Raw genomic sequence first — 52,187 nt, 5'->3', positions numbered from 1 at the left:
GTACTAAATAACTAGTAATAAACCGATTTTACCTTCTTATGATCTTCCGGTTTACGGCATTTTGCAGGATATGTCGATAGATTGCCAAGTATTAGTTGTCTAAAAATTATAAAAATTTATTGATTTTTTCGACTTATATCCATATACTATAAAAAAGGCATTGGGGGGATTCTTTATGAAAGAGAAAAAATCGTACACTGAGCTCATGAAGTCCCGCAACACGCAAAAAACAAAAGAATTTGATGTCACAATGACGGATGTCTACATTCAAATGGTGCTCGATGAATCCTTGTATAAGCGTCGGCTTGCCATGCTGACGGACCAAATCAACAAAGCCTTGGACGAAAAAGATAAAGATGCGTTTCTTACGCTCTCTAAAGAATATGCAGCGCTCAAGCAGAGCGAATAAGCCAATCCTCAAGGATTGGCTTTTTATTACCCATTTACAATTGTTCCGCCATTGACGTGAATCGTCTGTCCTGTGACATATGTGGAATCGTCACTGGCAAGGTATAAATAGCTTGGCGCCACTTCCACCGGCTGTCCTGGGCGTTCCATCGGCACATCTGACCCAAACACTTCCACATCCTTTGCGGCAAAGCTGGCCGGGATAAGCGGTGTCCAAATGGGGCCCGGCGCTACTGCATTGACCCGTATGCCCTGCTGAACAAGCGACTGGGAAAGTGATCTTGTAAACGTAACGATCGCTCCTTTTGTCGCTGAGTAATCGATCAGCGTTTTATTCCCTTTATAGGCGGTAATTGAAGCGGTATTAATGATAGAGCTTCCCTTTTTTAAATGAGGCAGCACCGCCTTTGTTAAGTAAAACATGGAGAAAATGTTCGTTTGAAAAGTTCTGATCAGCTGGTGGCTTGTGATTTTTTCAATGCCGGGCTGGACATGCTGCTCAGCTGCATTGTTAACCAATATATCAATCGACGGAAATGCTTGGCTTGCCTGCATGACCACATTATTGCAAAACGCTTCATCTCCGACATCTCCTGCAATCAGCAGGCATTTTACCCCTTCCTTTTCTACATACTGCTTTGTTTCCTCGGCGTCCTGATGCTCATTCAAATATACAATGACCACATTAGCCCCTTCTTTTGCGAATAACACCGATACAGCACGTCCGATCCCGCTGTCTCCTCCAGTAATAATAGCGGTTTTGCCCTCTAATTTTTTCGCTTTCTTCGGCTTATCAAAAACCGGACGGGGATCCATGAGATATTCAAAGCCCGGCTGCTGGTTCTGATGCTGAGGCGGCAATGTTTTCTTTTTTTGATTCGCCAATGAAATCACTCCTTTTCAACCCTACTATGTTATGAACAATGCCTGCTTCCTATGTATGAAAAGATAGAATATGGAAAAATTAAGAATAAATCTGATTGGAGGTATAATGGCTTGGCTAATCCATATTTTGCAAAGGAAGCACCCGAAACATACTGGAAAACATCGACTGACCTGCCTTCTTTTCCGGCGCTTCAAGAGGATACTGAATGTGATGTCACCATTATCGGGGGCGGGATTACGGGAATCACAACGGCATATGAACTCACGAAAAGAGGCTTCCGTGTCGTCTTGATTGAAGCAAATCAGGTCCTCAACGGCACCACTGCCCATACAACCGCTAAAATTACGGCACAGCACGACATGATTTACGATGAATTTATCCGCAATTTCGGATTGAACCACGCGAGGCTTTATTATGAAGCAAATCAAAACGCAGTTGATTACATAAAAGAAATTGTGGATGAACATCAAATTGATTGTGAATGGATCGAGCAAGATGCATATCTGTATACAGCAAATGAAAACGCTGTGCAAAAAATCCGCACTGAGCATGAGGCATATACAAAGCTTGGAATTGAAAGAGACCTTATCAAGGAGCTTCCGATTCCCTTAGGTTCTAAGCTGGCGCTTGTCATGAAGAATCAAGCCCAATTTCACCCGCTTCAATACTTAAAAGCGCTTCTGGAGCAGATTGTTCAAAAAGGCGGACGGATTTATGAAGAGACCGTTGCGCTTGATATCAAAAAAGGAGAAATGCCTGAAGTGGTAACAAAAAGCCGGCACGCCATTAAGAGCCGCTTTATCATATGCTGTTCCCACTTCCCTTTTTATGACGGAGGCGGATTATATGCTGCGAGAATGTACTCTGACAGATCGTATGTCCTCGCCATCAAGCCGAAGAGCAAATATCCCGAGGGCATGTATTTGAGTATCGATCAGCCGTCAGTGGCGCTCCGCTATACCATTGTAAACGGTGAAAAGCTGATTCTCTTCAGTGGAGTAAGCCATAAAACCGGCCAGGGAAAAGACATGTCGACACATTACGAAACACTGAGACAAATGGCTGAAAGCACCATCGGCATCGAAAGCATCCCATATTATTGGTCCACCCAGGATCTTGTCACAATCGACAAAATTCCGTTTATCGGGCCTATGTCGGAAAATGAGGACAATATTCTTGTAGCGACCGGGTTCAAAAAATGGGGCATGACGTCATCGGCTGTCGCTGCCACTCTATTGTCAGACCTTGTGGAGAAAAAAGACAATCCATACGAAAGCATTTTCACGCCGTCCCGTTTCCATCTGAACCCCGGACTGCAGAAAGTGATTTCTTACAATGCCGATGTCGCCAAGCATTTCATTAAAGGCAAGCTTGAAAAGCCTGACGTCCAATTTGAAGAGATCGCGCCGGGTGAAGGAAAAGCCGTCACCATTAACGGCAGACGTGCGGGAGCATTCAGAGATGAAACAGGCTGCCTCCATCTCGTCGATACGACGTGCACCCATTTAGGCTGCGAGGTCGAGTGGAACGACGGCGAGCATACGTGGGATTGCCCGTGCCACGGGTCACGCTTTAAGCCAACCGGAGAAGTTGTGGAGGGCCCAGCCATCAAACCATTAAAACAAATAGACCTCAATTAAACCGTTCATTTTAATGAACGGTTTTTATAAATATTTTTCATCTGCATCTTCATTCATGTTCCCCTTGACCGATAAAAAAGAAAAAGGCTTAAAAAGCCAAAAAGTAAAAATTATATTTTTCCCAAGGGGGATCACTGTATTGTTATTTAAAAAAGATAGAAAACAAGAAACAGCTTATTTTTCTGATTCAAACGGACAGCAAAAAAACCGCATTCAGCTCACAAACAAACATGCAGATGTCAAAAAACAGCTCAAAATGGTCAGATTAGGAGATGGCGAGCTTTACGTTTTAGAGCAGCTTCAGCCATTAATTCAAGAAAACATCGTATACATCGTCGATGCGTTTTATAAAAACCTTGACCACGAAAGCTCATTGATGGATATCATTAATGACCACAGCTCAGTTGACCGCTTAAAACAAACGTTAAAACGGCATATTCAGGAAATGTTTGCAGGCGTTATCGATGATGAATTCATTGAAAAGCGAAACAAAATCGCCTCCATTCATTTAAGAATCGGCCTCCTGCCAAAATGGTACATGGGCGCGTTTCAAGAATTGCTTCTGTCCATGATTGACATTTACGAGACATCTATTACAAATCACCAAGAACTGCTGAAAGCTATTAAAGCGACAACTAAAATCTTGAACTTAGAACAGCAGCTTGTCCTTGAAGCGTTTCAAAGCGAGTACAACCAAACCCGCGATGAACAAGAGGAAAAGAAAAACCTTCTTCATCAGAAAATTCAAGAAACCTCCGGGTCGATTGCCAATCTGTTTTCAGAAACGAGCAGATCTGTTCAAGAGCTTGTGGACAAATCTGAAGGCATTTCCGAAGCATCCAAAGCCGGCACAGTGACATCCAGCACTGTTGAAGAAAAGTCTATCGGCGGGAAAAAAGAGCTTGAAATCCAGCAAAAACAGATGAACAAAATTGACACAAGCCTTGTCCAAATCGAAAAGGAAATGGTCAAGCTGGATGAAATCGCACAGCAAATTGAAAAAATCTTCGGCATCGTAACAGGCATTGCTGAACAAACAAACCTCCTCTCGCTCAATGCTTCTATTGAATCTGCCCGCGCCGGTGAACACGGCAAAGGCTTCGCCGTAGTGGCAAACGAAGTGCGGAAGCTTTCTGAGGACACGAAAAAAACCGTCTCTACCGTGTCTGAGCTTGTGAACAATACGAATACACAAATCAACATCGTCTCAAAGCATATCAAAGACGTGAATGGGCTAGTCAGCGAGAGCAAAGAAAAAATGACACAAATTAACCGCTTATTCGATGAAATCGTCCACAGCATGAAAATCAGCAAAGAGCAATCAGGCAAAATCGACGTCGATTTGCAGGCCTTTCTTGGAGGGCTTCAGGAAGTCAGCCGCGCCGTTTCTCACGTGGCAGCATCTGTTGATTCGCTTGTCATTTTGACAGAAGAATAAACATCAAAAACCGGCCTGCCATGCAGCCGGTTTTTTCACGTTTAGTATGTTAACTAAAATTAAAATTAAGTTGACATACTAATTGTCTGCATTTATTGTATAACCATATTTTATTACTGTTTGGAGGATTTCACATGCTGAGATTAATAGACATGATGCATATTGCCATTTTTACCGCACTAATGGCAGTGCTTGGCTTTATGCCCCCTCTCTTCTTATCTTTTACACCCGTTCCGATTACATTACAAACGCTTGGTGTGATGCTGGCAGGCAGCATCCTCAAGCCTAAGTCTGCTTTCTTAAGCCAGCTTGTCTTTTTGCTGCTCGTTGCCTTCGGAGCGCCGCTTTTGCCCGGCGGACGAGGCGGGTTTGGCGTTTTTTTCGGGCCGAGCGCGGGCTTTTTGATCGCTTATCCCTTCGCTTCGTGGCTGATCAGTTTAGCCGTTTCCAGACTGCGAAAAGTGACTGTATTGCGTCTCTTTTTCACTCATATTGTATTCGGCATCATCTTTATTTATCTGCTCGGTATACCAGTACAAGCTTTTATCATGCATATTGATTTGTCACAGGCCGCCTTCATGAGCCTTGCATATGTACCTGGTGATTTGATAAAAGCAGCTGTATCTGCGTTTCTGGCCATTAAAATCACCCAAGCCTTGTCTCTTTCTGATACGATATTTACGAAAGGAGGCTGATTTTATGACAATTACTCATACCTATTCATCTATTGCCGAAAAATCGCCCGGGCGTGTGGCGATCCATACTGAATCGGAGCAAATCACGTACCAGGATTGGGCTCGTCTTGTCTCTCAAACCGCAAATTGGCTGCGGTCGCTGCCGAGCATGCCGAAGCGTGTGGCGATCCTTCTCCCGAACAGCCTGGCGTTTTTACAGCTGTTTGCCGGAGCCGCAACGGCGGGATGCACGGCTGTTCCCATCGACACACGCTGGAGCGCGGCTGAATGCAAGGAGCGGCTGTCCATAAGCAATGCGGATCTTGTGGTTACTTCATCCTTTTTCAAAAACAAACTGACAGATAGCCAGACACCTGTTATTTTGCTTGATAACTGTATGGCAGATATTTCTGAGGCATCCGCTGATCCCGTGCCTACCATTGATCCGGAGCACCCTTTTTATATGGGATTTACGTCGGGCTCGACAGGAAAACCGAAGGCCTTCACGCGATCTCACCGCTCATGGATGGAGAGCTTTACGTGTACGGAAACAGATTTTTCGATTTCATCAGATGATAAGGTTCTGATTCCCGGGACGTTAATGTCCTCTCACTTCCTATATGGGGCTGTCAGCACCTTGTTTCTAGGAGGAACCGTTTGTTTACTGAAAAAGTTCTCCCCTGCTCAAACGAAGGAATGGCTGAGCCATGAATCAGTCAACGTTCTCTATACCGTACCGACGATGACAGACGCCATTGCCCGGATTGAGGGTTTTCCCGACAGTCCTGTCAAAATCATTTCATCGGGTGCAGACTGGCCGGCAGAATCTAAGAAGAAGCTGGCCGCAAAATGGCCTCATCTCAAGCTATACGATTTTTACGGCACATCAGAGCTTAGCTTTGTGACATATTCCTCACCGGAAGACAGCAAACGGAAGCCGCATTCAGCCGGCCGCCCTTTTCACAACGTCCAGATTGAAATCCGCAGCGCTGCGGGAGAACGCTGTCAGCCAGGGGAAATCGGGAAAATATTTGTCAAAAGCCCGATGCGGTTTTCCGGCTATGTCAACGGCAGCGCACCAGATGAATCCGGCTGGATGACAGTGGATGATATGGGCTGTGTCGATGAGGATGGCTTTCTATACATATCAGGAAGAGAAAACGGGATGATCGTGTACGGAGGATTAAATATTTTCCCAGAAGAGGTTGAACGTGTGCTTCTCTCCTGTCCAGAGGTTGAAAACGCGGCAGTCGTTGGAATCCCTGACGAGTATTGGGGAGAAATCGCTGTAGCTGTCATTCACGGAAACACTGATGCCAGAAAGCTGAAAGCTTTGTGCAAACAGAAACTGGCATCCTACAAAATCCCGAAAAAATGGGTGTTTACAAACTGCTTGCCGGAAACGAGCAGCGGAAAAATCGCCCGTTCCAGCGTGAGGAAATGGCTAGAAGAGGGTGCAGTGTAACTTGAATGCGGTTATTGTTGATGCAAAACGAACGATCTTTGGAAAACAAAACGGGCTGCTGAACCACTTTCTCCCGGAGGATTTGGCGGCTCCTATCATCAGCTGTCTCAGCCGAAAGCTAGAGAATCAAATCAACGAGGTGATTCTCGGAAACGCGACCGGCAGAGGCGGCAATCTCGCCAGGCTGTCAGCTCTGCAAGCCGGACTGCCTTTATCGGTTCCCGGGATGACGATTGACAGACAGTGCGGCTCCGGCCTTGAAGCTGTACGCTATGCCTGCAGTCTCATTCAAGCGGGAGCCGGCACGATGTATATCGCGGGCGGCTCAGAAAGCAGCAGCCAATCGCCCTTTTCAGAGCGGGCCCGGTTTTCTCCAGATGCGATCGGTGATCCTGACATGGGCATAGCGGCAGAATATACGGCAGCACGCTATTCCATCAGCAGAAAAAAGCAGGATGAATATGCGCTTCTCAGCCATCAACGCAGCAGAAGCGCGCATGATGGCGGATATTACCGTGAAGAAATTGTTCCTCTCGGGGAATTGGAAACGGACGAAGCATTTCTGAAAAAGCGGCCGATAGAAGCAATTATTCCTCGTGCAAAGCCGGTTTTCGACACCAGCTCCGGAACGGTTACAGCAGCCAACAGCAGCGGCATATCAGACGGAGCGGCCGCTCTCCTTGTAATGGAAGAAGAAAAAGCGGCAGCCCTAGGGCTTAAGCCAGTGCTCCGGTTTATCGGCAGCGCCGTCAGCGGGATTCACCCAAACTATCCGCCCGCTGCACCGGTTGATGCAATCCGTAATCTCTTAATCACACACAATTTAACACCTGATGATATCGATTTATATGAAATCAATGAAGCCTTTGCCGTCAAAATTTGTGTCTGCTCGCAAGAACTCGGCATCCCCTTTTCAAAAATCAATGTGCGCGGCGGCGCGTTAGCTCTCGGCCATCCGTACGGCGCATCAGGGGCAGCTCTGGTAACCAGATTGTTTTATGAAGCGCAAAGACGGACAGACTGTCAATATGCCGTTGCTGCTATCGGAAGCGGCGGCGGAATCGGGCTGGCTTTATTATTTGAAATTATGGCATAGGCTTTTTCATAGGATACGCGCTTTTGATTTAGTATAATAGCGATATGACCAAAGTCAGGAAGGGGATTTTATGACAGCCGTTTGCTTAGTAAGACATGGAGAAACCGATTGGAACCTGCAGCAAAAATGCCAAGGCAAAACCGATATCCCGCTGAACGCGACAGGTGAACGCCAAGCGAGAGAAACCGGAGAATACGTAAAGGATTTTTCTTGGGATGTCATTGTAACGAGCCCGCTGAAAAGAGCGAAAAGAACCGCGGAAATCATTAATGAATATCTGCATCTTCCAATTGTCGAAATGGATGACTTTAAGGAACGCGATTACGGCGATGCGGAGGGCATGCAACTGGAAGAACGGACAAAGCGATATCCGGATAAAAACTATCCTAATATGGAAACGCTGGAAGAGCTCACTGACAGGCTGATGGGCGGTTTGGTAAAAGTGAATCAGGCGTATCCAAACCAAAAGGTGCTGATCGTCGCGCACGGCGCAGCGATTCACGCACTGCTGACGGAAATTTCCGGCGGTGACCCAGAGCTACAAAGCACTCGCCTTGTCAACGCCTGCCTCAGCAACATTGAATTTGCAGAAGAGAAATGGCGAATTAAAGACTATAATATCAACAGCCACTTATCCGGCTTTATCAAATAAGAAAAAGACAGGCATTCGCCTGTCTTTTCTTTTATTTCTTCTCAGCTGGCATCTCTTGCTGAAGCTCATCCAAAATAGCATTCGCCCCGTCCACACTGCGTCGCAGAGACCATACTGCGCGGTCCACGTGGTACACATGTCCGTTTTTTACTGCCTTCAGCTTCTTCCACAGCACATTCTTTTCGATCGGGCGTTTGCCGTCCGCATCGATGTCATCCGTTTTGCCTGTCATCAGGATGATCACATCCGGATCTGTTTTCAGCAGCTGCTCAAGTGTCATTTTCATGTTCACTGAGTCGCCGCCATTGCCTGATTCGCTGTTATCTGACGTGCTGATTGCATATTGATAGCCAACCTGTGTTAAAAGTCTTGATGTAAAGAAATTTTCATCTCTGGCCATAATCGTATCGTTTGTATTTCCAATTAAAAGCACGGACGCGCTGTTAGCACTGATTTTTCGCTTTGTCTCATTAAGCTTTTCTTCATGCGCCGTCAGCTTTTTCTCCATTTCCAGCTCCTTGCCGACTGCTTTTGCAATCGTAAGTGAAGCGTCAATTGTATCCTGATAATCCGCGTTTAAATTATCAAGCGCAATCGTCGGTGCGATTTTTTTGAGCTGATCGTATACCTTTTTATGCCGGGTCGTGTCGGCAATAATTAAATCGGGTTTTAATGAAGCGATTTTTTCCATGCTTGGCTGTGAGCGGGTGCCGACAGATGTGTAGCCGTCAATTTTCTTCAGCACATCCTTGTTGATCAGCTGCTTCGCTTTATTATCATCGGCAACCCCGACAGGTGTAATGCCAAGATCAAGCAGCGTGTCGATAAAACCAAGCTCAAGAACAACAACCCGCTTCGGTTGCTTAGGCACATTTGTCTTCCCTAAATCATGTGTTACCGCCACTTTATTATCTTTGCTGTTTTGATTGCCGCTTGAAGACGAGCAGGCAGCCGTTAAGACAGAAAGAAGTAAAACTGTAAGAATAATCAGTGTTTTCTTCATGCGTTTTAGTCTCTCCTGTATGTAGTTTCTAAGAGTAAGATGTCCAAGAGATAGTATAACACGGAATGAGAATCATTATCACTAATTATTTTTAAAATGAGAAGAGAAAGTCCGGCTTACAGGAAAAGCTTGTTTCCTACTGTAACAAAGTGGGACTATAATAGGAAGATAGGGTGAAAGGGTATGGATGAAAATCAAATTAGGGGAGGAACGATTAAAACAGCTATCTTGCCATTTGAAGGTGAATTTACTTACACACGCGTATGACAAAACAAAAATGGCAAATGGCGGATTGTTTCGGGACACAGCAGTTCAGCAGCTTAATACCCTGTACATATTCTTTTTTAAAAAACAAAAGCTTGCAGAAAAACATAGTTTTCTCTGCAAGCTGGGCCTGTTAAAGCTTCACAATGATTCTTCCTTGAATGCGATTTTGCAAAATATCTTTTAACGCAGCCGGCGCTTCTGCCAATGGTACTTCCCTATCCACGATTGTCAGCAGCTGATCAGGCTTGAGATCGGAAGACATGCGCTCCCAAACAGCGGCTCTGACATCCATCGGACAGTACACTGAGTCGATTCCGAGCAGGCTGACCCCGCGAAGAATAAACGGATACACCGTAGCAGGAACCTCTCCCCCGCCCGTTAAGCCGCTCACCGCGGCAGATCCGCCATATTGGATTTTGCTTAAAAGCGAGGCAAGCTGTTTTCCGCCGACTGGATCAACCGCTCCCTGCCATTGCTGCTTGGACAGCGCCTTAAGCGTTCCGTCATAGACATCTTCCCTGCTGATCACTTCGCTTGCACCGAGCTGCTTCAAATAATCAGCCGCCTCCTGGTTTCCGGTGCTTGCCACCACTTCATAGCCCCGCTTGTTCAGCATCGATACAGCAATTCCGCCGACACCGCCGGTTGCTCCTGTGACAAGCACGCTCCCTTTTTCCGGAGACAGGCCGTTCTGTTCAAGCCGGTGCACCGATAACGCCGCTGTAAATCCCGCCGTTCCGTACACCATCGCTTCTTTTAAAGTAAGATTTGTTGGCAAAGGCACCAGCCAGTCACCAGGCACTGAAGCATATTCACTTAATCCGCCATCGCGGGAGACACCGAGCTCATAACTTGTTGCAATCACTTCATCTCCCTCGGCAAAACGCGGATCATTGGAAGAGACAACCGTACCCGCAGCATCAATGCCTAAAATAAGCGGATACTCTCTGACGATATTTCCGCCTGCTTTTCCTGCCAGGCCATCTTTATAATTGATGCCGGAATAAGCAATTTTAATCAGGACGCCATCTTTCGGCAAATCCTCTGTTGACATGGTTTTTACATTGACTGAAACATCATCGGCATTTTTTTCTGCCAGCAATGCTTGAAATAACGTTGACATTCGGCACACTCCTTTTCGTTTCTATCGTAACCGAAGAACGTTCAAAAAACCAAACCATCAAGCTTCCATTTTCACTTCGCTGGCACACTGAGACGATAATGGACAAATGCAGTATCCTCTTCATAGCCGTTTTGCTCATATAAGCTTCTTGCCGTCAGGTTGTGGTGTTCAGTCTGAAGAGATAAACGAGTTGCCCCGTTTTCCGCAGCATAATCCTTTGCGGCAGACAGCAGCTGCCCGCCAGCTCCCTTTGTTCGCGAATGAGGAGCGACAAATAAGTCATTTAATATGTAGATTCTTTTCATTGACACAGAAGAAAACGTTGGATAGAGCTGGGTAAAACCTATGAATTCTCCATTTTCTTCAGCTATCAAAATAATAGACTCGTGATTTTCCAGACGCGCTTTCAAAAAAGCCTCTGCCCCTTTCAGATCGGACGCCTGCTTATAAAATTCCCGATACTGGTTAAATAACGGCGCGATGGCTGCTGCATCTGATGTCTTTGCTTGGCGAATGTTCATCTCATTTCTTCCTCCCTCTCTATAATCGTTTCATTTTAACTTTAATAGAATTTTCTGTAAAGTTTATTTATCAGAATACTTTTATCAGCATACATAGAAAAAATATCACGATAATATCCATTGATCTCACGGAAACATATGCAGGTCATTAGAAGGATTTTTTTCGACAGGAATTTGCGGGGACTCAGGAGCATTTAACCTGAAAAAGCATGACATTTCAGCATAATGAACATTTACTCATGTCTATTTTCGTTCTTTTCTGTATAAAATTAGTTATTTCGAGTCTCTACAGAAATAGCGAGAGATGATATACCTAAATAGAGATAAAATCATCGCAAAAAAATGGGTCTACTAAAATATTATTCCATCTATTACAATAAATTTACAGAATAGTCCCTTAAGTGAGGCTACTCTGAATCTTTTTTAAAAGGAGAGGGTAAAGAGTGAGAAGCAAAAAATTGTGGATCAGCTTGTTGTTTGCGTTAACGTTAATCTTTACGATGGCGTTCAGCAACATGTCTGCGCAGGCTGCCGGAAAAAGCAGTACAGAAAAGAAATACATTGTCGGATTCAAACAGACAATGAGTGCCATGAGTTCCGCCAAGAAAAAGGATGTTATTTCTGAGAAAGGCGGAAAAGTTCAAAAGCAGTTTAAGTATGTTAACGCAGCCACAGCAACATTGGATGAAAAAGCTGTAAAAGAATTGAAACAAGATCCGAGCGTTGCATATGTGGAAGAAGATCATATTGCACATGAATATGCGCAATCTGTTCCTTACGGCATCTCTCAAATTAAAGCGCCGGCTCTTCACTCTCAAGGCTACACAGGCTCTAATGTAAAAGTAGCTGTTATCGACAGCGGAATTGACTCTTCTCATCCTGACTTAAACGTCAAAGGCGGAGCAAGCTTCGTACCTTCTGAAACAAACCCATATCAGGACGGCAGTTCTCACGGCACACATGTAGCCGGTACGATTGCCGCTCTTAATAACACAATCGGTGTTCTGGGCGTAGCGCCAAACGCATCGTTATATGCAGTAAAAGTTCTTGACTCAACAGGAAGCGGCCAATACAGCTGGATTATTAACGGCATTGAGTGGGCTATTTCCAACAATATGGATGTTATCAACATGAGCCTTGGCGGACCTTCTGGTTCAACAGCGCTGAAAACAGTAGTTGATAAAGCCGTTTCCAGCGGCATCGTTGTTGCTGCCGCTGCCGGAAACGAAGGTTCATCGGGCAGCACAAGCACAGTCGGCTACCCTGCAAAATATCCTTCTACCATTGCGGTAGGTGCGGTAAACAGCAGCAACCAAAGAGCTTCATTCTCAAGCGCAGGTTCTGAGCTTGATGTGATGGCTCCTGGCGTGTCCATCCAAAGCACACTTCCTGGAGGCACTTACGGTGCTTACAACGGAACGTCAATGGCGACTCCTCACGTTGCCGGAGCAGCAGCGTTAATTCTTTCTAAGCACCCGACTTGGACGAACGCGCAAGTCCGTGACCGTTTAGAAAGCACTGCAACATACCTTGGAAGCTCTTTCTACTATGGAAAAGGGTTAATCAATGTACAAGCAGCTGCACAATAATAGAAAAAAAGAAGCAGGTTCCTCCATACCTGCTTCTTTTTATTTGTCAGCATCCTGTTCTGAGGCAGGATGTTCTGGCGCATTCTCTTCTTTTTCCGCTCGTTGAATCCGTTCCATAATCGAAGGATGGCTGCCTCTGAATATTTTAACAAGCTCCGGAGGATTGACCTGGCTCAGTCCCGTCACGGCCAAATCCTGAAACGTTTTGACAGCGGCTTCTCTGTTTTCCGTCAGCTCGATCCCATACTGGTCAGCCTTATTCTCTTGATAACGCGAGACGGCATTAGAAAAAGGCGTGACCGCAAAGCTCAAAACGGACACCAAAAGCAATAACAGCGGCAGTGCTGCAAGGTCATGCCTTCCCTCTAAATGAAACATGCTGCGGGTAAAGCGGACCGTCCGCTTGTAAAGCTTATCAATGACATAAAATCCAGCGAGCGACACGAGCAAATAGCCGGCCAGTCCGATATAGACGTGCTTCATGACATAATGGCCCATTTCGTGGCCCATAATAAAGAGAATTTCTGAATCATCAAGTTTGTTCAGCGTTGTATCCCACAATACAATCCGTTTGTTGGCCCCAATTCCTGTGACATAGGCATTAAGCGCATTTGTTTTTTCAGACATGTTCACTTCATATACATGATTAGCCGGAATATCGGCTTCTTCTGCCAGCTCTAAAATCTTGCTTTCAAGCTCTTTGTTTTTCAGCGGATAAAAATCATTGTATAAAGGATCGATAATGACCGGCTGAATAAAAAACAGAAACAGCGAAAACGGCACAGTTAACAGCCAAGCGTATAACCACCATTTTTTTTCATGCCTTTTGATCAGCCAATAAAACACGAGAACGCAAAGCGTAAAGATCGGAAAGCTGATCCAAAAGTCTATGACCAGATCCTTAGACCAGCTGGCCGCTGTCTGTGTAGAAATGTTATAGTCAAGCGATACTTGATAGCCTATCCAATCTAAAGGCAGTGTCACCAAAGTTGTGATCAGCGAAAGCACAAACACAAAACCAATGATCTGCAAAAACCGAAAAGGCAAGGCCGCTTCCATCCATCCCTTGATTTTCTTTGAAGCGCCGCTGACCAGCAATACAAAGAACAAAAACCAATCAAGAGGAATCCCAATAAAAAATAGAAAATTCTTTACATTCGAATACTGCTCGGCCACTGCCAATTCAGACGGCTTCATGAAAGAAGCCGGATCAGCCTTCGTCCCTTTCACGGCCTCCGGTACTGCGGAATCACCGGACAGGAAAAAATACCAATAAAAAAACAGCCCGTACAGCACGTATGCAAGCCCTGCTGCCGCAATCCACTTCCGCATAACGCCTCACTCCTCACATCAACCCGTTACTTCTATTGTAATCATAAATTCAAATTCTTAGAACCAAGCTATGCGCTCGTACTTTTCCGTCCTTTTAAGCATGGAAAGCCCGATCGCTGGGAAAACTAACAATGTTTGGAGTGATGCAAATGAAAAAAATAGTGGCAGCCATCGTGGTTATCGGTCTTGTGTTTCTTGCATTTTTCTATCTTTACAGCCGGTCAGGCGATGTGTATCAATCGGTAGACGCGGATTTGATTACGCTGTCTTCAAGCGGCCGGGAAGATATCGAGATTGAAAAAAGGCAGCACGTCAAAGACATGCTGGACATTATGAATCAGGGAAAACAGCTGAAGACAGAAAAAACATCAACCCCTGATTACGAAGGGACAATCAAGTTTCATAAAGACCGGTACGACTCATTCAGACTATGGGTTGGCGGCAGCCAGCAAGCCGTTTATTTGAAGGACGGCACATACTACAAATTAAGCAAACGCGATACAAAGGCGCTGCTAAACATTATTAAAAAAGAAGCAAAGGATTAAAAATGAAAAAGCGAAGCTCCGCCGCTTCGCTTTTTCATTTTTTTCATATTATTGAGGCAAAATATCTCTCAGTGCCCGTCTGAGCAATTTCCCTGTCGCATTTTTCGGAATGTCGTCAAGAAACGTAATGGCAGCAGGCCGTTTGTATTTTGCCAGATGTTTTTCACAATGCTGCATGATGTCCGTTTCTGTTACACCAGAGCGTTTCGGTACAACATATCCCTTTACCGCTTCCCCACTTTGAGGGTCCGGCACACCGATGACAACCGCCTCCTTGACATCCGGGTGGCTGTACAGCACTTCCTCCACCTCACGCGGATACACGTTGTATCCTCCTACAATGATCATGTCTTTTTTCCGGTCAACAATGTAAAAATAGCCGTCCTCATCCCGTCTTGCCAAGTCCCCTGTATAAAGCCATCCGTCTTTTAACGCATGCTTTGTTTCCATCGGCATTTTATAATAGCCTTTCATTACATTAGGACCTTTCACGATCAATTCACCGACCTGGTGATCGGGCAGCTCGCGTCCGAGCGGATCTACGACCTTGTTTTCGACATGTAAGATACTTGTCCCGATGGAGCCCGGTTTTCTGCCCCTGTCAAACGGGTTAAAGCACGTGACGGGTGATGCTTCCGAGAGCCCGTAGCCTTCCAAAATGGTAACGCCGAATTTTTCTTCAAACGCCGTCAGCAGTGCGACTGGCATGGCCGCGCCTCCTGAAATGCACAGCCGAATGGAAGAAAAATCATCTTTCTTTCCGTTTTCATGCTGAAACAAGTAATTATACATCGTAGGCACACCGGCAAAAATGGTCGCCTGCCTCTCTTTAACAAGCTTAAAAACAGATGCCGGACTGAATTGAGGTTCAATCAAGACAGTTGCGCCGCTCATCAGCGGAGCATTCATACAGACGGTTAAACAAAACACGTGAAACATAGGAAGAGCGCAGACCACATTGTCCTTCTCATCCATTCCCAAATAGCCGGCGACATCGTTGGCATTGCTGTACAAATTCTGATGGGTCAGCATTGCGCCTTTCGGTTTTCCGGTTGTTCCTGACGTATATAAAATAACCGCGGTATCATCAGGGACAAGCTCTGGCCTTTGTTTAGCGACAGATGTCGGACGCAATATTTTTGCAAACGTTGTCAATTTCATTCTGACCTCTGGGTCTGAAGCTTCCGGCTCAGCCTCTCCTGTCTGGCATAAAATGACGAGCTCAACCTTCGGCAGCGATTCATGCATGCTTTCATAAAGCGGCAAAAGCTGATCAACGCCCACAATCGCTTTTACATCGCCATTTGTCAGCATATAACCGATTTCTGTCGGCGTGTACATCGGATTGATGGGTACAGCCACAATTCCGGCCTTTAACGCACCAAAAAACGCGATGATAAAATCCGGCGAATTACCAAGCAGTAAAGCAAGATGGTCCCCTTTCTCCATACCGGCTTCCTGAAGGCCGTCCGCAAATCGCTGAATGCTTTCATTCAGCTCTTGATACGTCATCATGTGATCCTTAAACCTGCATGCGATGCTGTCGGGCTTCTCAGATGCTGTCTCTTCCAATTTCGAAACGAGATTCATTCTCCCACCCCTTAAAGTGAATGAACAGTCATTCATTATTGAAGATAAGCTTTCCCCTTCATTATAGAGAAACAGAAAAAAACACTCAAGAGCAAAAAGCCCCGAGTGTCCGTACTGTTATAGTTTCTTCAATGCTTCGGTAATCGGCGTATCTCCTTCTGTCAAATCAAAGGCCTGATTTTCCGTATTGGTTTCATCCAAAGAAGCAATGACCGTTTTCGCAACGTCATCACGGGAAATAGATCGTCTTTCCAGATCCTTCGCTGCTGATACAGTTCCCGTTCCAGGCTCATTGCGAAGCCCCCCCGGACGGATAATCGTATAGGTTAAGCCGCTGGATTCGAGAATTTTATCAGCGTAATGCTTGGCCACATAATAAGGTTTAAGTGATTCATTCCAATTTTCACGGTTGTGGGCTTGCAGGGCGCTGACCATGATAAACCGTTTGATTCCGGCGATGTCCGCAGCTTCCATTGCTTTTGCCGCTCCGTCAAGATCCACCAGCAGCGTTTTATCATAACCTGTGCTGCCGCCTGAACCGGCTGTGAAAATGATCGCGTCACAGCCTCTTGCCGCCGCGGCGATTTCTTCCGGGCTGCCCTCCAGATTCGCAAGCACAGCTTCTGCACCGGAAGCTTCGAGAGACGCTTTCTGTTCTTCTTTTCTGACCATCGCTCTGACGGAATGATCAGGATTGTCTTGGAATAAAGAAACGAGTCTTTGACCGATTTGTCCGTTCGCTCCGATTAAAAACACTTTCATGTGAATCCCTCCTGCCTCCATTATTTCAAAAACACAATCGCTCTTTCAAACAATGTGTTTTGCCTTAATAAATCAGATCAAGGAAATCCTCTTTCATAATGTTCCCAAAGTAATGCTTGAGATTCACATCATCCAGCACATCAGCGATAACGCTGCGTTCATATTGTTTTCCGACCAGCAGGTTTTCAATTTCAGATACATCACCGACACCGAAGAAATCTCCGAAGATTTTGCAGTCCTCAATTTTGCCTTTCTTGACTTCCAGGCGCAGATCAATCGACCCGATCGGATAGCGTTTCGAATGATTAAGGTTAAATTTCGGTGAGCGTCCGTAGTTCCAATCCCAATTCTGATAGCGCTCTTTTGAAATTTGATGGATGACCTCCCAATCTTTTTCCGTCAGCTTATACTCCGGCACATTTTGAATGTCATTTGTGTTAAAAATATGGCGAAGCAAATGGCTGCGGAATTCTTCCGTGGTCATTTTATCGTCAAGAAACTCACTGATGTTTGCCACACGGCTTCTGATTGACTTGATCCCTTTTGATTCAATTTTATCCTTTTTCACCTTTAATGCTGACACAACATGATCAATGGCTGAATCAAACATGAGAGTGCCGTGGCTGAAAATGCGTCCTTTTGTCGCAAACTGGGCGTTTCCGGATATTTTCCGGCCATCTACGACAATGTCGTTCCGGCCGCTCAATTCCGCTTCAACCCCGAGCTGGTGCAAAGCCTGGATCACCGGCTCAGTGAACTTTTTAAAGTTATGAAAGCTGTCCCCGTCATCCTTTGTGATAAAGCTGAAGTTCAAATTCCCCAGATCATGATACACAGCGCCTCCGCCTGATAAGCGGCGGACGACGATAATTCCGTTTTCCTCTACATATTTTGTATTGATTTCTTCTATCGTATTTTGGTTTTTCCCAATGATAATAGACGGCTGATTCACATAAAAAAGCAAATACGGCTGTTCTGGGTTTAAATGCTTTACACAGTACTCCTCGATAGCAAGATTGATCCGCGGATCATTGATGTTTTGATTGTCAATAAATAACATGGTGCTCCTCCTTTATCCTTCCCACACAAAACCTGATTTCGCAATATTCACTTCGCCGTTAAAAACGGTTTTCGCTTCTTTGCGAAGATTGTCATGCATGCCGAAATGCGGCAAATGCGTCAGCAGCAGCTCTCCCGCTCCCGCTTCTTTTGCAATTCGCCCGGCTTCCAGGCTGTTCATATGGCCTGCGCTTGTCCCGTCTTGATCGGCATAAAAATTGCATTCTGAGATCAACAAATCGGCATTTTCCGAAAACGGAATAAATGAATCCTGATAGCTGGAATCAGCGGTATATACGACAGTATGGCTGCCATCCGTAATCCGCATGGCATAGCACGTCACCGGGTGAATTGTTTTTAAAAAGGTGATCGTAAACGGACCGACAGTCAGCGGCTGATCCGGCTGATAAGCAATCCCTTTTGTATGTGTTTTATATGTAAGCTTTTGAAACTGTTCTATATCAGCATCATGTCCGTAAATCGGAAGCGTGTGCTCTCCTTTGCCGAGAAACGAACCGACTTGCTTGGCAAATTGCAGCGGTCCGATGTCAGCGATATGGTCATGGTGATAATGAGACAGAACCACCGCATCCAGCTTTTCCGCCGGCACATATCCGAACAGCTTAGATAATACGGCACTGCCGCAATCGACAAGCAAAGAGTAATCACCTGACTGAAACAAATAGCCCGACGTCGCTTCATTTGCGGCCGGAAAACCGCCATAGCATCCGATAACTGTAACTTTCATAATGTCCTCCTATCTTTTCAAGAAAATTGATCCTCCTTCAATATACCCATTTTTCTTAAAAAAAGCATGTTTTAAACATTGTATCAAAACAGTTGTTGATTTTTATCATCTGTTATATTACAATAAAAGCATTACAAAGGGGAAAGAGGGATTGGTTATGCTAGAAAAAATGACTGATTTTTTTAGAAACCTGCCTCCGAAAAAGTGTGCAGAATGCGGAAAAAAGATAGATGAACAGCATGAATGTTATATAAATATTTGCAGCGACTGTATAAAAATAAACGATATGTAAAGGGGCGAAAATCTCACACATACAGTGTGAGATTTTTTTATTCGTTTAACTTATATATATTTAAATAATAGTCAGGTTAGGTCAAAGCTCACCCGTTTTTAGATAATTCTGGTGATTTATATTGTGTTTTGCAATATTCTTTATTTTCAAAATATAATTTACTATAGACGAATTCGATTCTTATCTATTATAATTTGATCTAATAGTGAGATTAAATATATGTCTATTCATGATATATGTTGATACTTTGTTTTTTGGGAGGTAATCTATGAAAAGAATTAAGTTTGGATTAGCCACACAAATATTCGTTGGACTTATTCTAGGTGTCATTGTTGGCGTTATTTGGTATGGCAACCCAGCATTGCCTACTTACCTGCAGCCAATCGGGGATCTCTTTTTACGCTTAATCAAAATGATAGTGATTCCTATTGTTGTCTCCAGCTTAATCATCGGTGTAGCCGGTGCAGGAAATGGAAAGCAAGTCGGTAAATTAGGCTTCAGAACGATTCTGTACTTCGAGATTATTACGACTTTTGCCATTATTCTCGGACTAGCCCTTGCAAACATCTTCCATCCGGGTACAGGAGTTAATATACACGAAGCTCAAAAAACGGACATCAGTCAATATGTTGAAACTGAAAAAGAACAAAGCAATAAATCAGTGGCGGAAACGTTCCTGCATATTGTGCCAACAAACTTCTTCCAATCCTTGGTTGAAGGGGATCTTCTTGCCATCATCTGTTTTACAGTGCTATTTGCATTGGGAATTTCAGCGATCGGCGAACGGGGCAAGCCTGTATTAGCCTTTTTCGAAGGTGTATCCCATGCCATGTTCCACGTTGTAAACCTTGTGATGAAAGTAGCGCCATTCGGCGTTTTCGCGCTTATCGGAGTGACTGTGTCTAAATTTGGACTCGGTTCTCTACTCTCTCTCGGAAAGCTCGTCGGATTGGTGTATGTCGCCCTTGCTTTCTTCTTAATTGTCATTTTCGGGATTGTCGCAAAAATTGCCGGAATCAGCATCTTCAAATTCCTTGCTTACATGAAGGACGAAATCTTACTGGCGTTCAGTACGTCCAGCTCTGAAACGGTTCTTCCTCGCATCATGGAAAAAATGGAGAAAATCGGCTGCCCGAAAGGCATTGTTTCATTTGTTATTCCGATCGGATATACGTTTAACTTAGACGGTTCCGTTCTCTATCAATCTATTGCCGCGCTGTTTTTGGCACAGGTATACGGCATTGATTTGACAATTTGGCACCAAATTACGCTTGTGCTCGTATTAATGGTGACATCTAAAGGGATGGCTGCCGTGCCTGGTACTTCTTTTGTTGTCTTGCTTGCGACACTTGGCACCATCGGCGTTCCGGCTGAAGGACTTGCCTTTATTGCCGGTGTAGACCGCATCATGGACATGGCACGTACAGTTGTCAACCTGACTGGTAACGCGCTTGCTGCCGTTGTTATGTCTAAATGGGAAGGCATGTTTAATCCTGCGAAAGCAGAAACGGTCATGTCCCAAGCAAAAGCAGACCAAAACGCAACCATTTCCGGTTAATGAAAAGCCTGCGGGGTTCTTGCCCCGCAGGCTTTTTTAATCTTTAACAAGCTCAAACAGCTCTGTAATCAAAACAGTATCCTCATTCAGCTCCAGTTCACCGTTTTTGATCAGTTCCGCCCATGCCATCCGATGGTCCTCCTGAAACTCATCAATTCGATCTCCATTGCCCTCTCCTTTGACTAACCTCATATCAGGCGCTCCAAAGGTCGTTTCAAACACATCTGTCACTTTTATATTGCATCTCGGTTTGTCATATTTATCATAAACGGTAACAAGCTGCCCCGCTGTTTGATACACGTCACTCAATTCATCTTTTGAATATAATGATTTCGGCGCGCACGTGGCTGTTTTTTCTCCGGCAAGGATTTGCTGAATCAGCTGTTCCCCCAAGCCGCCATCACCTTCCCAGCCGAATGTGCTTTTGAGCTCATAAATCTTCATTCGCCTTCCCCTTATACCATTGGTGACTGTACATAATAGTACAGAAGCTTAGCCGTATGGCGAAGAGATGATTTATGGGTGCGTTCAAATGCATGCGAAGCGTCAATTCCCGGCCCGATGAGGCCATGCACAATATCATGCCCGGATTTGATCGCTGCTGACGCATCCGACCCGTAGTACGGATAAATATCAAGCTTGTAGTCGATATGATGCTTCTCGGCTAAATGGACTAAATGCTTTCTAAGCTGATAATGATACGGCCCGCTCGCATCCTTCACACAGATTGATACTGAATATTCATCTGTCGCCTGCCCGTCTCCGATAGCACCCATATCAACCGCCAGATATTCGACCGTTTCAGGAGGAATATTCGAGTTCCCGCCGTATCCGATCTCTTCATTATTTGAAATGAGAAAATGAGTTGTATACGGCAATTCAATGTCTTCTGTTTGAATCTGATGAATTAAGCGGAGCAATAAGGCGACGCTTGCTTTGTCATCCAAATGGCGCGATTTAATAAATCCGCTTGATGTGATCTCGACACGGGGATCAAACGACACAAAATCTCCGACGCCAATGCCAAGCTCTTCCGTATCTTTCCGGCAGTGAACAGGCTCATCGAGACGGATCTCCATATTCTCTTGATTCCGCTCAGCTTTACCCGCGTCTTTGTATACGTGCACAGACGTTTGATGCATTAAAATTGTGCCTGTATATGTTTTTCCCGAGGCGGTTTCAATTTGGCAATACTCCCCCTCAATCGAGTTGTAGCGGAACCCGCCGATCAAATCGATTTTCAGCCGGCCGTCAGCTTTAATTTCTTTTACCATAGCGCCGAGGGTGTCAACGTGCGCCGTCAGCATGCGGTGTCGGGATGTATCGCGTCCGGGAAGCGTTGCAATTAATCCGCCCTTATGGTTCCGAACCGTTCCTACCTTCCATTCTTTTAAAAGGCTTTCAATATAATTGATCACCTCATATGTATTTCCTGTTGGGCTTGGGATCGATACAAGTTCTTTAATGAGCTCCATCGTTTTACGTACGGACGTCATAGGACATTCCTCCTTTTATTTTTCTATTTAAAATATACTCTTTTCCCGAGGGACCCGTCCAATCTTTTCCTATCAATCTCTCATATGCTGTAGAGAGCATGGGAAGAGGAGGGATATCTATGTGCTGTCGTCATTCACATGAACAGAAATGTCGTTGTCACGATTGGTTCGATGATTTTTGGTTCTTTGACGAGTGGTTCGATAAAGATTTCCACGACCATTGCAAGAAAAAGAAAGAATGCCATGACCCTTGCGAGAAGAAGAAGAAAAAGAAACACCATTGTTTCTCTTGTAAAAAACACAGACACTCTTGCTGTCATTGCTAAAGACTGAATCAGAAATATTCTGATGACCCATGCTTAATGAATATTTCCATTCACATTTTTCCAAGCGGGCATTACTGCTGCTTGGACCTTTTATTGAAACAGCCTTTTTGCTTTTACAATCCAATAAACTGATACGGCCGCTATCAGAGCAACAATGATTTCAACAGCAGCAGCATGTTCTATGATTCTTTTTTGGTATAAAACCGCCGGTACATTAAACAGCGCATGTAAAAGAATAGAATACAGCAAAAACAGCGGCCGGCGGCTTTTAACCGCATACAGGACAAGCAGCGACAGCCCGATCTGGACAGCAATCGCACTGATTCTTTCAATACCGCCCAGCAGCCACTCATACGAAGGAGTATGCAGCAGCTGTTCCTGAATCGGCAAAAGTGCCTGTTTGATGTCGTCATTGATCAAAAGCTGTTCAAACGTTCCGCTATTGATCGCAAACGCATATACAATAAGCGAGATAGAGGACAAGCCTGTAATCAGGATGGCCTCAAGCCCGCCATGTCCTGCTCCGAAAGCCAAGCCATCCGCCCAAGTATGATGGCGCTTCATAAAAAATCGCATCATAATATACCGCCCGCACTCCTCAAAAATTCCGGCCATCAAGCACCCGTAAATGCCATACCATAATGGATGTTGCATCGCTTCTTTCGTCATTTCATTCACTTGCAGTACATAAACATGAACGCCGCCCTCCAGCAGCTGGGCAAAGACAAAAAACGTGAGAGCGCCAATAAAAAACACCTTCAGCGAGGCGCCATACCTTCGCTTAAACCATACAATCAGTCCGATCGGCAACAAAAACGCAATAGCCCCGGATATCGCCATAAGGACTACTGCTTCTTGACTGACCATTTTTCAGCCTCCTTTTTCTATTTCATAGATTCCCTATTTCACAATTTCTCTTTTTTTATGAAAAACCCTTCTTTTTAGTACCAGATACTAATATCTAGTGTTATAATCTGACCATAAGGAGTGATTCATATGTCAAAAGCAAAAATTACAGCTATCGGCACCTATGCACCAAGCAGACGCTTAACAAATGCAGATTTAGAAAAGATCGTTGATACGTCTGATGAATGGATCGTTCAGCGCACAGGAATGAGAGAACGCCGGATTGCGGATGAACAGCAGTTTACCTCTGATTTATGCATAGAAGCGGTGAAGGATCTCAAGAGCCGTTATGAAGGGACTCTTGATGATGTGGATATGATCCTCGTTGCTACAACAACATCAGATTACGCCTTTCCGAGTACGGCATGCCGTGTGCAGGAATATTTCGGCTGGGAAAACACCGGCGCGCTGGATATTAATGCGACGTGCGCCGGGCTTACATACGGCCTTCATTTAGCAAACGGATTGATCACATCCGGCCTTCATCAAAAAATTCTCGTCATCGCCGGGGAGACATTGTCAAAGGTAACGGATTATACGGACCGAACGACATGCGTTCTGTTTGGCGACGCAGCGGGTGCACTGTTGGTAGAACGAGACGAAGAGACACCTGGATTTCTTGCGTCTGTCCAAGGAACAAGCGGGAACGGCGGCGATATTTTGTACCGCGCCGCACTGCGGAATGAACTGAACGGGATGCCGCTTGCTGGTTCCGGTAAAATGGTCCAAAACGGCCGCGAAGTGTATAAATGGGCAGCAAGAACCGTTCCCCGCGAATTTGAACGCCTTTTACATCAAGCAGGGCTGACAAGCGGCGAGCTTGATTGGTTTGTCCCTCACAGCGCCAACTTGCGCATGATCGAGTCGATTTGTGAAAAAACACCGTTCCCGATCGAAAAAACGCTCACCAGTGTCGAATACTATGGAAACACGTCCTCTGTTTCGATTGTTTTGGCGCTAGATCTCGCAGTGAAAGCCGGGAAGCTGAAAAAAGATCAAACCGTGATGCTTTTCGGATTTGGCGGCGGTTTAACCTATACAGGATTGCTTGTCAAATGGGGAATGTAATAAAAAAAGAACTTGTTTCCAAGGAAACAAGTTCTTTTTCATTATGAAGCCGGCTGTTCTTCTGATGTTTCTTCCTTCCGGCTTAAAATTGTAAAGTAAGTAATGCTGAGCAAAATCATAACAAGGGCGATACCGATTAAGACGCCGGCCATTTGCCACATGTAGCCAAAATCCCCGTTTGAAATGACCGCTCTGAATCCGTTAATGCTGTAGGTCATCGGCAATGCGCCGTGGATGACCTGATAGAAATTCGGAAGCAATTCAAGCGGGAAGGTTCCTCCGCTCGCTCCCAGCTGCAGCACTAAAATAATGACTGCGATAAATCGTCCCGGGTTGCCCATCGTTGTGGCCAAAAATTGAATCATCGCTAGGAAAGCGAGACTCGTAATGATCGTAAACACGTAAAATCTCCACGTGCTCTCAACCTCGAGACCAATTCCCAGAAGAAGAACCGTCGCCACAATCAGCGATTGAATAATTCCAACGAGCATCATGACATTGAATTTGCTGAAGAACCACTCAAAACCGTTTCTCGGACGTCCTGACGCTTCCTTCAGCGGGAAGACAACCGTCAGCATGATGCCTCCGACATACAAGCCCATTGACAGGATATAAGGTGTCAGCCCTGTTCCGTAGTTAGGAACGGAATGAATGGCGTCATCATTGGTTTTCACCGGATCGGCAAACATGCCGTATGTTTGATCGTCAGCATCGATATCTCCTGTTTGATCTGCCGCATCCTTCAGCTTACTAGACAGCTCTCCTGTACCATCCAATAGCTTGCCTAAACCTGTATCAAGTGACGCAGACCCGTCTGCAAGTTTTGATGATCCGCTTTGGACCTGTTTAGACCCGTCTAACAGTTTAAACAAGCCCCCGGATACTTGGCTGCTTCCTGTTACCAATTGCTCTGAGCCCGCTTTTGCTTTTGCAAACTGCTTATTATATTCACCGATACCGGCTGTCAATTTATTTTGGCCATCTGTCAGCTGCTGTGAAGCATTGTATAGCTTCTCAGATCCAGCAGTTAATTTGTCAATCGCGTCTTGAGTAGCTTTTGCGCCGTTATAAAGCTTAGAGGTAGCTTCCGGCAATGCCTTCACCTGTGCAACCTCCGCTTTCACATCTTCCAATGAGCTTTTTATCGTTGCAATGTCAGGCAGCTGATCAGCTGCAGGAAGCTGGCTTAGCATTTGATCAAAATCAGGTGCATCAACTTTCGGAAGCTGCTTTTCAACAGAATTGATCAGCTGGCTTTTTTGCTCCGCTGTTAAGAAATCACTCGAGTTGATGAGATTTTTAAATGCCTGATCTCGGTTTTTCAAACTGTTTTCAAAGTCAGACAGTTGTTTCTTAAATTCCTTCATCGCAGTTTCTGACTTTTCCAAGTTGTTCACAGCTGTTTCAAGCTTCGTTAAATCGAGCGCATTAATGAGCTTTTCCGCTTTTGCTGCTTTCTCCGACTCTTCTTTCGCTTTACTGTTGAGCTGATCCAGCCCGTTTGTCAGATTAGGCAAGCCCTGCTGCACTTTTTGAAGTCCGGCATTAAGTTCATTCAACTTGCCCGTTATCTTGCCTGATCCTGCTGCAAGTTTGCTAGAATTATCATAAATCTGATTGCTGCTGTCCTGGAATTTTCCAAGCGAGCTGTCAAGCGATTGGATGCCATTTGTCACCTGAGCTGCTCCATCTGCGAGCTGTGCCGTTTTGTCGCTGATAGTAGCTGTGCTTTCCTTAAGCTTCGCAAGATTTTCTTTCAGCTGGGCGCTTCCGTTTTTCGCATCCTTTGTGCCATCATCAATTTTTTTCGCTCCGCTGCTCGCGTCGCTCAAACCTTTGGCGATATCTTTAAAGTTATCAAAAATGACTTTCGTATATTGCTCGGTCACTTCTTTCGAAACAGAGGCTTTCAGTTTATCAATCGCTTTTTCACCGATCGTTGCCCCTACATAGTTTGAACCGGCATTCGTATGGTATTTCAGATCGAGCTTTTTCGGATTTTTGTCCAATACAGTGCTGGCATTCTTAGAAAAATCCTCAGGAATCTCGACAACTAAATAATATTTTTGATTCAATAAGTCCTTTAACGATTGGTCGAGATCATTGGAAAAATGCCAATCAAAGTTGTTATTATCCTTTAATTCTTTGACCAGATCATCACCAATTTGAAGTTTTTCTCCTTCATACGTTGCTCCCTTGTCTTGGTTGACGACAACGACAGGCAGCTGGTCAACTGTGCCGTACGGGTCCCAATAAGCCTTTAAGAATACGCCGCTGTAAATAAGCGGGACAAACAAAATGGCGATGATGGGAATCAATAATTTTTTACTTGTTACGATGTCTTTCCACTGACTTCGTATTGTGTTCATCCTGATGCCTCCATTCTAAAACTGACTCATCATGAAAAATGGTCATTTTCTTGCAAAGAGAAAGGATTATCTAGTTCGCTGACAATCCTTTGACAACATACAATTCAAGCAGTCCCGCAATTGTCTCTTTATCAAGCGGGGGGTGTTGTTTTTCCCAGTCAAAAATGAGCGCGATATAAAGCTTCAGCATCACAAAGGCTGTCAGCTCAGGGTCGCACGGCTTGATTGCGCCGCTTTTGATCCCGTCTTCAATTTTACTTTTGATATAAGACAGTATGGCTCGCTCCATTTTCTGGATCACTTCCTGAACAGCCATTGTACCAATCTCGGCATTCTCTTGGAAAATTTTAATCGTCAGCTGATGTGTTTTCCTGAACTCCAGAATGGCAAACAGCGCTCTGTGTACATTTTCATGGAACGGAAGGTTCGGCTCCATCGCTTCGTCCGCTTTTTGTTTCATTTCCTTCAATAAAGTAGTGAAAATCTCGTCAAACAGCTCTTCTTTGTTTTTGAAAAAAGTATAGATGGTTCCCTTCCCCACGTTCGCAAGCTTTGCCACAAGATCCATTGTCGTCGCTTTATACCCGAACTGCGTAAAAGACTTTGTGGCCGCCTCCAAAATGAGCTTTTTTCGATCTATTGACATTGTATTCACCTCGAAACTGACCGTTTGAACATTTTAGTCATTAAGTACATATGCAAATGTATCATAACCTGCTAATCAATTCAATCATTTTTTTACTCAATATTGACATTGCACAATAAAAAAAACCTCCGCCATACAGCGGAGGTTTTTAACTGAATAAATAGGTAAGCGCGTCAGACACCGCAGCTTTTCCTTGATCAATGCAGTCGGGAATACCGACACCTTCAAAAGAAGCGCCTGTCATGTAGACACCCGGATATGCGGAGGCCAGTGATTCTCGCAGCTCCTTGATACGCTGCTTATGGCCGACATGGTACTGCGGCATGCTTTCATGCCAGCGCGTGACACATGTCATTTCCGGCTCCCCGTTTATGTTCATGACTTTCTTTAAGTCTTCTAACACAATGTTGATAATGTCGTTATCTGAGAGATCGACAATGGATTCGTCTCCGGCTTTTCCGACATATGCCCGAAGCAGCGTTTTGCCTTCCGGCGCTGCGTGCGGCCATTTTTTGTTTGTCCACGTACAGGCTGTGATCGCGAAATCGCTGTTTCTTGAAATGACAAAGCCCGTCCCCTCATGCTCCATTTGGACAGCGCCTTCAGGGAAGCCCAAGGCGACATTTGCCACGGATGTAGAGTGCATATTTTTCAAATGAGAAATCGCAGGAAGCTCAGAAAGCATTCCCGCAGCCGCTTTATGCGGAGCAGTCATAATCACTGATTCAGCATCAAGTGTGACGCCGTTATCCAGATCAAGCGAGTAGCCAGTGCCGCCGCGGCTGATCTTGGTCACTTTTGTGCCTTTGTACACCTTCGTCAGCTTTAATTGCTTTTCAATCTCTTCTACAAGGGTCTGCAAACCGGTTGTCAGAGTCTGAAACTGCCCTTGTTTTTTAGCCGTCAGCTGCTGGCCGGAGCCTTGAGGCCTTGTTTTTTTCATGCCGAGGATCAGGCTTCTGTGCTTTTGTTCCGTCTGGTAAAATTGCGGGAATGTCGACATCAGGCTGAGTTTATCAATGTCGCCTGCGTAGATGCCTGATAGGAGCGGCTCGATTAAATTCTCGACCACTTCATCTCCGACACGTCTGCGGAAAAATTCTCCCAATGACTGGTCGTCTTTTGATTTGCTTGCAGGCAGGATGAAATCCATAGCGGCTCTTGCCTTCCCAGACAAAGAAAATAGGCCGGTTGAAACGAACGGCGCAATTTTTGTCGGGATCCCCATCACGGCACCCTTTGGCATCGGATGCAGGGTGCGGTTTACAAGCACATAGGATTGCCCGGTCGCATTGTTGACAAGCAAATGCTCAAGCCCTACATCTTTGACAAGCTGCGGAGCGCTTTTCTTCCGTTCCAGAAATGAGTCAGGCCCTCTTTCGATGATATAGCCGTCTTTCTTGACAGTCTGGATTTTCCCGCCGACTCTCGGACTTGCCTCAACAAGTGTCAACTCAAGCGGCAGATTTTTTTCTTCGATTTCTTTTTCCATATAGAAGGCGGCGGCTAAACCGGTAATGCCGCCGCCGATGATGACTACATGTTTTTTGCCGTCATTCATGTTCATCGCCTTCTTTAACGTCCTAATTTTTTTAATACAACTGTTGCTAATGCGTCAATAAATTCCGGCTTTGCATTTGGCATTTCCGGGCGGTAATAGCTTGCGCCGATATCGTCAGTAACCACTTTGCATTCATAATCATTATCATAAAGCACTTCTAAATGATCCGCGACAAATCCGACAGGGACATATACAAATGCCTGATAGCCTTTTTGTTCGAATAAATCACGTGTTAAATCCTGCACATCAGGTCCGAGCCAAGGATCAGGCGTGTTCCCTTCACTTTGCCAGCCGACCGCATATTCGGAAACGCCTGCGCCTTCAGCAATCAATTTCGCCGATTCATGAAGCTGATCCGGGTACGGGTCTCCAAATTCTTTGATTTTTTCCGGCAGGCTGTGTGCGGATACGATGAGCATCGCGTTTTTTCTTTCATCCTCAGGCATTGACGCATATGTTTCCTTCACTCGGTCAACCCAGTATTTCACGAACTTCGGTTCATCGTACCAGCTTTCAACAGACGTAATCGTTAAGCCGCCAAGTTTTTCAGCCTCTTCTTTGGCACGTTTGTTGTAGGACTGCACGCTGAACGTGGAGAAATGCGGTGCCAGCACGATGCTGACTGCTTCTGTAATGCCGTCCTTATGCATCTCGGCCACAGCGTCTTCAATAAACGGCTCGATATGCTTCAGCCCGATATATGCTTTAAATGTAATCTCGTCCTGAATCTCATTTAAGTGCTGTTCAAGCTTGTGCGCTTGCTCTTCTGTGATTTTGGCAAGCGGTGAAATGCCGCCAATTGCTTCGTATCTGTCTTTCAAATCTTGAAGCATTTCAGGCTCAGGCTTTCTGCCTCTTCTGATATGTGTATAATAACGCTCGATATCTTCTTCTTTATAAGGCGTGCCGTACGCCATAACGAGAAGCCCCATTTTCTTTCTACTCACTGTTTACACCCTCTTTAATGATCTGATACAAACATTTTGACAGGATATCATCATGATACCAAAAGATATGCTTAGGAATATTGACCCATTTTTTTGTTTTGTGAATATTTATGGACAAATGCTGTCAGTTTTTTCAAAACCTCAGGACTGACGTCAGGAAATACTCCGTGTCCAAGGTTGAAAATGAAGCTGTCCGATTTCATGCCCTGATCAAGTATTTCCGTCGTTTTCTTCTCAATGACTTCCCATGGCGCAAGCAAAATGGACGGGTCCAGGTTGCCCTGCACTGTTTTGGTGATGCCTTTTGATCTGGCTTCATCAATGCTGAGTCTCCAATCGAGCCCGACCACATCGAGCGGAAGGTCATGCCAATCACCTGCCAGATGGCTTGCACCGACGCCAAACATAATCAGCGGCACATTCTCCTCCGCAAGCTCTGAAAAAATCCGGTTCATTACGGGTTTGATGTATGTTCTGTAATCTGCCTGATTCAGCGCGCCGACCCACGAATCAAAGATTTGAATCGCCTTTGCGCCTGCCTTAATCTGCGCTTTCACGTACACGATTACCATGTCGGCAAGCTTGGACATCAGCAGATTCCATGCATCCGGCATGCTGTACATGAAGGCTTTTGTTTTATTGTAATTTTTAGACGGACCGCCTTCGATCATATAGCTTGCCAGTGTAAAAGGCGCACCTGAGAAACCGATGAGCGGGACGTTCAGCTGTTCATTGACAAGCAGTTTAATCGTCTCAAGCACGTACGGCACGTCCTGTTCCGGATCAATCTGGCCGAGTTTTTCAATGTCCGCCAGAGACCGGATCGGCTGATCAATCACAGGCCCGATCCCGTTTTTGATTTCAACATCCACACCGATTGACGGCAGCGGAGTCATGATATCTTTATAAAGGATTGCAGCATCGACACCGTATTGCTCAACCGGCAGTCTTGTGACATAGGCACATAGTTCGGGCTGATGTGTAATGTCAAACAATCCGTATTTTTCCTTCAGCTTACGGTATTCCGGCTGTGAGCGCCCTGCTTGTCTCATATACCATACAGGCGTGTGATCCGCTTTTTCTCCCCGTGCAGCTTTTAAAAACGTCTCGTTAAACGTTTCTCGTTTACTCATCTGATTTCCACCTTTCATACTGCAACCATACGTTCGTATTTCTTGACTTATTACACTATACCTCGTTTTGGGCAAATGGTATAGAAATGAGGCTCAAAGTTCAAAAAATCGCCGAATTCCATTAAGAGGAAAACAATTTAGGCTGAACGTAATCGGTTCCTTCCCCTTCTCTTTTTGTCTGTGTATTATAAGGCACAATTTTATAAGAAGCGCCCGAAAACAAGTTGGCATAAGGGATTTCATAGCTTCCCTTTCCTTCAACTGAATCAAGAAGCGTCTCCTTACCGTCCTTGTTTACATAAATTCTGTATACAGCCCGATCATCCTCTTGGGCATTCCATTTTAATTCAATGGTAAACAGTCCCGCAGCTTTAAATGTGTAATCCGCTGTCAGTGTTTTGACCGGCTCCAGCTCAATCGGGCTTTCCAGTTCTTTGACGTTTTTAGGCTTTGTAAACACAGAACCGGTTTCTCCTGCCTGTGTCAAAATATCCTTAAACAGTCTCGTCGGATACGCGCTGCCGCCTTTTAAATAATGGTTTTGATCCGTTTTGTCATAGCCCATCCAGATAGCTCCGGTTATTTTCGGCGTATAGCCGGCAAACCAGGCGTCCTTTGTCGCGCCGGAGACGCCTGTATAAGACGTAGAACCGGTTTTTCCCGCCAGGTCTCCGTGATAGGTGCCGGACGTGGCCGTTCCCTTTTTGACCACCTGCTGCAGCATTCTTGTCATATTCCAGGACGTCTGCTTGCTGAATACCCGCTTTCCTTCTTCTTTATGATCGGCAATTGTTTCTCCGTCTTCATCCATTATGCTAGAAATAAAGTACGGCTCAGTATACATTCCATTCGCTGCAAATGTATGGAACGCGCCGGCAAGCTGAAGCGGTGAAACGCCTTTTTCCAAGCCGCCGAGAGCGAGGGCAAGGCCTTCATCAGGGATATCAATGCCGTTTGCTTTCAAATAAGATTTTCCTGTTTCGACGCCGATCTCATTCAGCGTCCAGACAGCCGGCGCGTTTTTGCTGTACGTAATGGCGTCAGACATGGTCACTTCGCCCTCATACCGGCTGTCATAGTTTTTCGGCGTATAATCTCCGTAGGATTGCAGTTCATCCTTCAATAGAGAATATGGCTTAAATTTCTTTTCCTGCATCGCCGGTCCGTATACTGCTAGCGGCTTAAATGTGGAACCCGGCTGGCGGACAGCTGTGACGCGGTTATATCCTTTGGATGTGTAATCTCTTCCGCCGATCGCCGCTTCCACACCGCCTGTCTTGTTATTGATAAAGACCGCGCTTCCTTCAGCATTTTGATCTGTTCCAGGATAATAGCTTCCCTGCTTCATCACCTGATAAGCCATCTTCTGCAGCTTGGAATCAAGCGGCACCTTGATCGTGTATCCGCCTTGAAGTAGCTGCTCTCCGGAAATCGAGTACTTGTCCTCCGCCTCTTCAATCACAAGGTCAATATAGCTGTCAAACCAGGGAGTTTCCGACTGTTTCTTTACGTGCAGCCCAAGCGTTCGGCCCTGCGCGCTGACAGCGTCTTTCGCACTGATGTAGCCTTGGTCATTCATCATGCCGAGAATCGTATCACGCCGCTCCTTATTTTTATCAGGATGCAAAACAGGAGAATACGTAGAAGGCGCCTTCGGAATAGCGGCCAAAACCGCCCCTTCGGATACAGTCAAATCTTTTACTTCTTTATTAAAATAATAGTGAGATGCCGCTTGTATGCCGTAGACCCCATGTCCGAAGTAAAGCTGATTCAAATACATTTCCAGCAGCTTGTCCTTGCTGTAATCCCGTTCAAGGTTGATCGCAATGATCACTTCTTTTGTTTTTCTTAAAAACGTTTTGTCATGTGTCAGAAAAATATTTTTGGCAAGCTGCTGGGTGATCGTGCTTCCGCCTTCCACCTTTCCGCCTGCTAATATATCGCGGTACACTGCCCTTCCGACAGATTTCACATCAATGCCGTGATGCTCATAGAACCGTTTATCCTCAACAGCGATAAACGCTTCTCTGACCTGCTTCGGAATCTCATTGATCGAGACCGGCTCACGATTTTCTGTATAGAGGCTTGCAACCTCATCTCCGTTTTGATCCACAATTTTAGAAGAGGCATGAAGAATCAGCTTCTTTTCATCTATGACATAATGCCCGAGAAAAATAATTGAAATATATCCTATTAAAGCGAGAAAAGCAGTTAACACTAAAATAATGATCGGTATAAATAGTTTCTTTTTCTTTACCTTAAACATAAACTCACCTCGCCTTTCTAAAGGTAGTATGGGAAAAATTGTTTGGAATTATGTTCGAAGCACTCGCCAATAGAAACTTATACCATTGTTTTGATATACTAGCAAGCAGGAGGTGGCTGATATGAAGGTTTATATTACATATGGGACAGCCGATTTTTTAAAAACGATCGTAAAGAAGCATCCCTCAGAAAATATCCTTTTGATGCAGGGGCAGGAAAACGCAATTTTGATCCACGAAACAAACGGAGATACAGTTTTCCAGGCACCCCACGCTTATGAAGTCATTGACCAAGTCGGAGAGATGAAGCATCCCGGTTTTGCAGTATTGAACAATATTGCCGTCACTCAGGAAGGACGTCCGCTGTTTGAAAACAGATTTAAAAACAGAGCGGGAAAAGTCGAAAACGAGCCTGGTTTTGAAGCGATTCGCGTACTGGGTCCGCTTGACAGTGACACCTATGTCATTCTGACCATGTGGGAAACCGAAAGAGCCTTTCAAGACTGGCAGCAGTCAGATTCATACAAAGAAGCCCACAAAAAACGCGGCACGTCTGCCGGAGTTGACACAACGTCAATCTTCTCCCGGCCTTCGTATGTCACCACATATTTCGCTGTCGAATAGCTGCCGGCATGTCCGGCAGTTTATTTATTTGAGGAAAGCAAAATGAAGTATACTTGCCCAGTCTGCGGGTTTAAGGGACTGACTGAACCGGCATATGATAGGGAAGGGAATTATTCCTATGAAATCTGCCCGTGCTGCGGTTTTCAGTTCAGATTTGACGATTACGAGATGCAGCGCGAGGATGGTTCATATTTCGAACCCTCGGAAAGCATTGCCGCCTACAGAAAAAACTGGCTTGCTGATGGGAGCGTCATTTTTTCACCTGAATGCTTCCCGGAACATCAGCAAAAAGCAAACAGAGTGTTGCAGCATCATTTGATTGAACAGCTAAAACAGATCAATGTTCATCTTCCATCATAACCCTGCCTTCTGTCCCGGCACCTTCCGCCCGCCTATGAATAATCTGTAGGAAGCGGAAGGAGTGATCAATGATGGAAATCGGGATTTTGTCTGTCCATGTTCTTTATGTGTTTTTTATCGGGGCGATTATCCTATTTATGCTGCTGCGGAAAGATACGACCTTTATTTCCTTATTCGGCATTTTTATCATATCATTATGGGCCAGCCATTCACTTTCAGCTTCTGTCAGCAGTTTATTCCACAGCTTTATCTACGCGGCTGGCGAACTGCTGCCCACGATTTTCATCATTTGCTTTATCGTTTCGATGAGTGATTTGTTAACGAAAACAGGGATAAATGAAACGATGATTTCTCCCTTTATACGCCTTGTGAAAGGTCCTGTAATCGCCTACTGGCTGATTGGCGGCCTGATGTTCGCCATTTCTCTCTTCTTCTGGCCTTCTCCAGGTGTCGCTTTGATCGGCGCCGTCCTGCTTCCGGCAGCCGCCCGCGCCGGTTTGCCGCCTATTGCCGCCGCCATGGCCATGAACTTATTCGGCCACGGTTTTGCCCTGTCAGGAGATTTTGTCATTCAGGCGGCACCAAAGCTGACAGCAGATGCAGCAGGCATTCCAGTCGGTGATGTCGTTTCGGCCAGCATTCCTCTTGTGCTCATTATGGGCGTGACCACAACGACTGCGGCATGTCTCATGATTCAGCGCGAACGCAAAAAACAGTTACGTCCAGCTTCTTTTACCCCCGTACTTTCTGAGGAACAAAACACCTCGATGTACTTGCCAAAACGTCTGCGATCCACACTGGCTCTTTTGATTCCGCTTGTCTTTCTTGCTGATATCGCCTGCATGCTCTTGTTTAACCTTCAGGGAAATGATGCGACCGCGTTAATTGGCGGGTCTGCGATCTGCATCCTCATGATCGTTCATTTTCTCGTGTATAAGCAAAAAGGACTTGAAAAAATCACTGGCTATTTCATTGACGGATTCCAGTTCGGCTTTAAGGTTTTCGGCCCCGTCATCCCGATTGCAGCTTTCTTCTACCTAGGTGACTCAGGATTTGAAACCATACTGGGCACTTCACTCCCTAAAGGTTCCCACGGAATTGTCAATGATCTTGGCATCGCTTTATCCCATACGATGCCCATGTCAAAGGAGCTTGCCGCCGCTGCCTTAACTGCAGCTGGGGCCATAACCGGCCTAGACGGATCAGGGTTTTCAGGTATTTCTCTCGCCGGCTCTATCGCCAAGCTCTTTTCCTCCGCTCTTCATGCTGATCCAGCCGTTCTAACCGCACTCGGTCAAATATCTGCCATCTGGGTGGGCGGCGGAACACTGGTCCCATGGGCGCTGATTCCCGCTGCAGCCATTTGTAAAGTTGATCCTTTTGAGCTTGCCAGAAAAAACTTTATCCCCGTCGTGATCGGCCTTTCAGTGACAACCATCGCAGCCATGGTTCTGCTTTGAAAGTAAGTTGAAATATTCAGACTTTTTCTATACAATCATGGAAAAGCATAGAAAAGGGGGAAGCGGCTTTGTCCATATCCACACTGCAGAAAGAGATTAACAAACAGCTCGACAGCTGTTTTGAAGAAATGGTCGAGATCAGGCGCCATTTTCATATGTATCCTGAGCTCTCGTTTCAAGAAGAAAAAACCGCCGCCTTTATTGCTTCCTATTATGAATCGTTAGGAGCTCCGATCCGCACGAATGTCGGCGGCAAAGGGATTTTAGCATATATAGAAGGAAGCGAACCCGGCCCTACCGTCGCTTTGCGGGCCGACTTTGACGCCCTCCCCATTCAAGATGAAAAAGATGTTCCTTACGCTTCCAAGGTGCCAGGCGTTATGCACGCGTGCGGCCATGACGGCCATACGGCAGCTCTTCTCGCAGTGGCGAAGATCCTTCACCAAAACAGACATGAGCTGAAGGGAACGTTTGTGATGATCCACCAGCATGCGGAAGAATATTATCCGGGAGGCGCAAAGCCAATGATTGATGACGGCTGTCTCGAAAACGCGGATGTGATATTCGGCACGCATCTTTGGGCGACTGAGCCGCTCGGAACCATTCTCTGCCGCCCCGGCGCCGTGATGGCGGCGGCAGACCGATTTACGATCAACATTCACGGGAAGGGCGGTCACGGCGCTCATCCGCATGATACAAAAGACGCCGTCCTGATCGGCTCGCAAATCGTTTCCTCTTTGCAGCACATTGTCAGCCGCAAAGTCAATCCGATTCAATCCGCTGTTATTTCGACAGGCTCTTTCATCGCCGACAACCCGTTTAATGTTATCGCAGACCAAGCGACACTCATCGGCACAGCGCGTTCTTTTGACGAAAATGTCCGCAGCATGCTGGAGAAAGAAATTGAAGCAGTTGTAAAAGGAGTGTCAACTATGCACGGCGCGTCCTATGAGTACAACTATGAACGGGGCTATCCGGCAGTTGTGAACCATCCTGCAGAAACAAGCCACTTGGTCAGCATCGCAAAGAACACTGAGGGCGTTCAGCACGTCATTGACGGTGAACCGCAAATGGGCGGTGAGGATTTTGCTTATTACTTACAAAACGTCAAAGGCACCTTTTTCTTTACAGGTGCCGCTCCTGAACAGCCAGAACGAGTCTATTCCCACCATCATCCGAAATTTGACATCAATGAAAAAGCAATGCTGACAGCGGCCAAGGTGCTTGCGGGTGCCGCGATCACATATCATATGCTATAAAAAAACAGCCGGAGTGTTTATTCTCCGGCTGTTTTCTTTACTATTCTCAGATGAAAAACGTGTCTTGCCGTCTCGCCAAGCTGAGCAAGCAGCTTATAATTGGCAATACCGCCGACTGCCGCTCCTACTCCCGGCAAAAGCTGAAAAAGCTTCACGACGTCGATATAATCGCGATATTCCTGCTGGAACACTCTCCAGTCGATGCTCTTTTTCTCCGTCTCCCAATTTTCAATGACAGAAAAAAGCGATTTGCGGCAGTCATCACTCGAAAACGCAAGCTGAAACACGAGCAGCAAGAACATTCTTTCTTGTGCATCCTTCACATCAAAGCCATAAATTGAGGATAAAGTAAATAAACACTTCATCTTAATCGAAAGCAGCAGCGGGAAATCGGCAATGCCTAAAAAAATGCCGCCAGCTCCGGTGCCGACTCCCTCAGCAGCTGCCACCTTCTGATAAGAAACAATTGTTTTTTTCGCCAGTTCGTTTTTTTCACTGAGCGACAGTGTGCTTGTATCCTTCTTATAGGTGATAATATTGGAGCCGGCCATCGTCGCTCCCACCATTTTTTTCACGCTCTCGGTGACGACCGTATGGATTTTTTCAGGAATCCGCTCATTCACCTTCGTTTGCACACGCTTCGAAAAGCGTTCAAACATGGAATCCTTTCGCAAAAAATGCATTTTCCATTGAAGGGCTTCCTGCAGCAGCAGCTGATTGTCTGTCATTTGACCTACCCCTTTTTTAAGCTCACAGCTTGCCATGTTTTTTCAGTCTGGTTGTCATATAAGACGGCAGAACAACAAAAATCAGAACGGCAGAACCGATCAGCGCGTACAGAAAACCTGTCATGCCGGCAGCATAGGCAGATGCAACAGACATCAGCAGCGCTTGAACGCTAAGTACAGTTTTTAATAGAGAGAAATAGCTTTTCAGCTTCGTTTCTTTTGTCACAGGGTAAAGCTCTTGAAGCGCCAGATGGTCAAAATGGCCGAACAGCGGCAGAAGCTGAACACCCGTAATGAAAATGGTAAACACAGTCAAAACCCCTGCAATGAGCGGGCTTGCCGACACATACATAATAATCAGCGCGAAAATGACCGTTAATCTGACGAGAATGCCCAAATAATCACTTGAACGCAAAAAGGCGCGGGTGAACATGTAGGCAAACGTTTTGCGCTGTTCAAACGGCACGAGCCGCAGCAAAAAGTCGAGATAGGCTCTCCGTTTCGCTTGCTTCCGCAAATGCGGCACATCAGTGAACAGGTTGGCAATCCGATAGAAACGCTGCTTCCGTCTCAATTCGGACTCAATATGGCTCTCCCATTTAAACGTTTTCCGTTTTGCTGAGGAAGACATATACAGATAAAGAGCAGCCATAATGACATAGACCACAATCGCATACATATAAACAGATTGGAGCACAAAATAAAGAACGAGCGTATTCGCCGCAAAGCGAATGATCACATCCATCCGTTTCATGCCTCGGTCATTCTGGAAGGTCGTACGCCATTCCATCACCTGATTCCACGCTTTCAGAAGCAAAAGCTGTGCAAATACTGCCGCATACGATGCGAGCGAAGCTCCCGGTGCGACGGCAAAATACAGCGGCATTGCAACGATGCTCAGTGCAATAAGAGGAAACAGCTGAGACACATAGCTGTAGACAAACGCCTGCTTCAAGTAAGGCTCCATTTTCGCTTCAAGCGGCAATAAGAAGACAAGGTCAGCCTCCTTTAAAAGCGTCCGCACATAAGAGCTTGTCAACACGAGCGAAAACAGCACGGCCATCACCCAGAAGGACGGAAAGTGAGCGGGAATGTCCCGTATCCATTTGCTGTACCAGCTTGCAGCGCCCGCGAGAAAAAAGATCAAAACAATGACGAGGTGATCGTTGAGCATATATTTCATGTACGTTCTTGTTTCTTTGATATGCTCCTGCAGCCGCGACTGCCAAATATCAAGCATATTATTCATGGCCAGCGTCTTCCTTTGTAAGCTCAAGATACAAATCGTCCAGCGCCGCGTCCTTCATTCCAAACTGCTCTCTCAGCTCGGACAGCGTGCCGCGCGCCCGCACCTCGCCGTTATGTAAAATAATAAACGAATCACAATAGCGTTCTGCCGTTGCCAAAATGTGTGTTGACATCAGGACGCTCGCCCCGCCTTTTTTCGCTTCATTCATTCGCTCAAGCAGTGCGTTAATCGCAAGCGGATCAAGCCCTAGAAAAGGCTCATCAATAATGTAGAGCGCGGGCTCTGCCAAAAATGCGCACATAATCATAACCTTCTGCTTCATTCCTTTGGAAAAATGAGCCGGGAACCACTTCAGCCTCTTTTCCATTCGGAATTCCTTTAAAAGCGCCGGCAGCCTTTTCTCCATCGTTTCTTTTGACAGGCCGTATGCCATGGCTGTTAATTCAAGATGCTCCATCAGCGTCAGCTCTTCATATAAAACAGGTGTTTCGGGTATATAGGTGAATTGTGAGCGGTAGCCTTCCGGATCCTCAGCAAAGGTTTTCCCGTTTAATTCGATCGATCCTTTGTGCGGGTCCATCAGCCCGATAATATGTCTGATTGTTGTACTTTTACCCGCACCGTTCAGCCCGATTAAGCCGACAATTTGATTCGGTTCAAGGGTGAATGATACATTTTTTAAAACCGGATTTCTTGTATATCCGCCGGTTAAGTCTTTTACCGATAGCAGAGACATAGTTTCTCCCCTTATATTGTTTTTCTTCATAGTACCAAAAACAAGGCCTGATTTGAAACAATTCCCTTTTAACAAATGATGAATTTGCTGTCATAAAGAGACAGTTTTCTGGACATCATAATGGTCGTAGAGGAAAAGCATATCAACTGAAAAATGAGGTGTTTGTCAAAGACGTCTTAGATACAGTTGGATAGAAAATAAACATGTCCAATGCTCAAACCATTTCTCTTCACTGAATTGATGAATTCTTCATCTATGAAGCAAATTGTCAAATGAGGTGTTTATCGCAGGAATCGTTAGGCATTAAACAAGTCTTCATTTTATTGACAAATGAGGTGCTTACCAAAGGCATATCACATTTTCTTCATATAAGCTCTTCCTCTGCATTCAGGGTGAACGCTCGCCGTTCATCCTGTTTTCTATTTTCTGCATTTCTGTGGTACGATGAGTGTATACATACTAAACAATTTCATAAGGAGGAACCCTCATGCATAGTGCAGAGAATTGTATCTTTTGTAAAATTATCGCCGGCGACATTCCGTCCGCAAAGGTGTATGAAGATGAACATGTGCTGGCCTTCCTTGATATCAGCCAAGTGACAAAGGGACACACGCTTGTCATTCCGAAAACACATATCGAAAATGTGTATGAATTTACGGATGAATTAGCAAAACAATATTTTCACGCCGTTCCGAAAATCGCCCGTGCCATCCGGGATGAATTTGAACCGATCGGCTTAAATACGCTGAACAATAACGGCGAAAAAGCAGGACAATCTGTTTTTCATTATCATATGCATATCATCCCGCGCTACGGAAAAGGAGACGGATTCGGAGCGGTTTGGAAAACACATGCTGATGATTACAAACCGGAGGATCTGCAGAACATTTCTTCCTCTATCGCAAAACGCCTGGCCTCATCATAAGATGAGGTTTTTTATTTGTGAACATTTCGCAAACATCCGTCAATTTCTTTTGATTATTCTAATTTTTTATCAAAAAACTGAATTTTTGTGATAGGATAATTGTATTATTTTATACATTAACGTGGAAAACAGGGAGAGATCATGATGGAACGTACAACGAATTTTAACGCAGGTCCTGCAGCGCTGCCATTGGAAGTTCTGCAAAAAGCACAGAAAGAATTTATTGATTTTAACGAATCCGGCATGTCCGTTATGGAGCTTTCCCACCGCAGCAAAGAGTATGAAGCGGTGCACCAAAAAGCGAAAAGCCTTTTAATTGAACTGATGGGCATCCCGGAAGATTACGATATTTTGTTTCTTCAAGGCGGGGCAAGCCTTCAATTCTCAATGCTTCCGATGAACTTTTTAACACCCGAAAAAACCGCGCATTTTGTGATGACCGGCGCATGGTCTGAAAAAGCACTGGCAGAAACGAAGTTGTTCGGAAATACGTCTGTCACAGCTACAAGTGAAGCAGATAATTATAGTTTTATTCCGGAGGTTGACCTTTCAGATGTAAAAGACGGTGCGTATTTACATATCACGTCCAACAATACGATTTTCGGCACACAGTGGCAGGAATTCCCGAATTCCCCAATTCCGCTCGTAGCTGACATGTCCAGCGATATTTTGAGCAGAAAAATCGATGTGTCCAAGTTTGACGTGATCTATGGAGGCGCTCAAAAGAACCTCGGCCCTTCCGGTGTGACAGTTGTCATCATGAAAAAAACTTGGCTGCAAAGTGAAAATGCGAACGTTCCAAAAATCCTGAAATATTCAACGCATGTCAAAGCGGACTCACTCTACAACACTCCGCCGACATTTGCGATTTATATGCTGAGCCTTGTTCTGGAATGGCTGAAGGAAAACGGCGGTGTGGACGCTGTTGAACAGCGCAATGAACAAAAAGCTCAGGTTCTCTACAGCTGTATTGATGAAAGCAACGGATTCTATAAAGGGCATGCCAGAAAGGACAGCCGCTCACGCATGAATGTTACCTTCACGCTTCGTGATGACGAATTAACAAAAACATTCGTTCAGGAAGCAAAAGCAGCAAAAATGGTTGGCCTTGGCGGACACCGCTCAGTAGGAGGCTGCCGCGCTTCTATTTATAACGCGGTATCTCTCGAAGACTGTGAAAAATTAGCTGCGTTCATGAAGAAATTCCAGCAGGAAAATGAGTAAAAAGTCTGGCTATGCAAACCGTTCGTTTGGTATACTGTTTGCATATCACATTCTTTAAGCCTTCGCAATAAATGACGAGCATATTATTGGAGGGCAAAAAGCTTAGCAGAGGAGAGCATAGATATGAAAACAAAAGAGTTAGTCACTATGGCTCTGTTTGCCGCAATCGGCGCAGCGCTTCATTCCATTATTCCGCCCTTTTTAGGCGGCATGAAACCAGATATGATGCTGATCATGATGTTCATGGGCATCCTGCTGTTCCCGCGGGTGCAAAACGTACTCGTCATCGGGATTGTGACTGGAATCATCTCCGCGCTTACAACAGCATTCCCAGCCGGACAGATTCCTAACATCATCGATAAACCCGTGTCAGCGTATCTGTTCTTCACCCTGTTCCTTTTGTTCAGAAGGAGCCAAAAAACAGGTGCAGCAGCAGTGCTGACAGCGATCGGGACCATCTTATCGGGAATTGTATTTTTAACGTCAGCTCTATTGATCGTCGGTTTGCCTGGCAGTTTCACCGCATTGTTCGCGGCTGTTGTTCTGCCTGCCACTGTGCTGAATACCATCGCCATGATCATTATTTATCCGATCGTGCAAACCATCTTAAGACGTTCCAGTTTTATGGAAGCTGCTAAATAATTGTCACCCAAAACCTCTTCCGCTTCCGGGAGAGGTTTTTTCGACAAAGAGCCCGCAGCATGTCAGCATGTTTTAAGCAAAGAGTTTTGTGAAAAAGATAAGACATAGTGTAAAGGCGGTTCCGGTTGAACAAACAAGCGCTTTCTGCCGGATAACCTTCTTGGGCGGATAAGAAGCAGCCTGGCTGAGAAGTCTGATATAATAAACAGCGCCTGAAGCGAAGGCAAGGGTGATGCAGGATAACACAATCATAAAGACAGACAACCTTCTCCCTCCTTTTTACTTAAAAAATATGCTAAAATAAAGCAAGCTATGTATAGAAGTTCAGGCTTTCAACAAAAATGAAAAATGCTGAATGAATCTTATTTCAAGAAAAAGACGGGGTGATTGTAATGGCGGACGGACGTTCTCTATTAACAGGACTATTCGTAGGCGGCATCATCGGAGGAGCAGCAGTTCTTCTTACTGCACCTTCCTCAGGAAAGCAGCTGCGTGAAAAAATGAAAACCAATTATGATTCTTTTGAAGAAACGATCAAACGCTTAAAATCAGACGGGCTTGCGTTAAAAGACCAGCTGATCAAAGCGGCAAAAGAAAGCACGGATGTCATTAAAGACGTAAGCGGCGAGCTCCAAACGTCCATTAAAAAATGGCAGGAAGAGATCAAGCCTCACCAGCAGGATCTGCAAAAAGAAATCGCTGATATCGAAGAGAAAATCAGACAGCTGGAGAAAACCTTACAAAACTAATATCCTATTCAAAAGAAAAAAATGCGGGCCAAACTTGGACCCGCATTTTTTTTTGCCGAAAAAGCCTCTCACCGCAATGGATTGTGAATTTATTAAAAAATTCTTAAATTTTCATCTTTATTAATCTTTATTTTATTGGCATAATAGAGAAAAAGAAAAAGAGAAGCAGGTGACGTAATGAATCGAGTGGAACCGCCCTATGATGTGAAAGAGGCTCTGGTCTTCACCCAGAAAATGGCTCAGCTTAGCAAGGCTCTTTGGAAATCAATTGAGAAGGATTGGCAGCAATGGCTCAAACCGTATGACCTGAATATTAATGAGCATCATATTTTATGGATTGCGTATCAATTGAATGGAGCTTCTATTTCTGAAATCGCGAAATTCGGGGTCATGCACGTATCAACCGCATTCAACTTTTCAAAAAAGCTGGAAGAACGAGGATATTTAAGGTTCTCTAAACGGCTGAATGATAAACGGAACACATACGTTCAATTGACTGAGGAAGGCACTGAGGTATTCTGGAGCCTGCTTGAGGAATTTGATCCGACTCGCAATGCGGTTTTTAAAGGGTCACAGCCTCTGTATCATTTATTCGGAAAATTCCCTGAAGTGGCAGAAATGATGTGTATGATACGCCATATCTACGGCGATGATTTTATGGAAATTTTCGAAACGTCACTCACCAATATTGACAATGACTTTGAAAGCGTAAACGGAAAACTGAAGAAAAAAGCAAAGGACAGTGCTGCGGATGAACCAGCAGAAGAGCTCGAACCTGTAAACAGTTAATCAAAGTGCTTCATGATGTTGATAAACACTTCCATCAGCTCTTGATAAAGCCCCTGCTCATACAGGGCAAAAATCGTTTCATGAACATCTAATTTTTCATTCAGCTGTCCGGCAAAAAGCGCAAGGAGCTTATCGAAAGTTACAAATCCTTGCGCTTTTTGTGTTGCCAGCTCTTCTGACAATTCATCGCAAATCCTCATAACCTCTTCCCCTTCTTCCTTGCTCAGCCCTTTATCAATGAGAAGCGCATAGAAGGGGTACCTGTCCATATCTACTGTTTTCACTAATAATTGTATGTAATATTCTAATCGCTCAATGCGATGATCCATCGAATCCATCCACACCACTTCTTTCTATCTTTAATCTTATTTTAGCTGATAATTCACTGAGAAGAAAGTTCTAACCCCATATTTCGCAGTTTGTTTGCTTGTTTCAAAAAAATACCTGCTACACGATATTTTTTCTTAAAAAGCATTGATTTTTTCTCTTGGGAGGAGTAAATTATTTTGAGATTCTATTCAAGATGTATGGAAGGATGACTTTGATGAATTGCTGGAAGACCATAAATCTCATGAAGGATTATGGTGCCGTTCGCATAATATTAACTGCTGTATGTTTTATGATTTTGGTTTTTATATCTACCTTTTTAGCATTTGAGCTGCTGCGGCCTGGCACAAGCTTAAGCGATGAATATGTACCTTTATTCGGCGGTTTGCTCGTCGTTATTTTATTTGTACATAAAGTCATCCATGTCCTGCCAATCATCTGCAAAAAAAGAAAAATAGAAAAAAAGTTTTACATATTGCGCATGCGTACATGGAAACGAATACCAAAAACAACAATGCTGATTTCGCTCGTAAGCCCGTTTTTGCTGATTACGCCTGTATTGTTTTACGCCGCGCTGGCATTTCCGAATCACGCCCATTATTTCTGCATGATTTCGGGCATTCATGCCGGCTACTGTCTGCCTGACTTTTTGCTGGCTCTCAAGCTGATGCAAGCGCCGAAAGCCTGTTTTATTGATCAGGAAGAGGACGGCTTGGATATTCTTGTTGAAAAGTAGTCAAACCTTGGCGCTAGTGGCGATTTTTCAATTTGCATTCTATCTTTTTTAATAAATATTTGGTAATGTAATATGGGACAGTTCAGAGAGAGGGGGAATCTCCCATCATTTTATTCTATTTTATCGTGGCTGCCGTGTTTATTTTATATTTCATAAACAGGCTCACCAATACATTATGCCTTGTCAGAGAGATTCCTGAAGAGCGGCAAGATAAGGTATTCCGATTTATTAATGTATCTATATTAATTTTACTGATCTCTTCGTTTGTGGAGATCTCCTTTACTGTGTAAATATGAAAGAAAGCATAGCTGCTGATTAAGCAGCTATGCTTTCTTATTTTGATTAGTACAGCCAAGAAGCGCCGATGATAATCAATAAAATGAACAAAACAACCAATAAAGCGAAACCGCCTGCAAATACTTCACCCATCTTGAAAAGCACCTCCTGTAAAAAGCTTTATTTACCAATTACATCTTATGCAATTCATGATTGAAACGATTAGGCGCTAGTGAAACTAAAGGATCGCTTATCGTGCAAGCGATCCCCGGGCTGCTTAGTAGATGTAAGCTGCACCTACGATGATAAGCAAAATGAACAGTACTACGAGCAACGCGAATCCGTTAGAGTATCCTCCGCTCATGTTACATACCTCCTTTTCTTGATCAATATATAAGTATGTCATCAGCAAAAGTTTGACTAGACGAATGCCCTTTATTTAAAATCTTTTTACAGAAAGCCACAATATGTTATGATACGCATAGGCAATTTAATTTGGAATGATTAGGAGTGTTTGAAAACCATGAAGAAAATCGCAATAGCAGCTATTACCGCTACAAGCATCCTCGCTCTCAGTGCTTGCAGCGGCGGGGACAAAGAAGTCATCGCAAAAACAGACGCAGGCGATGTAACAAAAGGCGAGCTTTACACAAACATGAAGAAAACAGCTGGCGCAAGCGTACTGACACAGCTGGTGCAAGAAAAAGTATTAGACAAGAAATATAAAGTTACAGATAAAGAAATTGACAACAAGCTGAAAGAATACAAATCACAGCTTGGCGATCAATATACTGCCCTCGAAGACCAATACGGAAAAGATTACCTTAAAGAGCAAGTAAAATATGAATTACTGACACAAAAAGCCGCTAAAGATAACATCAAAGTAACAGATGCCGATATCAAAGAGTACTGGGAAGGCTTAAAAGGCAAAATCCGTGCAAGCCACATCCTTGTCGCTGATAAAAAGACAGCTGAAGAAGTAGAGAAAAAGCTGAAAAAAGGCGAGAAATTTGAAGACCTTGCGAAAGAATACTCTACAGACAGCTCTGCTTCAAAAGGCGGGGACCTTGGCTGGTTCGCAAAAGACGGTATGGTGGCTGAATTCAGCAAAGCTGCATTCAAATTAAAAACAGGTGAAGTCAGTGATCCTGTAAAATCACAATACGGCTATCACATCATTAAAAAGACAGAAGAACGCGGTAAATACGAAGATATGAAAAAAGAGCTGAAATCTGAAGTGCTTGAACAAAAACTAAATGACAACAATGCCGTTCAGGAAGCTGTTCAAAAAGTCATGAAGAAAGCTGACATCGAAGTAAAAGATAAAGAACTGAAAGACACATTCAATACATCTTCTACAAGCAGCAGCACTTCTTCATCTTCAAACAGTTCTAAATAATAAAAAAAGCTGTGCACGCTCATTGAGCTGCACAGCTTTTTTTATGCAATAGAATGGTTTGGATTTTCTTCGTCATGCTGCTGAGAACTGCGGCGTTCTCTCTCCTTTTCCATCCTCTCCATATAAATCTGCCCTTCTTTTTCAATAAAGGACTGGTCTACTTTTTCTTCCTCTTTGGCTGCCGCCACAAGTTTATATGCACTGAAAATGATGCCTACAATACAAAGATACACCCACCATGGAAAAAATAACACGGGTTCCTCCCCCTTCTGCATAGATTCTTTATTCTTAACCATATGCGGAAATGAGACGAGTTATGAGCGGCAAAAGCGCATAAAAAAGGACTGACCTGTATGTATCAGCATCAGTCCTTTTTTGTTCATTTGTGAAAAGTCGGTTTATAAAAGGAACGGTTTTCCAGCGCAAATACACGTTCAGTGTACTCGCCCGGCTTCACGCGCTCAAGCGCTCTGTCCATCATATTCATTTTCGCATCCAGGTTGTCTATATAATGTAATATTTCCGCTTCTTTCACCATCGGCGGTTTCGGGCTGCCCCATTCTGCTTTGCCGTGGTGACTTAAAATTAAGTGCTGAAGAATTAATACCTCTTCAGAATCGATTTGAAGCTCCTCAGCCGCTTTTGACAGCTCTGTGACCATAATCGAAATATGGCCAAGCAAATTGCCTTCGACCGTATAGGAAGTAGAAACAGGGCCGGACAGCTCTTTCACTTTTCCAAGATCATGCAGGATAACACCGGCATAAAGCAGATCACGGTCAAGAGACGGATATAAATCTGCAATGGATTTCGCCAGATTCAGCATAGAGACGACATGATACGCTAAACCTGAGACAAACTCATGGTGGTTTTTCGTAGCCGCCGGATAATCCATAAATTCAGCTTCGTGTTTTTTGACTAAAAACCTTGTGATCCGCTGGATATTCGGATTTTTCATTTCAAATATATATTGAGTGATGGTATCCATCATTTCATTTTTCGGAATCGGCGCGGTTTCTAAAAAATCATCAATATTGACGTTTTCATGCTCACTTACCGGCCTGATATTTCTCAGCTTCAGCTGGGTGCGCCCGCGGTAATGATGAACATCCCCCACGACCTTCACAATCGTCTGCGGCGCATAGGTCACTTCATCACTTTGCTTGGCATCCCACAGCTTCGCTTCAATATCACCTGACTGGTCTTGCAGCATCAGCGTTAAAAACGGTTTCCCATTGCTTGCAATCCCTTTCGTCGAGGATTTAATCAATAGATATTGGTCCACCTGTTCGCCAACCTCATGTAGCATAATCCCTTTAGCCATTCTATTAAAGCTCCCTCCGTATCTTACATAATATCAGTATATCACATACCGATTTACAGCTATAGAACCTCTTTTATGACACCAAATGGATGATCTGGCTGCTTTGAAATGCATCTTTAACATGATCATGGCATGTAAAATACAAAATCTGCCTTCCGCCTTCAGATAAATCATAAAGAACGTCTAATACACGTTTCAGCCTTTCCTGATCAAAATGGACAAAGCTGTCGTCAAGCTGGAACGGTAGCCTGGCCCAATCATGACGTGTAACGGCCAGAGCAAATCGGATCGCTGTATACAGCTGCTCACACGTCCCTTGTGACAGCTCTTCGGCATGATAAACAGTTCCATCACAATGCATGACCATAATGGAATCATCCGTTTCAGAAAAATAAATCGTCTTGTAGCTTCCATCAGTCAATGGACGGAAAAATTCTCCGGCGGTCTCCAGAAGGCGCGGAAGCTCGACTTTTTTATGACGCTCCAATTTATTTCTGATCACCTGTTTGATCATTTGTATTGAGGCCCATTTTTTAGCGGTTTCTTTGACACGCTCTTTTTGCATTTCCGTTTGCAGCTTGAGGTCTGAGACCAATCCCAACGCCTCTAATTGTTCCTGTTTGACGAAGAGCAGTGCGATTTGACTCCGAAGCTGTTGGATCTCCTCAGTCAGCCGTTCTTTTCTTTCATTCTCAACGAATTGCTTGTTTTTCAATTCAGTAAGCGTATTGGAATCCGCCAGTTCAATCTCCTCTGGGTGTCCGCCTTGAAGCTGTGCGTTTATGTGATGAAATTTGATCTCCGTATCCTTCAATTTCCTGCTGATGTCTGCAATGGCGCAAAACTCATTTCTGTCTTTCGCAGCCGCCGCGGCAAATAACTGTTCGATCTGGGCTTGAAAATACTGTATTTCTTGCTCCAGCTCCAGCAGCTGCTCCTTTGTATAATGAATATCTGTTTCAATTCCCTTTTTTTGCTTCTCGATTTCTTTTTCACGTTCAACGTTTTTTTGCAATGTGTGAAGGGCGTCCGAAATAGAGATGTTCTCACTATGATTCTCAGACATAAGCTTGCTGACACGTTCTTCGAATGTGCGCCGGTGTTTTTTCAGCCTTCCCGCTTCAATTGTCAGCTCATGCTTTTTCTTCACTTCTTTTTTGACATCCTTCATTAAGCTGTATGCATCAAGCAAAAAAGACGGATCTTCCTTGAATCCGAGCTCCTTCATAAAACGCTCGACCTGAGTAAAGGACGGGGTCATATCGGCTTCCCACTGTTCAAACTGCTGGATGACCCTTTCATAAGCCGTCTCTTTTTGCTGGAGCACTGCCCGCTGTGTGATGAGATGCTGTTTATTGCGGTCATCCTCCCATAACGCTTCTCGAAGCGCTTCGGCTTCTGCCGGCGAAATGTCCGTCATTGGCTGTCTCGGCTCCCCGCTGTTTCGGGAAGACGGTGTTTTTTTCCCTGATGCAAGCCAATACACGATAAGAGCAGCACCGATACTTATGGCGGGAATCCATTGCTGCAGCAGCAGAAATAGAACGATGAACAACATACCAGCTGCAATAACAATCTTTTTCTGTTTTGCCTGCTGCCTTTCAAAAAACTTCAGCTGTTCTCTCAGCTTCGCTTGCTCCTGATGCTGCCCCTGTGCTTCATCATATGCTTTAAGAGCCGCTTCTTTATCTTTTCTATGGCTATTTTCAAGGATGGCGGATGAAGCAGCATGAACAGCCTTTTCTGCGTCTTCCAGCTCTTGCCGGGCAAGTTCAAACGTCTCATCAAGCTGCCGTTTTCTGTCTCTTGCCTGCACGTATTGCTGCACCGCCTGCTGAAGCTGCCATTCATAGTCATATGACGTGTTCATATTCAAAAGCTCATTTTCATCCGTTTTATTGAGCTGTTCCAGCCCGGCCGCTGCCTGTGCAGACGACTGGCGCAGCTGTGCCTGAATGGCGGCGAGCTGTTCTCCGCAGGATTGATACATATGAAAGCCTGCCGAAAGCTCTTGTATCAGCGTTTCTTTCGCCAATATTTCTTTATCCGGGTTAAGCTTTTGCATCTGCTTGTCCAGTTCTGCCATCTTCACCCGAAGCGCCTCAAGCTGTGCGGATTTCGGGTGAAGATGGGATTCATACTTTTCCAGCTGATGCAGTCCGTCAGCTGGAAATTGTCTTGCCTGTTCCGGATATTGAGCAATCGCCTGTTCCAGCGCCGCTTTTTCATTTAGCAGCGGCTTCAGCTCAATCGCTCCCTCAATCGTTCGGAAATGTCCTGCCGCCTCTTTTAATTCAGTTTCTGCCGCTGCCAGACGGACTTCGAGCGTTCTTTTTTCCTCAAGAAGCTGATGATAGCCCGCTTCCTCTGCTTCCGCCTGTTTGAGCTTCGCTGTCAGCTGCTTAAGCGTTTCCAGCTCCTGATTCAATTGAGGATTTCGCCCGTTTGGTTTATAGAGCCTTTCGCTTTCCTTTGCCAGCCTTGAATCAAGTTTAGAGACGGCCTCGGCGCCAAACAAGCTGGAAAACAGCAGAAACTCCCCAATCTTGTCGCGATTAAAGGCGTGAATTTCCTGCAGCCCGAATACGTCAAACGAATAAATGGCTTTGTACAGCGCCCTGTCCGTACCCTGGAACAGCTGCTTTAAAAAATCTCCCTGCTTCACTTCACCCTTTTCTGTGTACACTCTCAGCTTTTCGGCAGTCCCTTTCGTCCGTTCGATCTTCAACACCCCATACTCAGGATGTTCAGCTTCAAGAACACCGCCGTAGACACCGCCTGTTTTCGGTTCATATTTTTTCGTTTTAGGAAAACCGAACAGCATGCTTTCAATAAATGACATCATCGTTGTTTTTCCTGCCTCATTTAATCCGTAGATTAATTGGACAGGTGAGGCGGAAAAGTGAAAGGTCCGATTGGAAAATTTCCCGTAATGGTAGATATGTAAAGATTTAATTCGCAAAGCTTTCACCGCCTCATGTTTCAAGCACCTTAAGCTGTCTTTTCAATAAAATTTGTGCCTGCTCTTTTATTTCCTTTAACTCCTCTTGGCTAAACCGATCCGCGTGCCTTCTATATACAGGGTGACGCTCAAGCCCTTCCAGCACATCTGAGAGATCGCCGCCATCAATGTCTTCAAATAAACCGCCGAAAAAAGGGTCAAGGTTTGTAAGGTTTGTTTCTTTTTCTGTCTCATCTTCTAATGAAAGCGGCCAAATGAAGTGTTCCTCCTCCGCCTCTTGCTCCTGAAAAGCTTCAAGAAGCTCGTCCAAAGTGCCTCTCGGCGCCTCCAGCAGCCATTCCGGCGCCCGCCCTTGCAATACGAGTCTTACACAAACAGGGCTCCCCTTTATCCGCAGCTTCGAAAACGCGTCCTCAACCATTTGGAAAAGGGCAGTCATATTCTTTGCCTCCGTCACATCAACTGCGGCTTTTTCCCACAGGACATCATGCGCTTTCTGAAATTCATAAGAAATGTCTCCGTTTGTCACACGAACGAGATAATAGCCTTTATCTCCAGTCTCCTTCATATGGCGCGCTTGCGTGTTTCCCGGATAGATGACTGCCGGGTTCCCGGCAGAAAGAATTTGGCGTTTATGAATATGGCCAAGCGCCCAATAATCCATCCCGCTTTTTACAAGATCGTCATGTGTAAACGGGCAATACGGATCGTGCCCTTCAGATCCCGATAACGTGCCATGAAGCATACCGATATGAAACGGCGCATCAGTTGACCTACGGTAGCGGGCGGCTTGGTTTTCCGTTACGGCCCTGGCCTGATAGCTGAAGCCGTAAATGCTTGCTATGCGCCTGCCTTCCTTATAAAACGATTTTTCTTCAGGAACAGCGGACGTAAAAATGTGGACATTCTCCGGCCATTCAATCGGCGTCCACTCCCCGCCCAGATGATCGTGGTTCCCAAAGATCACATAAACTGAAATCCCGTACTCTCTGAGTCTTTCAAACTGTTTTTTTAAAAAAAGTTGGGCCTTTAAGCTTCGATTGGCTTCGTCAAA

Annotated in this window: 54 protein-coding genes and 2 pseudogenes (1 of these 56 cut by a window edge); 26 read left to right on the top strand and 30 right to left on the bottom strand. The window is 45.0% G+C overall.

The genetic code is table 11. From position 1 onward, the window contains the following. Window positions 1-175: 175 nt before the first annotated feature. Window positions 176-409, top strand: coding sequence for an IDEAL domain-containing protein (locus LWH95_RS13855; protein ID WP_003239440.1), 234 nt, complete (start codon window positions 176-178; stop codon window positions 407-409). A 26-nt stretch (window positions 410-435) separates the two neighbouring features. On the opposite strand, the gene LWH95_RS13850 is transcribed toward LWH95_RS13855, so the two are convergent. Then, complete coding sequence (locus tag LWH95_RS13850; protein ID WP_003239442.1) at window positions 436-1,293, bottom strand: SDR family oxidoreductase; 858 nt, start codon at window positions 1,291-1,293, stop codon at window positions 436-438. A gap of 111 nt (window positions 1,294-1,404) precedes the next feature. Between LWH95_RS13850 and LWH95_RS13845 the strand changes: the two genes are divergently transcribed. The 7 genes and pseudogenes from LWH95_RS13845 (at window position 1,405) to phoE (ending at window position 8,259) form a co-directional block, all read left to right on the top strand. Continuing rightward, a complete protein-coding gene (locus tag LWH95_RS13845; protein WP_232919788.1) occupies window positions 1,405-2,934 on the top strand; it encodes an FAD-dependent oxidoreductase in 1,530 nt (509 codons plus the stop codon). A gap of 13 nt (window positions 2,935-2,947) precedes the next feature. After that, window positions 2,948-3,616, top strand: a pseudogene (locus LWH95_RS21815) (protoglobin domain-containing protein); the annotation flags it as partial. A gap of 240 nt (window positions 3,617-3,856) precedes the next feature. Next, the gene (locus LWH95_RS21810; RefSeq protein WP_373695039.1) at window positions 3,857-4,372 is read left to right on the top strand and encodes a methyl-accepting chemotaxis protein; all 516 of its coding nucleotides are present in this window, start codon (window positions 3,857-3,859) and stop codon (window positions 4,370-4,372) included. A 134-nt stretch (window positions 4,373-4,506) separates the two neighbouring features. After that, a complete protein-coding gene (locus LWH95_RS13835; protein ID WP_084991668.1) occupies window positions 4,507-5,067 on the top strand; it encodes a biotin transporter BioY in 561 nt (186 codons plus the stop codon). Window positions 5,068-5,071: 4 nt separating this feature from the next. Beyond that, window positions 5,072-6,511 carry an acyl-CoA synthetase gene (locus LWH95_RS13830; protein ID WP_133488035.1) on the top strand — a complete coding sequence of 480 codons (1,440 nt, stop codon included), beginning with the start codon at window positions 5,072-5,074 and terminating at the stop codon, window positions 6,509-6,511. Window position 6,512: 1 nt separating this feature from the next. Further along, window positions 6,513-7,607, top strand: coding sequence for an acetyl-CoA C-acyltransferase (locus LWH95_RS13825; RefSeq protein WP_133488037.1), 1,095 nt, complete (start codon window positions 6,513-6,515; stop codon window positions 7,605-7,607). A gap of 70 nt (window positions 7,608-7,677) precedes the next feature. Beyond that, entirely contained in the window at window positions 7,678-8,259 is a 582-nt protein-coding gene (gene phoE, locus LWH95_RS13820; protein WP_003239453.1) for a phosphatase PhoE, read from the top strand. A 31-nt stretch (window positions 8,260-8,290) separates the two neighbouring features. Here phoE and LWH95_RS13815 read toward each other — a convergent pair whose 3' ends face one another. Further along, window positions 8,291-9,262 carry an ABC transporter substrate-binding protein gene (locus LWH95_RS13815; RefSeq protein ID WP_232919787.1) on the bottom strand — a complete coding sequence of 324 codons (972 nt, stop codon included), beginning with the start codon at window positions 9,260-9,262 and terminating at the stop codon, window positions 8,291-8,293. Between the two features lie 187 nt (window positions 9,263-9,449). Between LWH95_RS13815 and LWH95_RS13810 the strand changes: the two genes are divergently transcribed. Then, entirely contained in the window at window positions 9,450-9,713 is a 264-nt protein-coding gene (locus LWH95_RS13810) for a hypothetical protein (RefSeq protein ID WP_232919786.1), read from the top strand. Here the strand turns inward: LWH95_RS13810 and LWH95_RS13805 are convergent. Together LWH95_RS13805 and LWH95_RS13800 are read right to left on the bottom strand one after the other, a co-directional pair. Further along, window positions 9,660-10,652, bottom strand: coding sequence for an NADPH:quinone oxidoreductase family protein (locus LWH95_RS13805; RefSeq protein WP_060398310.1), 993 nt, complete (start codon window positions 10,650-10,652; stop codon window positions 9,660-9,662). The two genes, LWH95_RS13810 and LWH95_RS13805, sit on opposite strands and share 54 nt — an antisense overlap. A gap of 71 nt (window positions 10,653-10,723) precedes the next feature. Next, the gene (locus LWH95_RS13800) at window positions 10,724-11,173 is read right to left on the bottom strand and encodes a GNAT family N-acetyltransferase (protein ID WP_232919785.1); all 450 of its coding nucleotides are present in this window, start codon (window positions 11,171-11,173) and stop codon (window positions 10,724-10,726) included. 443 nt (window positions 11,174-11,616) lie between these two features. On the opposite strand from LWH95_RS13800, the gene aprE reads away from it, so the two are divergent. Further along, window positions 11,617-12,762, top strand: coding sequence for a subtilisin AprE (gene aprE, locus LWH95_RS13795; RefSeq protein ID WP_003239459.1), 1,146 nt, complete (start codon window positions 11,617-11,619; stop codon window positions 12,760-12,762). A gap of 39 nt (window positions 12,763-12,801) precedes the next feature. On the opposite strand, the gene LWH95_RS13790 is transcribed toward aprE, so the two are convergent. Continuing rightward, a complete protein-coding gene (locus LWH95_RS13790; protein ID WP_232919784.1) occupies window positions 12,802-14,094 on the bottom strand; it encodes a M48 family metallopeptidase in 1,293 nt (430 codons plus the stop codon). Between the two features lie 149 nt (window positions 14,095-14,243). Between LWH95_RS13790 and LWH95_RS13785 the strand changes: the two genes are divergently transcribed. Continuing rightward, window positions 14,244-14,639, top strand: coding sequence for a hypothetical protein (locus tag LWH95_RS13785; RefSeq protein WP_232919783.1), 396 nt, complete (start codon window positions 14,244-14,246; stop codon window positions 14,637-14,639). Window positions 14,640-14,687: 48 nt separating this feature from the next. Here LWH95_RS13785 and lcfB read toward each other — a convergent pair whose 3' ends face one another. From lcfB to LWH95_RS13765, 4 genes are all read right to left on the bottom strand, one after another. Beyond that, window positions 14,688-16,229: a long-chain-fatty-acid--CoA ligase LcfB gene (gene lcfB / locus LWH95_RS13780; RefSeq protein WP_133488044.1), complete on the bottom strand. Its 1,542-nt coding sequence runs from the start codon at window positions 16,227-16,229 to the stop codon at window positions 14,688-14,690. Between the two features lie 117 nt (window positions 16,230-16,346). Continuing rightward, window positions 16,347-16,991, bottom strand: a complete 645-nt coding sequence (locus LWH95_RS13775) for an SDR family oxidoreductase (protein ID WP_232919782.1) — start codon at window positions 16,989-16,991, stop codon at window positions 16,347-16,349. A 64-nt stretch (window positions 16,992-17,055) separates the two neighbouring features. Further along, on the bottom strand, window positions 17,056-18,051 hold the full coding sequence (gene lplJ / locus LWH95_RS13770) for a lipoate--protein ligase LplJ (RefSeq protein ID WP_232919781.1): 996 nt from the start codon (window positions 18,049-18,051) through the stop codon (window positions 17,056-17,058). Window positions 18,052-18,063: 12 nt separating this feature from the next. Next, window positions 18,064-18,798: an MBL fold metallo-hydrolase gene (locus LWH95_RS13765; protein ID WP_232919780.1), complete on the bottom strand. Its 735-nt coding sequence runs from the start codon at window positions 18,796-18,798 to the stop codon at window positions 18,064-18,066. A gap of 157 nt (window positions 18,799-18,955) precedes the next feature. Here LWH95_RS13765 and yhfH point away from each other — a divergent pair, with 157 nt between their 5' ends. Next, the gene (gene yhfH, locus LWH95_RS13760) at window positions 18,956-19,090 is read left to right on the top strand and encodes a protein YhfH (RefSeq protein WP_032732181.1); all 135 of its coding nucleotides are present in this window, start codon (window positions 18,956-18,958) and stop codon (window positions 19,088-19,090) included. A 268-nt stretch (window positions 19,091-19,358) separates the two neighbouring features. After that, complete coding sequence (gene gltT / locus LWH95_RS13755) at window positions 19,359-20,648, top strand: glutamate/proton symporter GltT (RefSeq protein ID WP_003239471.1); 1,290 nt, start codon at window positions 19,359-19,361, stop codon at window positions 20,646-20,648. Between the two features lie 36 nt (window positions 20,649-20,684). Here gltT and LWH95_RS13750 read toward each other — a convergent pair whose 3' ends face one another. The 4 genes from LWH95_RS13750 to LWH95_RS13735 form a co-directional block, all read right to left on the bottom strand. Continuing rightward, window positions 20,685-21,092 (bottom strand): ASCH domain-containing protein, encoded by a 408-nt coding sequence (locus LWH95_RS13750; RefSeq protein WP_232919779.1) that lies wholly within the window; start codon window positions 21,090-21,092, stop codon window positions 20,685-20,687. 11 nt (window positions 21,093-21,103) lie between these two features. Beyond that, the gene (locus tag LWH95_RS13745; RefSeq protein WP_003239473.1) at window positions 21,104-22,144 is read right to left on the bottom strand and encodes a M42 family metallopeptidase; all 1,041 of its coding nucleotides are present in this window, start codon (window positions 22,142-22,144) and stop codon (window positions 21,104-21,106) included. A gap of 134 nt (window positions 22,145-22,278) precedes the next feature. After that, window positions 22,279-22,464 carry a hypothetical protein gene (locus LWH95_RS13740; protein ID WP_250648307.1) on the bottom strand — a complete coding sequence of 62 codons (186 nt, stop codon included), beginning with the start codon at window positions 22,462-22,464 and terminating at the stop codon, window positions 22,279-22,281. A 96-nt stretch (window positions 22,465-22,560) separates the two neighbouring features. Continuing rightward, the gene (locus LWH95_RS13735) at window positions 22,561-23,337 is read right to left on the bottom strand and encodes a YhfC family intramembrane metalloprotease (RefSeq protein WP_232919778.1); all 777 of its coding nucleotides are present in this window, start codon (window positions 23,335-23,337) and stop codon (window positions 22,561-22,563) included. Window positions 23,338-23,466: 129 nt separating this feature from the next. Here LWH95_RS13735 and fabHB point away from each other — a divergent pair, with 129 nt between their 5' ends. Continuing rightward, window positions 23,467-24,444, top strand: a complete 978-nt coding sequence (gene fabHB, locus LWH95_RS13730) for a beta-ketoacyl-ACP synthase III FabHB (protein WP_060398302.1) — start codon at window positions 23,467-23,469, stop codon at window positions 24,442-24,444. Window positions 24,445-24,485: 41 nt separating this feature from the next. Here the strand turns inward: fabHB and LWH95_RS13725 are convergent, their stop codons facing one another. The 6 genes from LWH95_RS13725 to LWH95_RS13700 form a co-directional block, all read right to left on the bottom strand. After that, entirely contained in the window at window positions 24,486-26,813 is a 2,328-nt protein-coding gene (locus LWH95_RS13725) for a YhgE/Pip domain-containing protein (RefSeq protein ID WP_232919777.1), read from the bottom strand. A gap of 70 nt (window positions 26,814-26,883) precedes the next feature. Continuing rightward, window positions 26,884-27,459: a TetR/AcrR family transcriptional regulator gene (locus LWH95_RS13720; RefSeq protein ID WP_014479348.1), complete on the bottom strand. Its 576-nt coding sequence runs from the start codon at window positions 27,457-27,459 to the stop codon at window positions 26,884-26,886. 148 nt (window positions 27,460-27,607) lie between these two features. Next, the gene (gene hemY, locus LWH95_RS13715) at window positions 27,608-29,020 is read right to left on the bottom strand and encodes a protoporphyrinogen oxidase (RefSeq protein ID WP_032732155.1); all 1,413 of its coding nucleotides are present in this window, start codon (window positions 29,018-29,020) and stop codon (window positions 27,608-27,610) included. 14 nt (window positions 29,021-29,034) lie between these two features. After that, complete coding sequence (hemH, locus tag LWH95_RS13710) at window positions 29,035-29,967, bottom strand: ferrochelatase (RefSeq protein WP_119913627.1); 933 nt, start codon at window positions 29,965-29,967, stop codon at window positions 29,035-29,037. Between the two features lie 71 nt (window positions 29,968-30,038). Beyond that, window positions 30,039-31,100: a uroporphyrinogen decarboxylase gene (gene hemE, locus LWH95_RS13705; protein WP_060398298.1), complete on the bottom strand. Its 1,062-nt coding sequence runs from the start codon at window positions 31,098-31,100 to the stop codon at window positions 30,039-30,041. Window positions 31,101-31,221: 121 nt separating this feature from the next. Next, on the bottom strand, window positions 31,222-33,366 hold the full coding sequence (locus tag LWH95_RS13700) for a transglycosylase domain-containing protein (RefSeq protein ID WP_148982659.1): 2,145 nt from the start codon (window positions 33,364-33,366) through the stop codon (window positions 31,222-31,224). A gap of 121 nt (window positions 33,367-33,487) precedes the next feature. On the opposite strand from LWH95_RS13700, the gene hmoB reads away from it, so the two are divergent. The 4 genes and pseudogenes from hmoB to sndC all read left to right on the top strand — a co-directional run bounded on the left by hmoB (window position 33,488) and on the right by sndC (window position 37,067). Then, on the top strand, window positions 33,488-33,988 hold the full coding sequence (gene hmoB / locus LWH95_RS13695; RefSeq protein ID WP_133488057.1) for a heme-degrading oxygenase HmoB: 501 nt from the start codon (window positions 33,488-33,490) through the stop codon (window positions 33,986-33,988). Between the two features lie 42 nt (window positions 33,989-34,030). After that, window positions 34,031-34,348, top strand: a pseudogene (locus tag LWH95_RS13690) (hypothetical protein). Between the two features lie 68 nt (window positions 34,349-34,416). Then, window positions 34,417-35,808, top strand: a complete 1,392-nt coding sequence (locus tag LWH95_RS13685) for a hypothetical protein (RefSeq protein WP_232919776.1) — start codon at window positions 34,417-34,419, stop codon at window positions 35,806-35,808. A 68-nt stretch (window positions 35,809-35,876) separates the two neighbouring features. After that, window positions 35,877-37,067, top strand: coding sequence for an N-acetyl amino acid acetylase SndC (gene sndC, locus LWH95_RS13680; RefSeq protein ID WP_232919775.1), 1,191 nt, complete (start codon window positions 35,877-35,879; stop codon window positions 37,065-37,067). 17 nt (window positions 37,068-37,084) lie between these two features. On the opposite strand, the gene LWH95_RS13675 is transcribed toward sndC, so the two are convergent. From LWH95_RS13675 to ecsA, 3 genes are read right to left on the bottom strand one after another with little or no spacing between them, the layout of a single operon-like run. After that, window positions 37,085-37,795, bottom strand: coding sequence for an EcsC family protein (locus LWH95_RS13675; RefSeq protein ID WP_232919774.1), 711 nt, complete (start codon window positions 37,793-37,795; stop codon window positions 37,085-37,087). Between the two features lie 22 nt (window positions 37,796-37,817). Further along, entirely contained in the window at window positions 37,818-39,044 is a 1,227-nt protein-coding gene (gene ecsB / locus LWH95_RS13670; protein ID WP_232919773.1) for an ABC transporter permease EcsB, read from the bottom strand. Then, entirely contained in the window at window positions 39,037-39,780 is a 744-nt protein-coding gene (ecsA, locus tag LWH95_RS13665; protein ID WP_003239493.1) for an ABC transporter ATP-binding protein EcsA, read from the bottom strand. Before ecsA ends, ecsB begins: the two co-directional genes overlap by 8 nt. A 487-nt stretch (window positions 39,781-40,267) precedes the next feature. Between ecsA and LWH95_RS13660 the strand changes: the two genes are divergently transcribed. The 3 genes from LWH95_RS13660 to LWH95_RS13650 all read left to right on the top strand — a co-directional run bounded on the left by LWH95_RS13660 (window position 40,268) and on the right by LWH95_RS13650 (window position 42,571). Then, a complete protein-coding gene (locus tag LWH95_RS13660; protein WP_003239494.1) occupies window positions 40,268-40,705 on the top strand; it encodes an HIT family protein in 438 nt (145 codons plus the stop codon). 144 nt (window positions 40,706-40,849) lie between these two features. After that, on the top strand, window positions 40,850-41,929 hold the full coding sequence (gene serC, locus LWH95_RS13655) for a 3-phosphoserine/phosphohydroxythreonine transaminase (RefSeq protein WP_232919792.1): 1,080 nt from the start codon (window positions 40,850-40,852) through the stop codon (window positions 41,927-41,929). Window positions 41,930-42,052: 123 nt separating this feature from the next. Further along, entirely contained in the window at window positions 42,053-42,571 is a 519-nt protein-coding gene (locus LWH95_RS13650) for a tryptophan transporter (RefSeq protein ID WP_232919772.1), read from the top strand. Window positions 42,572-42,643: 72 nt separating this feature from the next. Here LWH95_RS13650 and LWH95_RS13645 read toward each other — a convergent pair whose 3' ends face one another. After that, the gene (locus tag LWH95_RS13645) at window positions 42,644-42,835 is read right to left on the bottom strand and encodes a hypothetical protein (RefSeq protein WP_003239499.1); all 192 of its coding nucleotides are present in this window, start codon (window positions 42,833-42,835) and stop codon (window positions 42,644-42,646) included. Window positions 42,836-42,963: 128 nt separating this feature from the next. On the opposite strand from LWH95_RS13645, the gene LWH95_RS13640 reads away from it, so the two are divergent. Continuing rightward, complete coding sequence (locus LWH95_RS13640) at window positions 42,964-43,320, top strand: YtxH domain-containing protein (protein ID WP_003239500.1); 357 nt, start codon at window positions 42,964-42,966, stop codon at window positions 43,318-43,320. 177 nt (window positions 43,321-43,497) lie between these two features. Then, a complete protein-coding gene (locus LWH95_RS13635) occupies window positions 43,498-44,109 on the top strand; it encodes an HTH-type transcriptional regulator Hpr (RefSeq protein WP_003239501.1) in 612 nt (203 codons plus the stop codon). On the opposite strand, the gene LWH95_RS13630 is transcribed toward LWH95_RS13635, so the two are convergent. Beyond that, the gene (locus LWH95_RS13630; RefSeq protein WP_133488072.1) at window positions 44,106-44,447 is read right to left on the bottom strand and encodes a YhaI family protein; all 342 of its coding nucleotides are present in this window, start codon (window positions 44,445-44,447) and stop codon (window positions 44,106-44,108) included. The genes LWH95_RS13635 and LWH95_RS13630 overlap by 4 nt on opposite strands. Before the next feature lie 206 nt (window positions 44,448-44,653). Here LWH95_RS13630 and LWH95_RS13625 point away from each other — a divergent pair, with 206 nt between their 5' ends. Then, the gene (locus LWH95_RS13625) at window positions 44,654-45,172 is read left to right on the top strand and encodes a DUF3267 domain-containing protein (protein WP_232919771.1); all 519 of its coding nucleotides are present in this window, start codon (window positions 44,654-44,656) and stop codon (window positions 45,170-45,172) included. A gap of 107 nt (window positions 45,173-45,279) precedes the next feature. After that, entirely contained in the window at window positions 45,280-45,462 is a 183-nt protein-coding gene (locus tag LWH95_RS13620) for a hypothetical protein (RefSeq protein ID WP_024571667.1), read from the top strand. A gap of 52 nt (window positions 45,463-45,514) precedes the next feature. On the opposite strand, the gene yhzE2 is transcribed toward LWH95_RS13620, so the two are convergent. Together yhzE2 and yhzE1 are read right to left on the bottom strand one after the other, a co-directional pair. Beyond that, on the bottom strand, window positions 45,515-45,601 hold the full coding sequence (gene yhzE2 / locus LWH95_RS13615) for a sporulation protein YhzE2 (protein ID WP_003155248.1): 87 nt from the start codon (window positions 45,599-45,601) through the stop codon (window positions 45,515-45,517). A gap of 124 nt (window positions 45,602-45,725) precedes the next feature. Further along, entirely contained in the window at window positions 45,726-45,812 is an 87-nt protein-coding gene (gene yhzE1, locus LWH95_RS13610; protein WP_003327753.1) for a sporulation protein YhzE1, read from the bottom strand. A 159-nt stretch (window positions 45,813-45,971) separates the two neighbouring features. Here yhzE1 and prsA point away from each other — a divergent pair, with 159 nt between their 5' ends. Then, a complete protein-coding gene (gene prsA, locus LWH95_RS13605; RefSeq protein WP_232919770.1) occupies window positions 45,972-46,847 on the top strand; it encodes a peptidylprolyl isomerase PrsA in 876 nt (291 codons plus the stop codon). Window positions 46,848-46,888: 41 nt separating this feature from the next. Here the strand turns inward: prsA and yhaL are convergent, their stop codons facing one another. The 4 genes from yhaL to LWH95_RS13585 all read right to left on the bottom strand — a co-directional run. Next, complete coding sequence (gene yhaL / locus LWH95_RS13600; protein ID WP_003239506.1) at window positions 46,889-47,101, bottom strand: sporulation protein YhaL; 213 nt, start codon at window positions 47,099-47,101, stop codon at window positions 46,889-46,891. Window positions 47,102-47,226: 125 nt separating this feature from the next. Beyond that, window positions 47,227-48,171 carry a 3'-5' exoribonuclease YhaM gene (gene yhaM, locus LWH95_RS13595; protein ID WP_019257939.1) on the bottom strand — a complete coding sequence of 315 codons (945 nt, stop codon included), beginning with the start codon at window positions 48,169-48,171 and terminating at the stop codon, window positions 47,227-47,229. A 73-nt stretch (window positions 48,172-48,244) separates the two neighbouring features. Next, the gene (locus tag LWH95_RS13590) at window positions 48,245-51,142 is read right to left on the bottom strand and encodes an ATP-binding protein (protein ID WP_232919769.1); all 2,898 of its coding nucleotides are present in this window, start codon (window positions 51,140-51,142) and stop codon (window positions 48,245-48,247) included. A 4-nt stretch (window positions 51,143-51,146) separates the two neighbouring features. Continuing rightward, window positions 51,147-52,187: the 3' portion of a metallophosphoesterase family protein gene (locus LWH95_RS13585; RefSeq protein WP_232919768.1), read on the bottom strand. The gene runs 186 nt beyond the window's last position; 1,041 of the gene's 1,227 nt are visible here — the last part of the coding sequence; its start codon lies off the right edge, out of view — the gene reads right to left on this strand; it ends in the stop codon at window positions 51,147-51,149.

It is taken from the genome of Bacillus sp. G16 (assembly GCF_021282335.1).
GTDB classification, from domain to species: Bacteria; Bacillota; Bacilli; order Bacillales; family Bacillaceae; genus Bacillus; species Bacillus inaquosorum.
This window is presented reverse-complemented; position numbering and strand designations above follow the sequence as displayed.

Coding starts and splice junctions, on each gene's coding strand:
- LWH95_RS13855 (WP_003239440.1), top strand. CDS start 176: ATGAAAGAGAAAAAATCGTACACTGAGCTCATGAAGTCCCGCAACACG.
- LWH95_RS21810 (WP_373695039.1), top strand. CDS start 3,857: ATGAACAAAATTGACACAAGCCTTGTCCAAATCGAAAAGGAAATGGTC.
- LWH95_RS13835 (WP_084991668.1), top strand. CDS start 4,507: ATGCTGAGATTAATAGACATGATGCATATTGCCATTTTTACCGCACTA.
- LWH95_RS13830 (WP_133488035.1), top strand. CDS start 5,072: ATGACAATTACTCATACCTATTCATCTATTGCCGAAAAATCGCCCGGG.
- phoE (WP_003239453.1), top strand. CDS start 7,678: ATGACAGCCGTTTGCTTAGTAAGACATGGAGAAACCGATTGGAACCTG.
- LWH95_RS13815 (WP_232919787.1), bottom strand. CDS start 9,262: ATGAAGAAAACACTGATTATTCTTACAGTTTTACTTCTTTCTGTCTTA.
- LWH95_RS13810 (WP_232919786.1), top strand. CDS start 9,450: ATGAAAATCAAATTAGGGGAGGAACGATTAAAACAGCTATCTTGCCAT.
- LWH95_RS13805 (WP_060398310.1), bottom strand. CDS start 10,652: ATGTCAACGTTATTTCAAGCATTGCTGGCAGAAAAAAATGCCGATGAT.
- LWH95_RS13800 (WP_232919785.1), bottom strand. CDS start 11,173: ATGAACATTCGCCAAGCAAAGACATCAGATGCAGCAGCCATCGCGCCG.
- LWH95_RS13790 (WP_232919784.1), bottom strand. CDS start 14,094: ATGCGGAAGTGGATTGCGGCAGCAGGGCTTGCATACGTGCTGTACGGG.
- LWH95_RS13785 (WP_232919783.1), top strand. CDS start 14,244: ATGAAAAAAATAGTGGCAGCCATCGTGGTTATCGGTCTTGTGTTTCTT.
- lcfB (WP_133488044.1), bottom strand. CDS start 16,229: ATGAATCTCGTTTCGAAATTGGAAGAGACAGCATCTGAGAAGCCCGAC.
- LWH95_RS13775 (WP_232919782.1), bottom strand. CDS start 16,991: ATGAAAGTGTTTTTAATCGGAGCGAACGGACAAATCGGTCAAAGACTC.
- lplJ (WP_232919781.1), bottom strand. CDS start 18,051: ATGTTATTTATTGACAATCAAAACATCAATGATCCGCGGATCAATCTT.
- LWH95_RS13765 (WP_232919780.1), bottom strand. CDS start 18,798: ATGAAAGTTACAGTTATCGGATGCTATGGCGGTTTTCCGGCCGCAAAT.
- yhfH (WP_032732181.1), top strand. CDS start 18,956: ATGCTAGAAAAAATGACTGATTTTTTTAGAAACCTGCCTCCGAAAAAG.
- gltT (WP_003239471.1), top strand. CDS start 19,359: ATGAAAAGAATTAAGTTTGGATTAGCCACACAAATATTCGTTGGACTT.
- LWH95_RS13750 (WP_232919779.1), bottom strand. CDS start 21,092: ATGAAGATTTATGAGCTCAAAAGCACATTCGGCTGGGAAGGTGATGGC.
- LWH95_RS13745 (WP_003239473.1), bottom strand. CDS start 22,144: ATGACGTCCGTACGTAAAACGATGGAGCTCATTAAAGAACTTGTATCG.
- LWH95_RS13740 (WP_250648307.1), bottom strand. CDS start 22,464: ATGACAGCAAGAGTGTCTGTGTTTTTTACAAGAGAAACAATGGTGTTT.
- LWH95_RS13735 (WP_232919778.1), bottom strand. CDS start 23,337: ATGGTCAGTCAAGAAGCAGTAGTCCTTATGGCGATATCCGGGGCTATT.
- fabHB (WP_060398302.1), top strand. CDS start 23,467: ATGTCAAAAGCAAAAATTACAGCTATCGGCACCTATGCACCAAGCAGA.
- LWH95_RS13725 (WP_232919777.1), bottom strand. CDS start 26,813: ATGAACACAATACGAAGTCAGTGGAAAGACATCGTAACAAGTAAAAAA.
- LWH95_RS13720 (WP_014479348.1), bottom strand. CDS start 27,459: ATGTCAATAGATCGAAAAAAGCTCATTTTGGAGGCGGCCACAAAGTCT.
- hemY (WP_032732155.1), bottom strand. CDS start 29,020: ATGAATGACGGCAAAAAACATGTAGTCATCATCGGCGGCGGCATTACC.
- hemE (WP_060398298.1), bottom strand. CDS start 31,100: ATGAGTAAACGAGAAACGTTTAACGAGACGTTTTTAAAAGCTGCACGG.
- LWH95_RS13700 (WP_148982659.1), bottom strand. CDS start 33,366: ATGTTTAAGGTAAAGAAAAAGAAACTATTTATACCGATCATTATTTTA.
- hmoB (WP_133488057.1), top strand. CDS start 33,488: ATGAAGGTTTATATTACATATGGGACAGCCGATTTTTTAAAAACGATC.
- LWH95_RS13685 (WP_232919776.1), top strand. CDS start 34,417: ATGATGGAAATCGGGATTTTGTCTGTCCATGTTCTTTATGTGTTTTTT.
- LWH95_RS13675 (WP_232919774.1), bottom strand. CDS start 37,795: ATGACAGACAATCAGCTGCTGCTGCAGGAAGCCCTTCAATGGAAAATG.
- ecsB (WP_232919773.1), bottom strand. CDS start 39,044: ATGAATAATATGCTTGATATTTGGCAGTCGCGGCTGCAGGAGCATATC.
- ecsA (WP_003239493.1), bottom strand. CDS start 39,780: ATGTCTCTGCTATCGGTAAAAGACTTAACCGGCGGATATACAAGAAAT.
- LWH95_RS13660 (WP_003239494.1), top strand. CDS start 40,268: ATGCATAGTGCAGAGAATTGTATCTTTTGTAAAATTATCGCCGGCGAC.
- serC (WP_232919792.1), top strand. CDS start 40,850: ATGGAACGTACAACGAATTTTAACGCAGGTCCTGCAGCGCTGCCATTG.
- LWH95_RS13650 (WP_232919772.1), top strand. CDS start 42,053: ATGAAAACAAAAGAGTTAGTCACTATGGCTCTGTTTGCCGCAATCGGC.
- LWH95_RS13640 (WP_003239500.1), top strand. CDS start 42,964: ATGGCGGACGGACGTTCTCTATTAACAGGACTATTCGTAGGCGGCATC.
- LWH95_RS13635 (WP_003239501.1), top strand. CDS start 43,498: ATGAATCGAGTGGAACCGCCCTATGATGTGAAAGAGGCTCTGGTCTTC.
- LWH95_RS13630 (WP_133488072.1), bottom strand. CDS start 44,447: ATGGATTCGATGGATCATCGCATTGAGCGATTAGAATATTACATACAA.
- LWH95_RS13625 (WP_232919771.1), top strand. CDS start 44,654: ATGAATTGCTGGAAGACCATAAATCTCATGAAGGATTATGGTGCCGTT.
- yhzE2 (WP_003155248.1), bottom strand. CDS start 45,601: ATGGGTGAAGTATTTGCAGGCGGTTTCGCTTTATTGGTTGTTTTGTTC.
- yhzE1 (WP_003327753.1), bottom strand. CDS start 45,812: ATGAGCGGAGGATACTCTAACGGATTCGCGTTGCTCGTAGTACTGTTC.
- prsA (WP_232919770.1), top strand. CDS start 45,972: ATGAAGAAAATCGCAATAGCAGCTATTACCGCTACAAGCATCCTCGCT.
- yhaM (WP_019257939.1), bottom strand. CDS start 48,171: ATGGCTAAAGGGATTATGCTACATGAGGTTGGCGAACAGGTGGACCAA.